This window comes from Stenotrophomonas sp. STEN009, from assembly GCF_056760395.1.
On the sequence record NZ_JBRRES010000012.1, the window covers coordinates 56,943 to 101,688 of the forward strand.

Sequence of the window (44,746 nt, forward strand, 5' to 3'; positions counted from 1 at the left end):
GCTGCGTGTGGCGGGCACGCCGTTTTCCACGTTGGCCAAGCCGAACGCTTCGGACAGCACGACCTGGCCGCCCTTGACCACTGCGATCTGCAGGCCTGCAATGCGCTCGTCCTGCAATGTCTGGCGGATCAGGCGGCGAGCCTGTTCGTTCGCCGGCTCCGGGCTGGCTGACGCCGGCGAGAGGGGCAGAGCAGCAAGCAGCAGGAGCAGAAGGCGGAGCGATGGGCGGAACATGGGTTATTCCCGGCGGGATGTGCGGATGGGATGCAGCAGGCAGCAGGAGGGTTTAGATGCTGCCGTTGCGACTTTCCGGGAGGGAGGACATTCCAGCGGAGCCGGCAGTCCACCCTGACTGCGTTGATGCCGATACTGACAGCGAACGGAGGATGCCTGCTGCCGGACTTGCTACAGTCTGTCCGCTGCACGCAACGCAGACCCATGCCCAGGAGGAAGGGCGGCGATGTCCGAACCGTACTCGGCTTTTCTCAGATTGAGCATGTCACGCGCAGATCTTGCGCGGTGGCTTGCGGCAGCACCGCCGGACGTGTCCCGCTGGTCGGACTGGCGCTCCATCGGCGGGCAGTGGAGTCTTCCCGGAGGCGGGGATCTTTCCGACCCGGATGCGCCGGGTCTGCAGACGCTCATTTCAGACTGCAACGCGATGTTGGCGCGCCATCGGGACAACCGCGCGGCACTGGAGTTCGTGCTGGGATCGGCAGAGGCGGAGAACATCAGGATTGCGGCCTATGACCATCAGGGAAGACACTTCGTTGCCGGGTCGTTGACCTATTCGGAGAGTCTCTACGACATCCTGTTCTTTCTGGCCCTGGGGCGCAGCGCAGCCGAGTTCCTGGCCACGGACGATGCCGGCCTGGTCGTTGTCCACGACTATCTGTGGGGCGAGGACGGCGAACGGAGAACGGTCGCCGCGCTTGGCCTCGCTGGAAACGGACACTCCGCATTCCTGGGGCCCGACGCCTCCGCTGCCGCCGCCCGCGAGTTCGACGAACGGGTCGAGGCGATGCTGGATGGACAGGACGATCCGGACTTCTTCCCGCGCGATCAGCTGCAGGATCTGCGGGACTGATCCCGCGCATCAGCTATTGTTGAAGGGCACATAGGGTGTAAACGGCCTGGAAGGATCGAAGTCCTTCTGGCCAGGGTACAGAAGGCAATAGAGCCTGCCTTCATGCACGACTGCCAACGGGTAACAGGCATCCTGCCTGCTCATTCCGCCTGCGCCGCATTCCTGGAGGCCTTCCAGCACCTCCATGGCGGCGCACTTTCCGGCCTTGCAGTCATGTTCCTGGATCGCGCTGAAGCCCTTTGAATAGAAGATCCTCGGTGCCCGATAGCCCTGCAGCGGTTGCAGGTGCTTGGCCAGGGCGGCGTAGGCCCTGTCCACTTCCTCCCGCTCACCCAGGTTGAACGTGGAAGGCGAGTCCGATGTGAACCTGAACTTCGCAGGATCCGTCTCGCACTCCCACGCATGTGAGGCGGGAATGTGCAGCACAAGCAATGCGAACGTACTGATCAAGGATCGGGGCATCATCACTCCTGGGCAGGTCTGCTGTTGCTCGATGGAGCCGCATGGGAACACGGGAAAGAGTGAACCAGCGCTTCCCGCGCCAGCGTCGATGCGTCTTCCTCGAGGCGGGCGCGCGGAAGCGCCTTCAGGTGGCTGTACACGCGATCCACAAGCTCATGGGGCAGGACCGTGGCTCGTCCACACCATTGCCCGGCGCTGCTGTCGGCGACTGCCGCGATGTAACCCTGGGCCCAGGACACCGCGCGAGCGCGGCACAGTGCGTCGCTGCACTCACTCCCCTCCTCGTTGCCTGTGATTCGCTCCAGCAGTGCGCGGCCACTGGAAAGTGCATTGCCTGCGTCTGCAGCGTGCGCGGGCAGGGCGGCGGACAGGCACGCCGCAAGGAAGGAGGCTGTTGAAGGCCGCCGCAGCCAGCGGCCAACCGGAGTACGCATGCATGCGATTCCTGAAGATGGAGAAGAGAAGGCTCGTCGCCAGGGCCAACTCTATCGGATCGGTAAGTGGAGGGAAGGGTTTCCGGGCGTACGATAAGTCATGCAGGTCACATGCGCCTGTCGTCCCGCTGGTTCGCAGCGGCATGCTTTAGCTGATTCTGGGGAGTGACAATGGATCTGGAAGTTCTGGAGAAGTGGTGTCAGGACGGGATTACAATGTTGTCGTCTCCGGGTGATGTTCCTCATGTTGTTGAGTTGCGGAGGAAGACGGTTGCGCATTTTTCGCGCAGTCCGAAGCTTTACGAGTTGGCAAAGGATATTGCTGAGGGCTTGAATGATCTTCCTGAGGATTCGAGGCGGGCTGCGAAGGACTACCTGATCTCCACTTATGGTTTCAGTTTTGAGTTTTTTGTGGATAGGAAGTTGGCCAAGGTTCGCGAAATTCTGAAGCGCGGAAAAATCAGAAGCGCGGCGGAGTTTCGTGCGTTGTCCGATTTTGCAGCGGACGTGGAGGTCGAGGAGGGGCTCGCTCGAGATGCAGAGTTACTTCTTGCGAGCTATTCCAAGGCCTGAAATATGCTGAGCCTGGGCCTTGATGCTCGGCACAAGTCATATTTGCAGGGTGGGATCGACCAATGACTCAGTGCTGGCCTCGCCGGTTCCCAGCCCAGCAGCTGCCGCGTCGGCTGCATCCGCTGCGCTTGCCCCCTACCGTTCGTCGGCCCATGACTTCCGGGGGGTTGACTACAGGTGTCGTCACGCCGACAGTGACGACACGTGTAGTCAAGGGAGCCTGTCATGCGCGGCAAAACCATCGGGGACCAGGAGCTGGCCCTGCTGCAGTACATCGATGAACATGCGCCGGCCAGTGTCGGCGAGGTCGCCAGCGGCTATGGCGAGGCGCGCGGGCTGGCCCGTTCCACCGTGCTGACGATGATGGAGCGGCTGCGCACCAAGGGTTACCTGCAGCGACGGCAGCACGAAGGCCTGTACCGCTACCAGGCCACCCGTGGCCCTGACAGCGTGCTGCAGGGTGCGGTGGCCCAGTTCGTCGACAACACCCTGCAGGGCTCGGTGTCGCCGTTCGTGGCCTATCTTTCGCAGCGCCAGCAGGTCAGCGACAACGAGCTGGCCGAGCTGGAAGCGCTGGTCGCCCAGCTCCAATCGCGTCGCCACGAGGGCTGAGCCATGGACACCACGATGCTGATCCCGATGCTGGAACGGCTGGGCTGGACCAGCCTGCAGACCGTACTGCTGGTGGCGCTGGTGTATGCCGTGTGCCGGCTGATGCCGTCGCTGTCGGCCGCCACGCGTTGCCGGTTGTGGTGGCTGGTTTCGTTGCAGGCCGTGCTCGGCCTGGTGTGGAGCCAGCCGGTGCAGCTGCCCTGGTTGCCCGCGTCGCCGTCGGTGGTGATGACCGCTACCGATATCGCCGCCGATGTGGTCTATCCGCTGTCTGCGGAAGGCTCCGCGCAGCTGCTGGCCACGATGCCGGCAGAGGTCGTGGCGACGCCCGCAACAGCGTGGTGGGCGCTTGCACTGGCCGCGCTGTGGGCCTCCGGTGTCCTGCTGATGGTTTGGCGCACCCTGGCGGAGTGGCGGCGTTGCCGCGCGCTGCTGGCCGCCGCGTATCCCTGCGAGGACGCGGCGCTGGTGCAGGCGCTGCACCTGGCCGCCGACGCGCATGGACTTCGCCGCCCGCCGCGCCTGTGGATGAGCGCACAGATCGATGCGCCGCAGCTGGTCGGGCCGCTGCGCCCGGTGCTGCTGCTGCCGGCCGGCGCCACTGCACTGCAGGGCGACGCGCTGGACCTGGCATTGACCCATGAACTGCAGCACCTGCAGCGCCGTGACCTGCAGTGGGGATTGTTGCCGGCACTGGCGCAGCACCTGTTCTTCTTCCACCCGCTGCTGCGGCTGTCTGTGCGTGAGTACGCCCAGGCCCGGGAAGAAGCGGTGGATGAGGCGGTGGTGGGCCAGCATGGGGCCAGTCGCCACGCGTACGGGCGTCTGCTGCTGCAGCTGGGCGTTGCACCGCAGCCGCACCTGGGCGTGGCCAGTGCCGCGCCGGACACGACCAGCCTCAAGCGCCGGCTGCTTTCGCTGCAGCCGCGCAAGGCCTGCCCGCGCGTGCTCGCGGTTGCCCTGACGGCCGTGGTGCTGGTGGTGGGTGTGGCACCCATGCGACTGGTCGCAGCGCCGGTGCCGCCGGCGCCTCCCGCACCGCCGGCGGCCCCGAAGCCCCTGTCGCCGCCGCCGGCTCCGAAGGCACCGCCGGCGCCGGCAGCGTCGGCGCACCTGCCGGCCGTGCCGGTTCCCCCCGCGCCGCCGGCTGACGTGACCGGGCCGGACGATGTGACCGGACCCGATGATGCCGATGTGGGGGCCTTCGACGATGCGACCGACGTGGACGAGGACCATGACGGCATGACCTCTACCGGCACCTCCATCACCACCTACGGGACGTTGGATCTGGGCGAGTCGCCGCGCCAGGCCTACGTGCTGGTGGATGGGGATTCGACCTTCGCCAATGGCGGCATCGATGACGTGGCGCAGGCCCGCAGGCAGCTCGGCAAGGGACCGGCACTGTGGTTCCGCCAGGGTGACAAGCGCTACGTGGTGCGTGATCCGATGCTGGTGCAGTCACTGCAACGTGCCTATGCCGGCGCGGCGGAACTGGGCCGTCAGCAGGGCGAACTGGGACGCCAGCAGAGCGTGCTGGGTCGCCAGCAGGGCGAGCTCGGCCGCCAGCAGGGCGAACTGGGCCGGTTGCAGAGCGAACATGCACGCCAGATCGCGCAGGATGCGCTGCGCACTGCGCGCAGTGCGATGGCTGCCCATGACATCAATCGTGAAGCGGCGGCCGAAGCGGCCAGGGCCGCGCGTGACTCGGTCGACGATGCAGCGCTTGCGCGGCAGGCCGCCGCTGAAGCGCGGCGCGCCCTGCAGGAGGCTCGTGATGACGAACGCCAGTCGGGGCGGAGCAGCGAGATGGGTCGGCTGGCCGGAGAGCAGGCCGCGCTGGCCAGCCGCCAGGCGGCGCTGGGCAGCCAGCAGGCCGCGCTCGGCGAACGCCAGGCACGCCTGCACGAGCGGGCCTCGCGACAGGCGCAGCAGGTGATCGCCCGTGCGCTGGCCAATGGCAAAGCCCAGCAGCTGTGAAACGGCGGTAGCGCCGGGCCATGCCCGGCGTGCCCAGCGCGGTGCATGCGGATGGAAACCGCCGGGCCATGCCCGGCGTTAGCGGCTCAACCGCAGTTGGCGCGCACGATCCGATTCTGCGCGTCGACCTCGATGGTGACCCGGTCCTCGCGGAAATCCATGGTCACCGCCATGCCGGGCTTCACCACCCGCGCCGTGCGTGCACCACTGGCTTGAACCACCTGCTTCACCGTGGCCTCGTCGGCGGTCCTGCCTGCCAGCCCCTCCAGCTTTTCCGGGTTGCATCGCTGCGGGCTTCCTGCGACATGCGGAGGCCGGGGTGCAGGATCGCTGCTGCTGCCACTGCCTGCACTGCCGCCCGCATGGCTGCAGGCGGCCAGCGGCAGGGTACAACCGAGCATCAACCAGAGACTGGAACGCATCGCGGATCCTCCACGCATCAGGAGCCGACAGTCTCATCGATCGGGGCTTCAGGGGGCGTCAATACCCGTTCGGCGAGCTGTTCGATGCGGCCCAGCAGCTGCGCCAGCACGGCATCGTCGTAGGGCAGCCAGCGGCGTGGCCGCGCCGGCAGGTCCGGCAGGGCCAGCGTCTGCCCGGCAAGGCTGGCGCGGGCGGTGGCCAGGTGCAGCCTGTAGTGGCCGACCTGCACATGGCGGCGCTGGAAGTTCATCAGGTCACGCTGCGGATGAGCGGCCAGCAGATGCTCCAGGGTGCGCCCGCGCAAGCGGACCATGCGGGCCGGCGGCAGTGGCATGCCCTCGCCACCGCATGCGCAGGTGCTGGCCAGCAGGTCGAGTTCGCGCAGCAGTTCGGACGCCACCACTGCGGGCAGCTCGCGCGCCTGCACCGGTTGCCACGCGTCGCGATGCTGCCGCTGGAACTGCACGCGGCCGCTGCGGATCTCACCGGCAAGGCCATGCGACAGCGGTGCTGACAACTGCCAGCCGATCCGCCACGGGCCTTTGGCCAACATCAGCTGGCCGCCGTCATCGCCGTGCCAGCCTTGCCGACGGGCCAGCCCGGCCAAGGTCGCCACCGACAGCGTCAGCCCATTGAATGCAGCGGTATCGGCGGGTTCGCCGCGGGCGTCCAGATAGTGTTCGCGGAACACCTGGCGAAGCGGTTGCCGGCAGCGCTGCTCGATCAGCCGCGCGCGCCAGGCGGCGCGCAGATGGGGTTGGCTGCGGGCGGGATGCCACAGGCGCAGACGGTTGCGGCCCTGCAACGCGACCACGATGCCATGCGCATCGGCGAACGCCTCTGCGCCGTCCACCGGCATCGCATCGATCCAGTGCCCGCGCGCATCGGCGAGCTGCCAGACCAGGCCCTGCAGCAGGGTGGCCAATGCCGGTTGCCGGCACGCGTCGCGCCAGTCCTGCAGTGCCCACTCGCCGCCCAGCACGAACGTGGCCTCCAAGGCACGGGCCAGGCTGGCCAGTGAGCGCCTGCCGGCGGCAATGACCGGCAGGCGCAGCAGCAGTTGCGGGCGCTGTGCGAGGCGGCGTTCGGCGGCGGCCAGATGGCGGTCCAGCTTCCGCGCGATACCGGCATGGCGCACCTGCGACCGCGCCAGCGCCAGCGCGGCGATGGCCTCGGGGGTGGGCATCGCATTGACCGCCTTGGCCAGCGCCACAGCCACCGATTGCGAGGGCAGGGTCCGGGCGGCGGTCGGGGCAACGCACACCGGTGGCAGCACCTGCGCCAGCAAGGGCCGCAGCCAGGGCGCATCGCATTCCAGTGCCGCGCGCGTGGCACGCCAGAGCACACCGGCTTCGGCGATGCTGAAGGCACGGTCAGCGATGTAGGGCGCCTGGCCACTGTGGATCGCCTGCAGGCGCTGCGCTGCCTGCTGCAATGCGTGCTCGGCGAACTGCAGGTAGGTGTCGTGTTCGCTCAGTGGCTGCAGATCGGCGGGTGCCGGATCGATGTCGGCCTCGGTGGGGTACAGCTCGGCGATGCGGGCATGGCGCAACAGGTCCTGCAACGGCCAGTGCGCCACCAGGCGCAGCTCATCACGCAGCAGCGGGTGCGCGCTGCAGCCGTCCAGCAGCGAGGCCAGCGTTCCGCTGCCGTCGGCACCGGCACAGCGCGCCAACGCCAGCAGCGACAGTGCATCGCTGCCGGCTTCGACGCTTGCCCCGGCGTGCAGGCCGCAGTGCTGCAGCAATGCCAGCGCGGGCGCCTGCAGCCGCTCGTGGCCGGGCTCGGTGCAGCGCGCAAGCAGGGCCACGCCGTCGACCGGACGAAGCGCGCCCGACCGTGTAGCGGTGCTGCGCCGGGACAAGCGCAGCAGTGCAGCGGCGCAGATCGCAACGGTAAGACGGGGCTGCCGCTGCGCGTCGGCGTCGAGAATGCGGTGCGCCCACTGGCGCGCGCTATCCGTGAGCGGCAGCCCGTCGCACCCCAGGGCCATCGGCAGCAGGCTGGCCAGTTGCCCGTCATCCAGCCGGGCCAGCAGCGCCGCCTGGTCCTCGCCATGGAATCCGGCCAGCGTGCTGGACGCCTCCGTGCCGGCCAGCAGGGCAGCAAGGGAGCGCAGCTGGGGGCCCGGGACCTGGGTGCTCATGGAACCTCCGTGTCGTGAGCCGCGCCAGTCTCCGGCGGGGCCGCCTGGGGGTCCAGCGGCAGGGCATCATTCTGCCAACCCCATCGCATTCAGTCATAAAGTGACACCGTCCGCGAACGCGCAGGACCCGGCTCAGGCCATGCCGGGCGGCGCCTGCAGGGCGAGCAGTTCGCGCTCCTGTGCTTCCTCGCGGACCAGCCGCTGCAGCAGCAGGGCCAGGGTCACCACGTCCTGGTGATTGTGATCGGCCACCCGGCGCAGGTTCACCGCGTCGCCGCCGCGCAGGAACCGCAGCCACGCGCCCGGTGCCTCCGATCCCGGCAGATCGTCTTCGCGGATCACGCGCAGCAGCTGGCGCTCGATGGTGGACAGCCTGCAGTTCTCCCAGGTGCCGCGATAGCGGCGGCGGGTCGGATACAGCAGGTCGACATGATCCAGGGCACTGATCGGGTCGCGTTGGCGCGCCAGCCGGTAGCGCGCCTTCAGCAGGGGCGCATCGTAGCTGCGGCCGTTGTAGCTGCAGAACACCGTGGAGGGCTGCAGCCAGCCGGCGAAGGTGGCCAGCATCGCCTCTTCGGCGGCCATCGTCGATATCAGCAACTGGCGGATGCGCAGGCCTTCGCCGCGCTGCGGGCAGGTGTACCAGTCGGCAGCACCGATCATGAAGGCGCGGGTACCGGTGCCGCCGGCCAGCCCGGTGGTCTCGGTATCGAAGAACAGCAGGTCGTGCGCGGCCACGTGCTCGTTCTCGCGCCGGGCGAACGCCAGCGACAGGGGAACCTTCGGAACCGGCTGCGGCTGCAGGGATTCGATCAGGAACAGGCCTGGCGCGATCTCCTCGCCGGGCAGCCGCCGGTCCTGTGCGGTCGCGTGCACGGGCGCTGCGCTGCCGCGTGTGCGCAATCCCAGCAGGCGATGCAGGCTGCCGACGTGGGGCTGCCGCAACGGTGGCGTGGTGGGGGCGGGTGTCATGACGGCCGGGCCGGTCGGCTTGTGGCGGATCTCCTGTTCAACCCAGGCGAATACCGAGCGTTCGGCCGGTGGCTGCCGCGCATCATTAGCCGCTGCCGGGACGACCGCTGCGGGCGCCGCCGCCGTGACAGCCGGCGGCCCGGCCTTCGGGTCGCCCGCCTGCTTCCGCAGCAGACGCAGCTTGTCCAGGCTCAGGCTCACGGTGCCAGCAGCTCCACGGCGCCACGGGTGGCGGGCACCGCATCGGGCACGTGCTGGCAGGCGTCGGCATCGAACAGGTCCAGCACGCGCAATGCCAGTGCGCGCGGCGAGGTCTCGTCCTCCTCCTGCGCCGCCAGTACCGGGCCGACGCAGGCCGGACAGCCCGCCGTGCAGTCGCAGCGCTGCACGAGTTCGCGCGCGCGCTGCACCAGCTCCGCCTGGCGCTGCCACAGGGGTTCGCTCAGGCCGACGCCGCCCGGGAAGTTGTCGTACAGGTACACGGTCGGCACGAACACCTGCAGCAGCTCGACCGCGCCCGGATCGCCATCGCTGCCGCGCAGCTGGCCGCGGCCGCTCTGGTCGGCGACCGCGAACCATGCACCGTCGCCATTGCCGACCGACTTCTGCAGATCGCGTGCGTCGGCCATCACCGCCACCGTAGCGACGATGTGCAGCGCGTAGGCGGCACCCAGGAAGCCATCCAGCGCGTCCTGCCGGCTGGCGAACGCACGCAGCAGCAGCGCCTGCGGCAGCTGCCACCACACTGCGGTGGTGTGCAGTTCCTGGTCGGGCAGGTTGACCGGGCCGTAGCCGATGTTCTCGTGGGTGTAGTACCGGATCTTCTTGTAGCCGGCCACGCGGCGCACCACGTGCACTTCGCCGTGGTGCGAATCGCCGCGACCGGCCACGCCGCCGTCGAAACGATCCAGCACCTTGAGCTTGGTGAAGTCGATGCTGTCGGTGTAGTAGTCCACGTGGGTGCGGGTGACGTAGGCCTTGCGCCCCTCCCAGTCCAGCGTCTCCACCTGGTACGGCGTGGACTGCACCATGTGGATGGCGCCCTCGTACAGGGTCAGCGCGGCGGCGGAGTAATCGACCTCGGCGATGATCTGCTGGCGGCCGTCGCTGCGGTCGACCACCACGAAGTTGCCGTCGGCCACCGCGCGCAGGCTCACCGCGTTGGCCGGATAGCTGTCGGCGATCCACTCCCAGCGCTCGCCTTCGCGATGGACCACGTCGGTCTCGGCCAGGGCTTCCAGGAATACCTCCGGATCGATCGGGCCGAAGCCATCGCCGACCCGGAACGGCAGCTCGAATGCCGCGCAGCGGATGTGGTCGAACAGGATCAGTGGCTGGTCCGGGGCGATGCGCGCATGTTCGGGCGAGGCTTCGGCGAAGAAGTCCGGATGGCGTACCACGTACTGGTCCAGTGGCTGCGAACTGGCCACCATCACGCCCAGCGCGGGCTGCTGGCGGCGTCCAGCGCGGCCGAAACGCTGCCAGGTGGCGGCCACGCTGCCCGGATAGCCGTTGAGGATCACCACGTCCAGACTGCCGATATCCACGCCCAGTTCCAGCGCCGAGGTGCTGACGATGCCATCGATGCTGCCCGCGCGCATGGCGCGTTCGGTCTCGCGACGCTCGGTGGGCAGGTAACCGCCGCGATAGGCGCGGATGCGCGGTGGCTTGCGCGGATCGTGGTCGAAGATGTCCTTCAGGTACTTGGTCAGCACTTCGACCATCAGCCGCGTCTGCGCGAACACCAGGGTCTTGAGGCCGGACTTGATCGCGATGCGGGCGATGCGGTTGCTCTGCGAACGCGCCGATGCACGCAGGCCCAGGTCCGGGTTGATGACCGGCGGGTTCCACAACAGCACCTGCTTCGGTCCGCTGGGCGCACCGGACTCGGTGATGGCGGTGACCGGTGCTTCGATCAGGGCCTCGGCATGTGCCTGCGGATTGCCGATGGTGGCCGAGCACAGGATGAACTGGGGTTGCACGCCATAGAACGCACAGATGCGCTTGAGCCGGCGCAGTACGTTGGTGACATGGCTGCCGAACACGCCGCGGTAGGTATGCACTTCGTCGATGACGATGTAGCGCAGGTTCTCGAAGAACTGCGCCCACTTGGTGTGATGCGGCAGGATCGCCTGGTGCAGCATGTCGGGATTGGATACCACGATGTCGCCATGCAGGCGGATCGCCTGCCGTGCGTCCCCGGGCGTGTCGCCATCGAAGGTGAACGCCTTCACCCCGAGATCGCCGGCGCGGTTGAGCTCCAGCAGTTCGGCCACCTGGTCCTGCGCCAGCGCCTTGGTGGGGAACAGGTACAGCGCCTTGGCGTTGTCCTGCATGGCCGCGCTGACCACCGGCAGGGTGTAGCACAGCGACTTGCCGCTGGCGGTCGGGGTGACGATGGCCACATGCTCGCCGCGCTGGCTGGCCTCCCAGGCCTCGGCCTGGTGGCTGTACAGCTGTTCGATGCCACGTGCCTTCAATGCGGCGGCAAGGGCCGGCGGTACCGATTCCGGAATGGGCGCATATCGGCCCTCGCGGCCGGGGATGGCAAAGCTGCCGGTGATGCGGTCGTGGTAGCGGCGCTGCAGGCGCGCGCTGAGCAGGGCACCGTCGCGGGCGGGCAGACCGTCGCGGGTCGCGAGTTGCTGCTCCGCGTCGGCGGTGCGCTTGGCGAGTTCGTAGGCCATGGGTGCACGGATTCCAGGGGGGCACATGGCACCACAGATGGGTCTCAGGATGTGAGACCCCGCAGCGGGACGGAGTGAACCGTTCAGTGCGCGGGCGGCAGCCGGACGTCGAATCCAGTGAAACGCCTGCCGCGTGCGCCGGAACAACGGGCTGGCCCGCCTCGAACAATTGACAGGTGCACCTCGCGGGCGCGGACGTGCAGTCCACTTCAGCGCGGGCTGAACAGCGCGCGCCGTTCCAACGAAATCTGAAGCCGCCATCCGTATCCTCAGGCGAAGGATGCAACCAACAGGGGCGGTAGGGGTGGCACGACGAGCAACGCAGGGAGCACTTCTGGCCGGCCTGGTGCTGGCCGGTACCGCGCAGGCGCAGCAGGCGCCATCACCCGTATCGGTGGTGCCCGAACCCGGGCAGACCGTCGCCGCACCGCCGGAGCCTGTCGTGACCCCCGAAGGCACGCCCGTGCAGGGCAACGTCACCACCCTCGGCGAAGTGCGCGCGCTGAAGCCTGAAGACGATCAGCCACTGGATCTGTACCGCTTCAGGAACCCGGTGAAGATCGAGAACAACCGCTTCAGCCGCAACTGGAGTGAACCGCCGACGCCCGAGCAGGTGAGCATGGCCGGCGGCTACGTGATGATGGGCGTGGTCAAGGGCCTGCTGGCGGCGGGCAAGGGCTTGAACAAGATCACCGGGGGGCCGGATCAGATCCAGTCCGCCATCGCCCGGCCACCGCCGGAACTGAGCGCGGAACAGCAGCGGCGCGCGCTGCAGTTCTGTGCGCAGCAGGAGGGTTGCGGTGGTGCACCGCCGCTGAAGTGAACGAAGGATGGGGGAAGCTATGCCGTACGGGCAACGCCGGGCGGCCGCCGTTCCAGCCACCACAGCAGCGACGCACACAGCACGAAGGCCAGCCACCATGGCCAGCGTGATCCCGGCACGGGCTGTGTCGCCTGTGCCTTGACCGGTGCGGAGGTGGCCAGGGCCTGTGCCGTCGCATCGATCATTCCCTGCCGGTGCAGCGCCGCTGCATCCGTCCTGTCGAACACATAGCGCCAGTAGGAGTGTTCGCCCTGCTGCAGCCGGTGCCAACCGGCCTCGCGTGGCCACCAGCCGGCACAGCGTGCGCTGCCGGTGCCGCCGTCCACGATCAGCGCCACCGACGCGCCCCGTGCATCGAACACCTGCAACGGCGCCTGCACATCGCACAGGGCCTGTCGTTCCCCGGCCCACGCAATCGGCTGCGGCGACCACGGCGCGGTGCTGCCGCCCTGCGCGCGCGCCAGGGTGCCGACCACGTCGCTCCACAGCTCGCCATGGCGATCGTTGCGGCCGGCCAGCACCCAGCGCCACGTGTCGGTCAGCGGCAGCAGGCCGATGCGACCCTTGCCGGCATCGCGCCAGCCTCCGATGGCAGCGCCGCTGCGGTCGTGCAGCAGTCCGGTGGTGGCAGGCACCTGCAGCGCAAGCTGTTCCAAGGTGGGCAGCGCGGCGGCATGCGAATCACGATCAGCCTCTTCGCCATCGCGGGTAGGCAGCGAGCCGGACGCCAGCGGACCGCGTCGGGCTGCCAGCATCGCGCTGTCACCATCGCCGGGCAGCGTGACGCTGCGGCTGGCGCCATCGCCCTGCACGGGCAGGCCGAGCTCGCGCAGGCGTTGCCGCGCTCCGGCCGATGGCACGCCGGCACTGCGGACCAGCACACCCAGGCCCTCGTGCATGGCCTGGCGCACCGCTGCGAGCTGGCCACTCCCCAGCGTGGCCAGGCTGCGCTCGTCCAGCAGCAGCAGGTCGGTGCGCGCCAACGATGCCGCGTCCAGACCGACCTGACCTTCGCTGATGCTGAGGCCGGCGCCGGTGTCGGCCTGCATCTGCACGTCGATGCCGGCATCGGTGGCCCAGCGTCGCAGGTATTTCAGTTCGGGTCCCGGCGTGCCGGCGCGGATCTGCAGGCGGACCCGCGTGGCCGGCAGGGTCTGCTGGGGTACCGGAACGGTATCGACGACATGGCCTTCGCCATCCAGCAGGCGCAGGCGGAACACGCTGCGGCCTTCGGCACGGGCCACGCCACTCAGTCGTACCCGTCCGTCCTCGGTCAGCGGGGCGCGGTCGATGACCGTGTCAGCCGGGTCCAGCAGCTCAGCCTGTGCGCGGGGGACGCCGCGGGCCTGCGCCTGCACGTCGAAGCGCGCGCCAGGGGCGACATCCGCGGGCAGCTGCAGCGCGGTCCAGCCGCGAGGGGCGGGCGGTGCCTGCCAATGGACCTGCGCGGGCAGCGTGGCGTCGCGGTCGCGTGCCTCCAGGCCGGCGCCGACCAGGGTCAGCCGCGTCGAGGGATGCTGGCGCAGCGCCGTCGCCAGGTCCGGCACACGCGTCGCGCCCGGCACCTGGGCGGCTTCGGGCAACAGGAGGAGCGATCCCTCGCTTGCCGGCTGCGCGCTGGCCCTTCCGGCATCGGCACCCAGCACCACCAGGCCCGCAGCGGGCTGCTGCCGTGCGGGCGGCAGCAGGCATGCGTACAGCAGTGCAGCGGCGATGACCTGCAGGCCGAGCACGGCCAACAGCGGGCCACGCGGTCGCACCGGTGCGCGCAGCTGGCGCGCGCTGGCGACGAGTACGATCAGCAGCAGGACAAGCGCGATCCACAGAGCCGGTGCCGACAGGTTCATGGCTGCGCCTCCAGTGCATCCAGGTATCGCTGCCCCATCGCATCGGCCGCGCTGCGACGTGTGGCCTGCGGCACGGGGCGCTGCAGCGCCCTCCACAGCTGTGCCCGCAGGCGCTGCCGGCAGTCGGCACAGCCCGGTTCGATGCGCAGCTGTTCGATGGCGGCCGCCAGGTCGAGCGCATCGGGCAGGTAGGCCGCATTGCGCTGCTGCCAGCCCGCCAGCGCGTCCAGATCCGGCGTGCCGTTGCCGTCGCCCAGTCGCTGCCACGCCTCGACGATGGCCGGGTCCGGTGCCGTGCGTGCCGTCAGTGGCAGCTGTCGGCTGGCCAGCCCGGCGCGGTCACCGCCCAGGCGCCGGCCCTCATCGATGGGCGGAAGTTCCGGGCCAACGCGGGCCAGGTAGATGCGTTCGGCCTGCTGGACCTGCTTGATGAATCCCAGTGCCTTGTAGGCGTAGGGCAGTGCCTGCTCCGGGCGCCCCTGGCGCAGCTCGCCTTCGGAGGCCCACATCTGGTCGAGTGCCGCCTTCAACGTCGCGCGGGTCTGCGGATCGAGCAGGGTCGCCGCCTCGGCGTGGTCGTGCGTGTGGCCATACTCGGTCAGCACGTCCGTGGCGCTGCCGAACACCGGTGGCGTATCGGCGTTGCCTGCGTTGCCGCCGTGGTCGTGGCCATGCGCGTCGTGGTCGCCGGTCTGCGGCTGCGCCGCGTGGTCGTGATCATGGTCGTGATCGTCGCCGTGGTCGTCTGCGGTGGGGGCGTCACTGGTCGGCAGGTCGCTGGTTGGCGGCGGCTTCGGTGCGCCTTCGCTCTCTTCGCCAAGGAACTGGCCGTAGCGCAGGCGCAGGATGCGCTGGTCGACGCCGATGGCGTCGCTGCGCTTGACGAAGTCATCGGCGGCCAGGCTGCGCCGCTGGCGGATCAGCGCCTCCGCATCGAGGATGATCTGCCGTTGGCTGCGGAAGTAGGCCGGCAGGGTCTTCTTGATGCGGCCTTCCAGCTCGGCGCCCAGCACCGCCTCGCTGCTGGGCAGGCGCAGGATCACGCTGCTGCTGCGGCCGGTCTGGGGTATCGGGGCATGGTTGTCGCGCACCTCCAGCTGGGCGATCACATCGTTGCCGGGCTGCGCTCCCAGTGCGCCCAGATCCAGCGTGTGAGCGAACCGTCGCGCCGTTGCTTCGCCACTGCCGGTGAGCGTCACGCTGCGCTGGACGAAGGTGATGTTCTCGCCGCTGCCCTGGGTGAGGGTGATCGAAAGGCGGGCCTGCGTGGCCACACCGTGATCGTCGCTGGCCTCGAAGCGCAGTGCCCACTGGCGCTGCCCGGGCGTGCCCAGTACCAGGCTGGCAGCGGGCTCCAGCACGCGTACGGTCGGGGCACGGTCCGCCACCACGTCCAGGCGGTACAGGCGTGTCGTGGCCAGTGCCGGTTCGCTGACCACGCGGTACAGCACCGGTGCACGGGCCACATCCTGCGCCTGCCAGTGGCCGTCGCGCTCGCTCAGCGGCACGCGCCGGCCATCGTGGAACTGCAGCCATGCGCTGCGGGGCGCACGATCAAAGCGCAGCGACCAGGACAGGCGGCTGTCGGCGGCGACCTTGGCATCGAGTGCGTTCTGGTTACGGGGAGGTTGACCCGTATAGGCCGGAGCCTCGATACGCAGGCGGGTGGACTGCAGCTGCAACGGGCCCACAACTGCCGGGGCAGCGGGGCGCGACGAGGACACGCCCGGCATGGACGGACCGGACCGTGGCCAGCCCAACGCAAGCAGTGCGACGGCGATCCCTCCGACCCAGCACAGCAGCAACGCGCCGCGCGGCCAGCGCGGACGCAGTTCCGGCATGGCGCGTTCGAGCGCGGCCTGCACATGGTCGCGCTGGCGCTGCTGCAGCGGATTGAGTGCGGCAGGATCGGCGAACAGCAGGTCGGCGCTGTCTTCGCTGGCCCCGCTGCCGTCAAGCCGGCGCTGCACCCAGTGGCGGTCCAGGCGGCGGGCACGGACCGTGGCCAGCACTGTGCAGGCGAGCAGAGTGGCGGTAGCAACGATGCAGGCGATATCGAAACCGCCCAGGCGCAGTGCAAGTGTGGTCGTGGCCAGCGCCCACGGCAGTCCCAGCAGCAGAGTGATGGCGCCGCTGCGGCGCCGTGCGCGCTGCCAGGCGCGTTGCAGCATCGTCATGCGGGCAGCCTCCGCCGCGCGTTGCTGGCCATCCAGCGCTCCAGTGCGAACAACAGCACGATGGCCAGCAGCAGCCAGGCGGTGGGCTCACGCACGGCAGGCGTGGCAGCCGGCAGGGCGACCTGGCGCGGTGCGTGATCCTGCGCATCGCCTGAGCGCGGCGGTGGCGCGGGTTGCAACGCCTGCAGCAGGGTGTGCGGCAGGCGGGCATCGCGCAGCGCGGCATTGCCTGCGGCGTTCCATTCGCCGGGCAGGAACAGCAGGCGGCCGTGGCCAACGCGCTGCTGCCACAGCAGCGTCGCGCCTTCGGCGTCGCGCAGCAGCGGGCGTGCATCCGCTGCCGGCCGGGCGGCGGTCAGCACGCTGCCACCGTCCTGCAGCCATGCCTGCCAGTGAGCGGGCAGCGCATCGGCGCGGCTCCAGACACCGACTTCATCCGAAGCGGGCAACGCATCCGCAGGCAAGGCGGGCGCGGGTGATCGGGTGCCCCATGCGCGCTGCAGCGCAGCCAGCCAGCGCTGTGCTGCGGCCGGGGCATCAGCGTGCATGCGCAGTTGCGGCAGCGGGGCGGCCGCGGCCGTTGCGGCGGTCGCACGGGGATGTGTCTGCCATTGCACCGCCCGCGAGAGCTGCAGGCGCATGCCGTCGAGGCCGGGCAGCGGATCGGGCACGTGCACGGTCAGCGCGGTGCCGGCCGGCAGCTGCGCATCCAGTTCGCGCAGCAGGCTGGGCAGGGCCACATCCGTGGCCGGTGGTGGCTGGTCGATGGTGGGGAATCCGGGCGCAAGCCAGCGCCAGTTGTCGTCGTCGGCAGGAGCGCCGGCATGCAGCGCGGTCGCATCCAGACCGGGTGCGACGACCGTCCATGCGCCGGTAGCCGGCGCCGGTCCGGTCAATGCCGGCCGCGCCAGCAGCACGGCCAGCGCGGCAAGCAGCAGCAACCGCACCAGCAGCAGCGGCCAGTCATCGAAGCGGACGCGCTGGCGCGGGCGGATCCGTGCACGCAGCCAGCGCAGCGCGGCGAAGTCCAGCGGCGTGTAGGGATGGCGACGCGCGAGATGGATCAGCAGCGGCAGCAGCCACGCCGCCAGTGCGGCCAGCCCGAGCGGAAACAGCAGGCTCACGCGCCGCCCCCGCGGCCGAACAGCGCCTGCAGCGGCTGGTCCACCGGTTGATCGAGCCAGCCGGTGGCACTGGCGATTCCACTGGCCTGCAGCCGCAGGTGCAGTGCCGTGTGTGCAGCGGTGAAACGCTGCAGGTAGTCGGCGCGGATCGCCGCGCCATCGCCGAGCAGTTCCTCGCCGGTTTCAGGGTCGCGGAACCGATGGCCGGCATCGAATGGGAAGTCGCGCTCGTCGGCGGTCAGCACCTGCAGCAGCAGTACCTCGCGGCGTGCACTGGCCAGCTGCTCCAGCAGCACGATGCCGGCGTCATCAAAACCATCGCCGATGGCCAGCAGCAGGTCGCCCGGGCGAACGCGCTCCCACAGCGGGCGCAGCGTGTCACGGGCGGGCCAGCCGCCTCGTGGCTGCAGGGCATGCAGTTGCAGGTGCACGCGGTCGCGCTGGCGTGCGCCCTGCGCTGCGGGTACCAGCTGCAGGCCGTCGCCGGTGACGGTCAGCAGGCCGAAATGATCGCCCTGCTGCAGTGCCAGCTCGCAGACACAGGCGGCCAGCATGCGCATGTGATCCAGGCGGCTGCGTGCCGGCGCGCCACGGTCGGACTGGCCGGCCGATGCGGTGGCATCGAGCAGCAGCCATACCGTGATCGGACTTTCGCGCTCCGACTCGCGCACGAAGAAGCGGTCCGAGCGCGCGTACAGTTTCCAGTCGATCTGGCGCAGTTCATCGCCGGGTTCGTAGGCGCGGTACTGGGCGAATTCCAGGCCGGCGCCACGACTGCGGCTCGCGTGCTGGCCGATGCCGCTCGCGCCGCTGGCCAGACGTGGCCGCAACCGCAGCGCGCGCAGGCGCGCTCGCAGTTCGGGAGGCAGGACCAGCGTGCCAGCACTCACGCGTGGATCACCCGGGGAACGGCACGGCGTGCAGCAGAGCGGCGACCACGTCGTCGGCGCGCTTCTGTTCGGCTTCGGCGGCGAACGACAGCAGCAGGCGGTGGCGCATCACCGGTGCAGCCAGGGCCTGCACGTCCTCGCGGGTGGCGGCGAAGCGGCCCTGCAGCAACGCGCGCGCCTTGGCCGCGAGCACCAGCGATTGCCCGGCGCGTGGTCCCGCACCCCACTTCACCCACTGGTTGATCGCCGCGGGCGCTTCCGGCCCGGGTCGGCTGGCACGCACCAGCCGCGTGATCCAGGCCAGCACATCGGGGCTGACGTGCACCTGGCGCACTGCCGCCTGCAGGGCGATGACCGCAGCGGCGTCCATCACCTTCGGTACCGCCTCGCCGGCACCGCCGGTGGTCTGTTCCAGGATCTGGCGCTCCTCGGCCTCGCTGGGGTAATCGACCAGGACGTGCAGCAGGAAGCGGTCCAGCTGGGCCTCCGGCAGCGGATAGGTACCGGCCTGTTCGATCGGATTCTGCGTGGCCAGCACGAAGAACGGCGCGGGCAGCGCATAGGTGGTGCCGGCATAGCTGACGGTGCGTTCCTGCATGGCTTCCAGCAGCGCGGCCTGGGTCTTGGGCGGCGTGCGGTTGAGCTCATCCGCCAGCAGCAGATTGGTGAAGACCGGCCCCTGCTGGAAGCGGAAATGACGATGGCCGGTGCCGTGGTCTTCCTCCAGCAGCTCGGTACCCAGAATGTCGCTGGGCATCAGGTCCGGCGTGAACTGCACGCGTCGGAACTGCAGCTCCAGCGCCTGCCCCAGCGAACGCACCAGCAGGGTCTTGCCCAGGCCGGGCGCGCCTTCCAGCAGGCAGTGGCCGCCGGCCAGCAGTCCGATCAGCAGCTGCTCGACCACCGTGTGCTGGCCGACCACGGCACGGGCCAGGGCGGCGCGCAGATCGTGCAGGCGCGGCAGCAGGGAATCGAGATCAGGGCGGGTCATGGGGGGCTCTCACTCAATTGTTCAATGCGTACATCACGATGTTGACGCCGAAGCGCGTGTTGTCCTCGGCCAGGAAGCGCTTGTTGCGCCAGTCGTAATCCCACTCGCAGCCATAATCCTTGTTGCTGTACAGCACGCCCAGGCGGCCATCGACCTCGATGCCCTTCAGATAGTCGTGCACCAGATCGTCGCCCCAGCCGTTCAACTCGAAGCTGGTGGCCGGTGGTCCATCGGGGAAGCGGAAGAAGCTGCGGTACAGCGCGTGGCTGTTGGGCAGCTTCTGCAGCGCCCTGGGCCCGAACAGGCGGCCCATCTGCGCCTCGAAGGAGGTTGCGAACAGGCCATCGATGTCATGGTTGCAGTCATCGACGAAGACGAAGCCTCCGTTGCGCACGTAGCGCACGAAGTTCTGCCGCTCGGCCGCGTTGAATTCCACCAGCGTGTGCCCGGCCAGGTAGCAGAAGGGGGCTTGCAGCATGCGTGGGTCGGCCAGTGCCACCACGTGTTCCTGCGGGTCCACGCGCAGCGAGGTGTAGTCGATCAGCGAAGTGATCAGGTTGGACGGCATGCGCGCGTCCACGTCCCAGTCGCCCGAGTCGTACTGCAGGCGGGTGAACCAGAAGTCGTAGCGCGAACTGCGCGGGCCTGCCTGTGCCCAGGCCGGAAGCGCGGCCGCCGAAGCGGCAGCAGCCAACCAGCGCAGGCAGGCCCGGCGATCCATCAGACGGCGTCGGACAACGAGGTGAAGGTGAAATCGCGCAGCTTCATCGGCGGGATCATCATCACGAAGCTCGACTCGTCGCCTGCCACGCGCACCGGCTTGCCCAGCTCTTCGATGTTGTTGAGCATGATCACCGGCGATTCGTTGAAGCGGAAGTTCTTCACCGGGTGCTTGATCTGGCCGTTCTCGATGTAGAAGGTGCCGTCACGGGTCAGGCCGGTCAGCAGCACGGTCTGCGGATCGACCATGCGGATGTACCAGGTGCGGGTGACCAGGATGCCCTTCTGGGTGCCACGCACCAGCTCGGCGGTGCTCTTCTCGCCACCGCTCATCAGCAGGTTGCCCGGCGTGGCCTTGGCGGTCTTGCCCTGCTTCTGCGCCCAGAAGCGCGAGTAGTCCAGGTTGGCCACCTTGCCGTTCTCGATGATGGCCAGGCGCTCGCGCGGCATGCCCTCGTTGTCCCACGGCAGCACCGGCGCTTCCGGGTGCCACGGATCGGCATACATGTTCACGCGTGGGTCGTAGACCTGCTCACCGAGCTTGTTGCCGCCGCCCTTCTTCGACAGAAAGCTGCGGCCTTCGTCGGCCGAGCGCGCACTGAAGAAATTCATCATGAAGCTGATCAGGCCTGCGGCCGCGGCCGGCTCCAGGATGACCGTGTACTTGCCCGGCTCCAGCGCCTTGGCTTCGGCCGACTCGGTGGCCTTGCGCATGGCGATGCGGACATCCTGGTCGGCCTTGAAGTCCGCCGCGTCCTTCAGGTTGCGGCCGACCCAGCCCGATCCGCGGCCGTCCTCGGTACGCACGGTGCAGGTGTAGTCGAAGTTGGTGGTGCGCTGGTAACCGAAGTTGCCGTTGCTGTTGGCAGTGGCGTAGAAGCCCTGGCCATCTTCAAGGAAGCCGGCGGCAATCAGTCCGTTGCCACGGCAGGGCGCGATCGAATCGGCGGCCACCTTGGCGCGGAATGCCGGATCGATGGCGGCGGTGGACTCGCTGAAGGTCGGGCTCGGCCGGTAGGTCTGCTTGCCGATGGCGGGCATGAACTCCGGGTTCTCCGGTGCCAGGCGGGCCAGATCCTCGGCGCGGCGCACCACGCGTTCCAGTGCGGCGTCGTCGAACTCGTTGATCGAGGCGGTGCCCACGCGCTTGCCGAAGGCCACGGTAACGGCCAGTTCGGTGTTGTCCACGATGCCGCTGGTGGAAACGTTGTTCAGGGCGAAACGGATGTTGCCGGCGATCGATCCCGCCAGCACGGCGGTGCATTCATCGGCCTTGGACAGGGCGATGACCTTGTCGAGGATGGCCTTGGCCTGGGCTTCGGTGAAGATACTCATGGTGTAAGGGCTCCTGACCGGTCAGCCGAGGCTGCGTGCGGTGTTGATGACATTGATGCCGTTGAAGCGTGCGGTCGACGAGCCGTGCGAAACCGCCGAGACCTGGCCCGGCTGGCCCTTGCCGTCGAAGAACGAGCCGCCCAGGCGGTAATCGCGTTCGTCGGCCACGGCGGTGCAGGCGTTCCAGAACTCCGGCGTGCGGATCTGGTAGGCCACGTCCTCCAGCATGCGGGTGATCTGGCCGTTCTTGATCTCGTAGAACAGCTGGCCGCCGAACTGGGCGTTGTAGCGCTGCTGGTCGATCGAGAACGAGCCGTCGCCGATGATGTAGATGCCGTTCTCCACGTCCTTGATCAGGTCCGGCACGCTCAGCGGCGTCTTTCCCGGTGCCATCGACACATTGGCCATGCGCTGGAACTGCACGCTGGACCACGAGTCGGCATAGCAGCAGCCATCTGACTCGGTCTTGCCGAGGATGTGGGCCTGGTCGCGGATGGTCTGGTAGTCGACCAGCTTGCCGTTGCTGATCAGGTCCCAGCGCTTGCACTTCACGCCTTCATCGTCGTACGCGACCGCGCCGAGGCTGCCCGGCTGGGTCTTGTCGGCGAACACGTTCACCAGCTCGCTGCCGTACTGGAAGCGCTGCTCGCGCTTGTCCAGGGTGGCGAAGCTGGTGCCGGCGTAGTTGGCCTCGTAGCCGAGCACGCGGTCCAGCTCCAGCGGATGGCCGATCGACTCGTGGATGGTCAGCCAGGTGTGCGACGGGTCCAGTACCAGGTCGTACTTGCCCGGCTTCACCGACGGCGCCTTCAGTTTCTCCTGCGCCTGCTTGGCGGCCGCGATGGCGTCCTCCTTCATGTCGTAGGAGGAGCTGTAGTTGACCACGCCGTTGGGGCTGACGACCTTGCCGGCGGCGGCGCCGTCCAGATACTCGTAGCCCAGGCCCATCGGCGCAGACAGGCCTTCGCGGGTGCGGAACTTGCCACTGGTCTTGTCGATGGCGGTGACGGTCATCGGTGCCCAGATGCGGTGCACGTCCTGGTCGATGTAGGAGCCATCGGTGGACGCGAAGTACTTCTGTTCATTGACCAGGAACAGCATCGAATTGACGAAGCTGGCACCGGCGCCGATCGCTGCGGCATTGACGTCCAGCAGCAGGTCGACCTTCTCCTTGATCGGCACCTCCATCGCATTCTTGCGGATCGGCGTGCGCCAGCTGACCTCGCCCACGCCGGGCGTGCTGGCCAGCTGCACCGGCGCGCTCTGCACGCCTGCGTTGGCCTTGGCGATGGCCGCAGCCTGCTGGGCGGCCCTGGCCACGTCGGCAGTACCCAATGCGTTGGTGGCGGCGAAGCCCCAGGCACCGTTGACGATCACGCGGATGCCCACACCGGTGGACTCGGTGTTCACCACGTTCTGCACCTTGTCTTCGCGGGTGATCACGAACTGCCGCAGATAGCGGCCGATGCGCACGTCGCAGTAGGTGGCGCCGGCACTGCGGGCGGCCTGCAGGGCAGCGTCGGCCAGGCGCTTCTTCAGCGCGGGGTCAAGGCTGGACTGCAGCTGCTCGGCGGCGATCACTTTGCCGAAGAAGGACGGCACGATCAGGCCGCCCGCGGTAAGCCCGGTCAGGGCCAGGAAGTCACGTCTGTGCAAGGCTGCTCTCCATGAACGATGGGGTGGCTCAAGCGCCGAGACTGCGCGCGGTGTTGATGATGTTGATGCCGTTGAAGCGGGTGGTGGACGAACCGTGCGACACCGCCGAGACCTGGCCCGGCTGGCCCTTGCCGTCGAAGAACGAGCCACCAAGGCGGAAGTCGCGTTCGTCGCAGATGGCTGTACAGGCGTTCCAGAACTCCGGCGTGCGGATCTGGTAGGCCGCGTCCTCGACCATGCCGGCGATCTTCCCGTCCTTGATCTGGTAGTACAGCTGGCCGCCGAACTGCGCGTTGTAGCGCTGCTGGTCGATGGAATAGGAACCACGGCCGTGGATGTAGATGCCGTTCTCCACGTCCTTGATCATGTCCTCCACGCTCAGTGGCTGCTTGCCCGGCGCCAGTGAGACATTGGCCATGCGCTGGAACTGCACGCTGGACCAGGAATCGGCGTAGCTGCAGCCATGCGACGCATCGCGGCCGAGGATGTGTGCCTCATCGCGCGTGGCCTGGTAATCGACCAGGATGCCGTCGCGGACCAGGTCCCAGCGCAGCGTCTTGACGCCCTCGTCGTCATAGCCGACGGCACCGAGGCTGCCCGGTTGGGTCTTGTCGGCAAAGAAGTTGACGATGTCGCTGCCCCAGCGGAAGCCCGCATCGCGCTTGTCCAGCGTGGCGAAGCTGGTGCCGGCGTAGTTGGCCTCGTAGCCCAGCACGCGGTCCAGCTCCAACGGATGGCCGACGTTCTCGTGGATGGTCAGGAACAGGTTGGAGGGATCCAGTACCAGATCGTACTTGCCGGGCTTCACCGACGGCGCCTTCAGCTTCTCGCGCGCATGCCGCGCCGCTGCGATCGCATCTTCAACCGGATCGTAGGAGTCGCGGTAGGCGGTGATGCCGCCGGGCAGCTGCACCTTGCCGCGCGCGTCGCCATCGAGGAACTCGTAGCCCATGCCCATAGGAGAGGACAGACCGGCGCGGGTGCGGAACTTGCCGGTGGCCTTGTCGATGGCGGTGGCCGTGAAGGGCAGCCAGATGCGATGGATGTCCTGGTCGATGAACGAGCCGTCGCTGGAGACGAAGTACTTCTGTTCGTTGACCAGGAACAGGGTGGAATTGATGTAGTCGGCACCGGCGTTCATCGCCGCCGCATTCAGGCTCAGCAGCAGGTCGACCTTGTCCTGGATCGGCACCGCCATCGCGTTCTTGCGGATCGGGGTCTTCCAGCTCACATCGCCGACGCCGGTGACCGGTGCCAGCTGCACCGGCCGGCTCTGCAGGGGGGCATTGGCGCGCGCGATGGCAGCGGCCTGCCCGACGGCGGCCAGGACCGCGGCGGGGGTCTGCTCGCGGGTGGCGGCGAAGCCCCATGCGCCGTTGACGATGACCCGGATGCCGATGCCGGACGACTCGCTGTTGGTGACGTTCTGCACCCGCGCTTCGCGGGTGATCACGGCCTGGTTGAGGTAGCGGCCGATGCGCACATCGCAGTAGGTCGCCCCGGCCCGCTTGGCAGCGGCCAGCGCGGCCTCGGCCAGCACCTTCCTGCGGGCCACGTCGCCCGGTTCGAGCAGCTGCTCGGCGGCGATCAGCCGCGCGTGCGGCAGCAGCAGGCCGGCCATGCCCAGACCGGATAAAGCCAGGAACTCACGTCGTTGCACAGCGCTCTCTCTCACTCGCGTGCGGCCGGCAACGGGCCAAGCCGATCACGTCAACTGCTCGACTTTCGCCAGCGGAGGGCAATCAGCACAAGTGACTGCAGTCATGGGTGGGGCGCGGCAGGGCTTGCCGCCCTGCACTTGCTGGAATCAACGTCAACGTCAACGTCAAAAGCGGGCATTCCGTGGGATGGCGGGGTGGGTCCGGTTGCGGGGGACGCCGTGAATCCGTCCCTGTAGCCTCGGTCGCGCCATCCATGGCGCTCACGCCCCCGCAACCGGACCCACCCCGCCTTCGACAGTTGGCCGGTGGCCAGCAGATCCACGTCATGCGTGGATGAAAGCTGTTGGATATCGAATCAAATTCCGGGGTCAGATCCGTTCTCCTGCGGAAAACGGATCTGATCCCAAGAGTATTTCCGACAGATCGCAGCCAACTGTCGAAGGCGGGGCGCTGTGGGTTTGCGGGGTGTGAGCCGCATGGATGCGGCGACCAAGCCCCCATGGACGGGTTCACGGCGCCCCCGCAAACCCACAGTGCCCCGCCATCCCACGGAATGCCCGCTTTTGACGTTGATGTTGCTTCGGTGGGTGCAGGGCGCAGCCCTGCCGGACACCCTCCCTCGTGCACAATGGCCCGACCCCGTCCGGATGCCATCCCGATGTCGAGCAAGCCGTATTCAGAAGCCTGCGAACGAAACCGCGAACCGATCGCTGCCGCGCTCGATCCGTGGATGGGCGACCGCCACCGGGTACTGGAGATCGGCAGCGGCACCGGCCAGCACGCCGTGTTCTTCGCCGAACGCTGGCCCTGGCTGCGCTGGCAGCCCAGCGACCACCCCGACCATCTGCCGGGTATCGAGGCGTGGCGCGCCGAGGCGGCACTGCTGAACCTGCTGCCGCCGGTGGCGCTGCAGGTGGAACTGCCACCGGCAGCAGGGCTGCCGGTGCCCGAGGGCAGTCTGTTCGACGCCGCATTCAGTGCCAATACGCTGCACATCATGAGCTGGGAGCACGTGCAGGCGCTGTTTGCCGCGTTGCCGTCGGTGCTGCGACATGGCGCACTGCTGGCGGTGTATGGCCCCTTCAACTACGGCGGCCGCTACACCAGTGACAGCAATGCGCGGTTCGATGAGTGGCTGAAGGCGCGGGATCCGCGCAGCGGCGTCCGCGATGCGGAGGCCGTGCAGGCGCTGGCCGCGGAAAGCGGCTTCACCCGCCTGCGCGATGTGGGGATGCCGGCCAACAACCGCCTGTTGGTGTGGCGGTTGGGCTAGGCAACCGCCGCGGCTGACGGTGGCCGGCGCTGCTCCGGCTTACGCCACCTGCACGATATGCAGCGCCTTCGGGTTGCGCCACTGCGCCAGCAGCGCAGCTTCCCGCGCCTTGGCGCTCTCCACATGCGCTTCCTTGACGTGGCCGAAGCCGCGGATGTGCTCGGGGATGCTGGCGATCTCCACGGCCAACGCCAGGCGACCGTCGTCCAGCCCGTCCAGCAGCAGCTGCACGGTGGCTTCGTAGTCGCCGATCAGCTTGCGCTCCATGCGGCGCTCGGCAGTGCGGCCGAACACATCGAAGGCACCGCCCCGCAGGAACTTCAGCTTCGCCAGCAGGCCGAACGCCTTGAACATCCACGGACCGTACTCCTTCTTCTGCAGCCGGCCCTGTTCATCCTTCTTCGCGAACAGCGGCGGCGCCAGATGGAAGCGCAGCTGGTAGTCACCCTCGAACTGCTGCTGCAGCCGGCGCTGGAAATCACCGCTGGTGTACAGGCGGGCGACTTCGTATTCGTCCTTGTAGGCCATCAGCTTGAACAGATAGCGGGCCACGGTCTCGGTCAGCGCGGTCGAGCCGCCGATGCGCTCGCGTTCGGCGGCGCGCACGCGTTCGACCACGCTGCGGTAGCGATCGGCGTAGGCGGCGTCCTGGTAGTCGACCAGGAACGCGGCGCGGCGTTCGATCATTTCATCCAGCGAGCGCGACAGGCGCGCGTCGTCCAGCGGCAGGAAGGCAACCTCGCCGCCATGCGAGGGCAGGCCACGCAGTTCGCGTTCGTCGCCAGTGTTGCGTGGCGCAGCGGTGGCACCCCACTCGTTGCCTTCCCACTCGCCCGGTGGCAGGGGATGCAGCGGGCCCGGCGTGGATTCGGTATCGGTATGGCGGTTGCGCACCAGGCCGGCGGCCTCCTGCACGGCCTGCGGATCGATCGCCGCCAGCCGGCCCCAGGCGAAGGCCTGCTGGTTCATTGCCACCGCCGCGCCGTTGAGCTCGATGGCACGCATCAGCGATTCGAACGACAGCGGCACCAGGCCCTGCTGCCAGGCGTAGCCGAGGATGAACAGGTTCGCGGCGATCGCATCGCCCAGCAGCGCCGTGGCCAGCTGGGTGGCATCGAGCAGCAGCGGCTCATCGCCGCCCAGCGCCACGCGCACGCCGGCGATGATGTCGGCCGCCGGGAACTGCATGTCGGGACGGGTGGTGAACGTGCCCGGCATCGCTTCGTAGGTGTTGAGCACGACCTGCGAGCGGCCTGCGCGCACCTTCGACAGTGCCCAGTAATCGTTGACCACCACCATGTCGCAGCCCAGTACGAGGTCGGCCTCACCGGCGGCGATGCGCACGGCGTGGATGTCCTCCGGCCGGCGTGCGATGCGGATGTGGGTGGTCACCGCGCCGCCCTTCTGCGCCAGGCCGGTCTGGTCGAGCACCGTGGCGCCCTTGCCCTCCAGGTGGCCGGCCATGCCCAGCAACGCGCCGATGGTGACCACGCCGGTACCGCCCACGCCGGTGATGAGGATGTTCCAGGGCTGCTCCAGGCTGCCGCGCACCGTCGGCGCCGGCAGGTTGTCCAGCAGGGACGATGCATCGCGCCGGCTGCCCTTTCGCGGCTTCCCGCCATGCACCGTGACGAAACTCGGGCAGAAGCCATTCACGCACGAGTAGTCCTTGTTGCAGTTGGACTGGTCGATCTCGCGCTTGCGCCCGAACTCGGTTTCCTTCGGCAGCACCGATACGCAGAAGCTCTTCTTGCCACAGTCGCCGCAGCCCTCGCAGACCAGCGAGTTGATCATCACGCGCTTGGCCGGATCTTCCAGCTTGCCGCGCTTGCGGCGCCGCCGCTTCTCGGTGGCGCAGGTCTGTTCGTAGATCAGGATCGAGACCCCCTTCACCTCGCGCAGGCGCTTCTGCACCTCGTCCAGCGCGCTGCGGTCGTGGAACTCGACGTCACTGGGGAAATGCTCGCGCTGGCGGGTCCACTTGGCGATGTCGTCGGACAGCACCACGATGGTGTGGATGCCTTCGGCGCGCATCTGCCGGGCGATATCCGGCACGCTGAGCGGGCCATCCACCGGCTGGCCACCGGTCATCGCCACCGCATCGTTGTAGAGGATCTTGTAGGTGATGTTGACGCCGGCCGCGATCGCCTGGCGGATCGCCAGCGAGCCGCTGTGGAAATAGGTGCCGTCGCCCAGATTCTGGAACACGTGCGGGGTATCGGTGAACGGCGCCTGCCCTGCCCAGGTCACGCCTTCGCCACCCATGTGGGTGAACGTGTCGGTGCTGCGGTCCATCCAGGTCACCATGTAATGGCAACCGATGCCGGCCAACGCACGTGAACCGTCCGGCACCGTGGTGGAGGTGTTGTGCGGGCAGCCCGAGCAGTAGTGCGGTACGCGCGGGAAGCTGGCGCGCGGCAACGCGAGCTCGGCCTCCTTCTGCTGCATCCACTGCAGGCGCTGTTCGATCGACTCGTTGTTGAAGAACCGCTGGATGCGCCGGCCGATCACGCCGGCGATGGTGGCCGGGGTCAGCTCGCCGGTGGACGGCAGGATCCATTCACCGGCTTCGTCGTACTTGCCGACGATGGACGGGCGCGGGCCCCAGCTGGCCGGCCAGTTGAAGAACTGCTCCTTCATCTGCCGCTCGATGAAGGCGCGCTTCTCCTCCACCACGATGATGTCGTCCAGGCCCTGCGCGAAGCGGGCGATGCCTTCCGGCTCCAGCGGCCAGGTCATGCCGACCTTGTAGACGCGGATGCCGATGTCGGCGCAGGCGGCCTCGTCCAGGCCCAGGTACTCCAGTGCCTGCAGCACATCCAGGTAGCTCTTGCCGGTGGTGACGATGCCCAGCCGTGCACGCGGCGCGTCCATCACCACCCGGTCGATGCCGTTGGCGCGGGCGAAGGCCTGCGCCGCCTTCACGGCATAGCGGTGCAGGCGCATCTCCTGGTCCAGCGGCGGGTCCGGCCAACGGATGTTGAGGCCGCCGGCCGGCATCGGGAAGTCGTCCGGCAGCACGATGCGACGCGCCAGCGGATCCACGTCGACCGATGCCGACGATTCCACCGTCTCGGCGATGGTCTTGAAGCCGACCCAGCGCCCGGTATACCGGCTCATCGCCCAGCCGAGCAGGCCCATGTCGAGAATGTCCTGCACGCCCGCCGGATTCAGCACCGGCATCATCGCGCTGACGAATTCATCCTCGCTGCCGTGCGGCAGGGTGGAGCTGCGGCAGGCATGGTCATCGGCCGCCAGCGCCAGCACGCCGCCATGACGGGACGTGCCTGCCGCATTGGCGTGCTTGAAGACGTCGCCGCAGCGGTCCACGCCCGGGCCCTTGCCGTACCACATGCCGAACACGCCCTGTACGTTGGCGCCGGGGAACAGGTTGGTCTGCTGGGTGCCCCAGACCATGGTGGCGCCCAGGTCCTCGTTCAGGCCCGGGGTGAACTTCACCCGCGCGGCCTCCAGGTGCGTGCGGGCGCGCCACAGCTCCAGATCGAAGCCGCCCAGGGGGCTGCCGCGGTAGCCGCTGATGAACCCCGCGCTGTCGATGCCTTCGGCGGCATCCCGCAGCCGCTGCATCAGCGGCAGCCGCACCAGCGCCTGCACCCCGCTCAGGTAGATCCGTCCCTCGTTGCGGGTGTACTTGTGATCGAGCGTGTAATCACGGTCGATCAGGTCGGCGGAAGAGGGCGAGGTGAGTTGCGCGGTACTGGTCATGGCTGGCCCGGTCAGGATCGGCTGGCACCGGCCGCGTGCAGGCACGCGACGGGGAAGGCGCGAATTGTAGCAGTGAGGCCGCGCAGGCCCCGGCACTCGCGCCGGCGGCCATGCTGCGGTTAGGATCAGGAGGAGAGAGAGGGGCTGCGGTCGCAGCCCGGGGGAAGAAGGAATGTCAGTGGCAGTAAAGATCCTGACCGGCATCCTGCTGGTCTCGGGGGCGGCCTCCGCGTGGGCGGCGCCGGTATTGCCGGCGCCACAGGAGTTCTATTTCGACAACGATGCCGCGGCTGCGCCGATGGTGGTCGTGCAGCAGTCGCAGGGCGATGCCCTGGTGGCGCAGCTGCTCAAGCAGCGCGAGCGTGGCCGGCGCGTGGTGGAAGCGACCGTGCAGCTGGCCTCGGTGGCGATCGCGCAGGGCCGTACCGAACTTGGCGAGCAGCTGTACCGCGAAGCATTGAAGGATGCCCCGGTGCAGAGCAGCGTCGGTCGCGGCGTACGCTGGAACTATGGTTGGGACCTGCTGCGGCAGGGGCAGCCGGAGGCCGCGCTGGAGCAGTGGCAGGCCGCCGCCGGCAGTACGCTCAGCAAGCCGAGCTGGTTGCCGCCAAGCTACGCGTTGGCACTGTGGCGCCTGGGGCAGAAGGAGCAGGCAGTGCAGTGGTACGCCGCTGCCGTGCGCACCGAACCGTCGCAGTGGAGCGACAGCAGCCGCTACGCGCAGCTGCTGCCGCAGTGGCGCGAGGACGAGCGCGCGTCGCTGGCCGAAGTACAGCAGGCCTGGGCTGCCGCGCCGCCGGCCTGGCCCTGAGGGCAGGCGTGGTGCCGGGGTGCACCCGGCACCTGCAGAGGGCAACAGCCTGCGGCGCGGGTGGCAGACCGCTCAGTCGTCCGCAGACACCGTGCGACCGGACGCCCACTCGCGCAACGCCGCCACCTGCTCGGCCATCAGCACCGACAAGGGCCGTGTCGCCCGGATCTCGCCCATCAGCGTTTCGGTATCCAGCGGCCGGTTCTCGGCATGGGCCGCATACAGCCCGGCCACGATGGCCTGCTCGATCTCCGCACCGGAGAACCCGTTGGACGCTGCGGCAAGCGCCGGCAGCGCGAAGTCGTCCGCAGTGAGCTGGCGTCGCCCCAGGTGCAGGCGCAGCAGTTCCACCCGCACCTCGGGCGAGGGCAGGTCGACGAAGAAGATCTCGTCGAAGCGTCCCTTGCGCAGCAGCTCCGCGGGCAGCTCATGCACCTGGTTGGCGGTAGCGACGATGAACACCGGCGCCTTGCGTTCGGCCATCCAGGTCAGCAGGTAGCCAAGCACGCGGCGCGATACCCCACCGTCGTCGCCACCACTGGCCAGGCCCTTCTCGATCTCGTCCATCCACAGCACGCAGGGCGCCAGCTGCTCGGCCGAGGCCAGGGCTTGGCGCAGGTTGGACTCGGTCTCGCCGTGGTACTTGTTGTACAGCGCGCCCACGTCCAGGCGCAGCAGCGGTACGCCGAACCCGGCGGCGGTGGCCTTGGCCAGCATCGACTTGCCGCAGCCCTGCACGCCCAGCAACAGCATGCCGCGCGGTGGATCCAGCCCTGCCGGTGCCGAGCCGGCGATGAACGCGACACGGCGCTGGTTGATCCAGCGCTTGAGCCGGTTGGCGCCGGCCACGTCGCCGAAGCGCGCGCTGTCATGCTCGAAGAACAGGTGGCCGCTGCGGTTGAGCAGCTCGAACTTCAGCCGCGCCAGCTGCGGCAGGTCGTCGTCGCGCAGCGCACCGTCGGCGTAGATGAGCTGCCGGGCGATGCGCCGGGCGTCGACCAGGCTCAGGCCCTGCAGGTTCTTCAGGATCTTCTTCACCGCCTCGCTGTCGACCTCCACGCGGCGGCCGCCGTGCTCGCGTGCATAGGCATCGGCCTCTTCGCGCAGCATCTTCAGCAGCGCATTGGCGTCGGGCAGGCGCGGGTTGAAGCGCACCGCCAGGGCTTCCAGTTCGGCCGGCAGCTCGACCTTAGCGCCGATCAGCACCAGCACATGGGGTTCGCTGTGGCGGCGCTGGATCAGGTCGCGCAGCGCGCGCTGGTGGCTGGCATAGCCCAGATAGGGATGGAAATCGAGCAGCAGGTACACCCCCCGCTGGTCGGCCTGGCGGATCATCTGCAGCGCCGCGCTGGCATCGGGCGGTCCGACCGGCGCATCCTCGCTGTCCAGATCGATGCGGCGCAGGCCCTCGGTGATCGACCAGCGGTGCAGGGCCCGCCATACATGCATCAGTGTCTGCCGGAACAACTCGACGATGCGGCCCTCGTCCTGGGTCTCCACTACGATCAGGGGGGTATTGGCGCGGATCAGCGCGCTCAGGTCCTGCAGTTCGCTCATGCGGGTTCGATCCTTCGGGGGCGTCACCATAGCAAAGCCGATGCCGACAGGTTCAGCGCGGCTCTACCTCCCGTCACCATCGCCGGTGTACGCTCGGGGCACGTACCCGGAAGCGAGGCTGGCATGAAGACGATCCTGGTGGCCGGTTCCAAGGGCGGGGTGGGCAAGACCACCGTCGCCACCCACCTGGCCGCGTACGCGGCATTGCAGGGCAAGGCCACGGTGATCGCCGATGCCGACCCGCAGGGCTCCAGCACCCGCTGGGCACAGCGCCGCGCCGGCCTGGAAAGCGCGGTGCTGCCGATCGACGTGTACCGGAAGAAGCAATGGGCCCAGAAGCTGCCCGATGGCACCGAGACCGTCATCATCGATGCGCCTGCCGGCGCGTTGGCCGACGATATCCCCCATTTCCTTGATGCCGCCGATGCGGTGGTGGTGCCGGTGCTGCCCTCGGCGCTGGACATCGAAGCCATCGTCGGCTTCCTCAACAGCCTGGCCCAGGTGCCGCGCGTGCACAGCCGCAAGCTGCCGGTGGGGCTGGTGCTCAACCGCACCAAGCCCTGGACCCAGACCTCGCAGCAGGCGCTGCAGATGCTGGCCGAATGGCCGTACCCGGTGGTCGCACAGCTGCGCGACAGCCAGAGCTACGTGGTCATGACCGGCCTGGGCCGCAGCCTGTTCGACTATCGCTCCGCCCAGGTGCGCGAGCACCAGGCCGACTGGGAACCTCTGCTGTCCTGGCTGAAGCTGTGACCGTTCACGCCTGGGCCCTTGCTCCACTCCCCGATTCCATGGATATCCGCGATGCGTGAACTGATCCTGCTGCGCCATGCCCACGCCGAACCGGCCACCCCGGGCCAGGCCGACCTCGACCGGCCCCTGTCGCCGGTCGGGCTTGCCGAAGCCGAAGCCGCCGGCCGCTGGCTGAAGGAGAACAAGCTGCTGCCGGATTGCGTGCTGTGCTCGCCTTCGCGGCGGACCCGCGAAACCCTGGAAGCGGTGATGGCGGCCATCGGCTATGTCGAAAAGCGCCTGGAAGACCGCATCTACGAAGCCACCCCGGGCACCCTGGCGGCACTGGTGGATGAACGCCGCGATCTCGACCGCGTGCTGGTCGTGGGCCACAACCCCGGCCTGGAACGGCTGGTGGCCCTGATGACCGAAGGCAGCAGCAGCGATTACCGCGGCATGCCGCCGGCCGGCATCGCGGTGCTCGGCTTCCCGCGCGAAGCGGCGATCGAGCCGGGCGTGGCCAGCCTGAACGCCTTCTGGTGGCCGTGAGCCGATGAGCCTGCGGTGGCCCGGCCGCTGCCTGTTGCCCCTGCTGCTGGCACTCGCCCCGGCCTGGGCGGGCGTGCCCCAGCCAACCACGTTGCCTCCGGTGCGCGCCGATGGCCCCCGCGTGCTGCTGCTCGACACCCAGCATTCGCGCATCGGCTTCGAAGTACGCACCCGCTTCGGGCAGCGCATCGAGGGGGTGTTCCCGCAGTTCGAGGGGCGCATCGAGGTGCTCTCCGACGGCCGCCACCAAGTGCACCTGAAGATGTTCACCCGTTCGGTGGAGATTCCCGGCAAGGCCCGCTACACCGGCTGGATGCGGGGCGAGGAGTTCTTCGACGCCGGGCGGCACCCCATGGTGGAGTTCGATTCGCTGCCCTACTGGCCCGACACGGTGGCCGAAGGCGGCGACATCGAAGGCCGTCTGACCCTGCGCGGGGTCAGCCATCCTGAATCGCTGCGGGTCGAGAAGGCGCAGTGCGCCCGACCCGGCTATGATTGCGACGTCGTCAGCCGCGGTACCGTGCAACGAGGCCGGTATGGCATGGACAGCTGGCAGCTTGCCTTGAGTGACCGAGTGACCTTCGTATTGCGAGCGCGCCTGAGCGAGGCGCCGAAACCGTGAATCTGCTGCTGCGGGTGCTGGCGCTGGCAACGGTGTTGCTTGGCAGTGGCTGTGCGTCGCTGTCGCACGCCGAGCGCGACCGTGCCGAAGCGATTGCCGTGCAGGCGCGCTCCACCGAGGTCGAGTGCCAGCGTGCCGACCGCTGCGCGCAGGAGTCGCCGCTGCGCGCGCTCGCTGGCCGCGCATTCAGCGAGTCCACCGAAACCCGTCCCCGTCATTACGCCACCCTGCTGGACGAGGGAGAGGGCGCACTGGTCGCGCGCCTGAACCTGTTGCGCAGTGCCACCCGCAGCATCGATCTGCAGACCTATATCTTCGACAAGGACGACAGTGCCCGGCTGGTCATCGATGAACTGCTCGCCGCCTCGAAGCGGGGAGTGAAGGTGCGGCTGCTGATCGACCAGCTCTCGGCCATCTCCGACCTGCAGATTCTCGGCGCCCTGTCCGGCGCCCACGAGAACTTCCAGCTGCGGGTGTACAACCCGACCTTCGGCAAGGCGCGGCTGAACTACTTCGACTATGCCGGCAGCGTGCTGTGCTGTTTCCGCCGCTTCAACCAGCGCATGCACAACAAGCTGCTGGTGATTGATGACGCAATCGGCGTGGTTGGCGGCCGCAACTACCAGGACGACTATTACGACTGGGACCGCGAGTACAACTTCCGCGATCGCGACGTATTGATCGCCGGCCCGGAAGTGCGCGAGATGGCGGCCAACTTCGATGCGTTCTGGCGCGCCCGCCGCAGCGTGCCGGCCGAACGCCTGAACGACGTCGGACGCACGCTGCTGCGCGAGGGCGTGCCGGCCCTGCCGCCCGCCACCTTCCGCCGTCCCGAGCGGGTGCAGCGGGTCAGCGCGGAGGCCAACGACATGGACTTCGTCACCCGCTCCTTCGTCGACACCGCGTTGCCGGTGGCGTCGGTGCGCTACGTCGCCGACCTGCCGCGAAAGCATCGGCGCGAAAAGGTCGATGCGCCGCTGGCCAGCCAGCACGTCACCGAGCCACAGCTCGACGCACTGATCGCCAGCGCGCAGCACGAAGTGATCCTGCAGACGCCGTACCTGGTGCTGTCCAAACCCGCGCAGACATTGTTCCGCGATCTGCGCAAGCGTCCGCAGCCGCCGCGCGTGCTGGTGTCCACCAACAGCCTGGCGGCCACCGACAACCCGATCGTCTACGCGCTGTCGTACAAGTACAAGCGGCGCAACATGCGTGAGCTGGGCTTCAACATCTTCGAATACAAGCCGTTCCCGCTCGATGCGCCGGTCGACTACCGCAACCTGCTGCCGGACCCGATCGAGGCGCCGCCGGGCCAGGACAGTGGCGGACGCAATCCGCTGATCGGCGGCAGCGCTGCCGGCAGCAATGCCCGCAGCGGCGGTACGTCCACCGCCACCGACGCCGCCGCCACCACGACTGGCGCCGACGAAGCGCCGGCGGTTTTCCGCCCCCGCACCGGCAGCGCCTACGAGAATGCGCGGGCGCGCCGCCGCGCCGCCGGCAGTGAAGTGGAAACGCGTCTGCTGCGCACCGAGACGCGGCCCTCGTTCCTGGGCAGCAAGGCGGTCAACAAGCCGCTGCCTGTGACCCGCAAGGGTGCGCGCATGGGGTTGCACGCGAAGTCGCTGGTGGTCGACCGCCGCATCGGCGTGGTCGGCACCCACAACTTCGATCCGCGCAGCGAGAACTACAACACCGAAGGTGCGGTGATCATCGACGATCCGGTGTTCGCCGAGCAGCTGGCGCAGAGCATCCTGCGCGACATCCACCCGCAGAACTCCTGGACGGTCGCGCCACGCGCCAAGCCGCCGGTGCTGTCCGGGCTCAACTACAGCGTCGGCAAGGCCTCCGAGGCGCTGCCGATCCTCGATTTCTGGCCGTGGCGCTACGCCACCGACTACGAGTTCAAGCCGGGTCCGGACTGCCCGCAGCCGCTGCCCCGGCAGAGCCCGGACTTCCACCAGTGCTACGTTGCCGTGGGCGACTTCCCCGAAGTCAACGTCGGACCGAAGTGGCTGCTGGTGCGCATGCTGACCGCGTTCGGCGCCGGCCTCGTCCCCATCCTCTGAAGGTGCCCGCATGACCCAGGTGTTCCGCGAAGCCGTATCCCTCGAGCAGCTCAATGCGCTCAGCCGCAACACGGCCATCGCGTCGCTGGGCATCGTCTTCAGCGCTGCCGGTGAAGACTGGCTGCAGGCCACCATGCCGGTGGACGAGCGCACCCGCCAGCCCTACGGAATTCTGCATGGCGGCGCATCGGTGGTGCTGGCCGAGACCCTGGGCAGCAGCGCGGGGAATCTGTGCGTGGAGGCCGGCAAGCAGATCTGCGTGGGCCTGGAGATCAACGCCAACCATGTGCGCGCGGTGCGTTCGGGCACCGTCACCGGTACCGCACGCGCGCTGCACGTGGGTCGCAGCACGCAGCTGTGGGAGATCCGCATCGAGGACGAGCAGGGCCGGCTGGTGTGCATCTCGCGGCTGACCCTGGCCGTGGTGGCTGCCGGCCACGGCTGAGCCCCTGGCCAGGCCCGCGACAGCGGCGGAACCCAGCGTTCCCCGCCGATTGCCCCGATCAAGCGGATTTATGGCCTGAACCAGCTGGCAGCGATGGCAGCCCTCCGGTATCGTGCGCGGATGACTTCCCCCACTCCGGCCCCCCGCGGCGGCGTGGCGCGTGTGTGCCGTTACCTGTACCGCGTACCGCTGCTGTTGGTCCACATCCTCGTGTTCCTGCCGCTCACCCTGCTGGGCATGCTCGCGCCGTGGGCGAACCTGCGCGTGGGCCAGGACCGTCTCGGTGCCAAAGTGGTGAACGCGTGGCAGGGCGGCCTGATGTGGATCTTCGGTTTCCGCCTGGTGCGCTTCGGCCAGCCGCTGCCCGGCGCGGTGCTGTTCGTCGCCAACCACGTCAGCTGGGTCGACATCAGCATCCTGCACAGCCAGCGCATGATGGGCTTCGTCGCCAAGCGCGAGATCGCCGGCTGGCCGGTGGTCGGCTGGCTGGCCGCGCGCGGCCAGACCATCTTCCACCAGCGTGGCAACACCGAGTCGCTCGGTGGGGTGATGCAGGTGATGGCCGATCGCCTGCGTGAAGGCAAGGCCGTGGGCGTGTTCCCGGAGGGGCGCACCCGCGGGGGCCACGAAGTGGGCCCGTTCCACGCCCGGATCTTCCAGGCGGCAGTCGAGACCGGTGTGCCGGTGCAGCCGGTGGCGCTGGTGTACGGAACGAAGGGCGACGCGCAGACGATCGTGGCCTTCGGCCCGGGCGAGAGTTTCTTCGCCAATTTCCTGCGCCTGCTCGGTGAGCCGGCGCGACGTGCGGAAGTGCACTTCCTGGCACCGATCGGTGCCCAGGACCTGGAAGGCCGTCGGCGCATCGCGGAGACCTCGCGCGCGCGCATCGTGGCGGCCATGAGCGGGGAGTGAGGCCGTGGTGGCCTTGGTCCCGCCACCGCCTGTCGACGCATCCGCGTCGATGCTGACTGCGGCCGATTACCAACCGCCGCGCTGGCTGCGCAATCCCCACCTGCAGTCGATGCTCAGTTCCAGCCGCATGCGCCTGCAGCGCGGCCTGCTGCTGCTGGCCGCCACCGGCGCGGTCAGCGAGGAAATGATCCTCGATGGTGGCGAGGGCGTGCGCCTGCAGGGCTGGCACAGCCACGTCGAGGGGCGCGAACCGCGTGGCATCGCACTGCTGCTGCATGGCTGGGAAGGCAGCGCCGAGTCCAGCTACATGCGCATGGCCGCCGCGCGCATGCTCGAGCAGGGCTTCGACGTGGTGCGGCTGAACTTCCGTGACCATGGCAACACCCATCACCTCAACCCCGGCATCTTCCATTCCAACCTGATCGACGAAGTGGTGCATGCCGCGGGCGACGTCGCCCAGCGCTGGCCGCACCTGCCGCTGGTCGCCGCTGGCTACTCGCTGGGTGGCAACTTCGTGCTGCGCCTGGCCCTGCGTGCGCCGGCAGCCGGCGTGCCGCTGCTGCGGGTGGCCTCGGTGTGCCCGGTGCTGGACCCGGCGTTGACCATGGAGAGCATCGAGAACGGCCCGGCGATGTACGACTGGTATTTCCGCCGCAAGTGGACCGTCTCGCTGCGCCGCAAGCGCGACCTGTTCCCCGAGTTGAGTGATTGCGACGATCGCGTGCTGAAGCTGGACATCCGCGCGCTGACCGCATGGCTGGTCGAGCGCCATACCACCTTCGGTTCGCTGCAGGCGTACTTCGACGGCTACTCGATTGCTGGTGATCGCCTGTCCGGGCTGCAGGTGCCGGCCGACATCCTGATGGCACAGGATGATCCGGTGATCCCGTATTCCACATTCCGCGACTGGCAGCTGCCACGCCAGGCGCATCTGGAAACGGCGTGCTGGGGCGGTCACTGCGGTTTCCTGGAAAACTGGCGTGGTGACGGCTTCTCCGAGCGCTGGGTGGCGCAGCGCCTGCGGCGGGTTCTGCAGGCCTGAACCGGGACCGGCGCGCAGGCCGCTACAATGCGGGTTTGCCCTTGAACCGGACCGCCATGCAAGACCAGATCATCCAAGCGTTGCGCCAGAACGAGGCCGGCCAGGCCGTGCAGCTGGCCCAGGCGTGGACCCGTGACGAACCCGGCCTGGCCGCGGCCCACCGCTGGCTGGCGCTTGCGCTGCAGCAGCAGGGCAAGCCCGGCGACGCAATGGACGCCCTGCAGCAGGCGCTGCGGCTGGCCCCCGACGATGCCCAGCTGCATCTGCAGCATGCCGGCCTGCTGTTGGCGCTGCGCGAATACCAGGGCGCCGACGAGGCGCTGCTGCGTACCACCGATCTCAATCCGAACGCCTTTTCCGCCTACCTGATGCAGGCGCACCTGGCGATCGGCCGTAATGACTTCGACGAAGCCCAGCGCCTGTCGACCCTGGCCGCGCGCGTCGAACCGGATCACCCCGATCTGCTGCACATCGACGGCATGATCGCCCTGCGCCGTGACGATCCTGATCGCGCGCTGGTGCTGCTGTCGCAGGCCAACCAGGCCCAGCCGAATGATCCGCGCGTGCTGTATGCACTGGGCTTTGCCTATCTGGGCAAGGACATGCTGGCATTCGCCGAGCAGGCCTTCCGCCGCGTGCTGGAGCTCAACCCGTCGCTGTCGTCCCTGCACGGGCTGGTCGTGCAGCTGGCGTTGCGGCAGGGCAATCTCGAGGCCGCCGCCGAGGCCATGCAGGTGGCGCTGCAGCAGCCAGGCATGGACCACGCATCGCTGCGGCGATTGGCCGGTGAGCTGGCGCTGCGCAGCGGGCAGCCCTTGCAGGCGCTGGAGCACCTGCTGCCGCTGCTGGAATCGCAGCCGGCAGACCGGCAGATGCTGCAGCTGCTGCTGATGTCGTGGCAGCGGCTGGGCCGCGAGGAAGAAGCGCGCGCACGCCTGGATGCGGCGCTGGAAAACAACCCGCAGCTGCATGACCTGTGGCTGGCACGCCTGTCGGTGGAAGAGGTGGGCAGCGATGCGGCGGTTGCCGTGGTCGAGCGCTGGATCGAAGCGATGCCTGGCCATGTGCCCGCCCTGGAGGCGCGTCTGCGGCTGCACGACATGGCGGGTGAGCACGCACAGGCTGAAGGCATCGCAGAACGCATCGTCAGCCTCGAGCCGGGCCGTGTCAGCGCCGAGTCCCGCCTTGTCGAGGGCCTGCTGCAGCGCGACCCCGCTGCTGCCGTCGCCCGCGTGCAGGCGCTGATCGAACAGGCCGCGGAGGGCCATCGCGCTGACCTGCGCACCTGGCTGGGCGAGATCCAGGATCGCGCCGGGCAACCGGATGCCGCCCTGGCAACCTGGCTGGCGCTGCAGGCCGACCAGGCGCCGCAGCGCCTGCCGCTGCCGCCGCAGGCGAAGGCACCGCCGAGCTGGCCGGACAAGGGCAGTGTCGACGAATCCAACACGTCGGCGCCGATTTTCCTGTGGGGCGCACCGGGTTCGGGTGTGGAGCGCGTGGCGACCGGCCTGGCCGCTGCCAGCCCGGTGCTGCGCAGTGATCGCTACACCAGCAACCCGCCGGATGACGCGTTCCAGAACTACCACACGCTGCAGGACCTGGCGTCCGGCGTGCTGACGCCGGAGCGGCTGGTGCAGCGCTGGCGCGAGCAGCTGCCGGCGCGCGGCGTGCAGGGCGACACGATCATCGACTGGCTGCTGTGGTGGGACAACGCGCTGCTGTGGGCCCTGCGCCCCCAGCTGCCGCAGGGCCGCCTGCTGATCGTGCTGCGTGATCCGCGCGACATGCTGCTGGACTGGGTGGCCTATGGCGCTGCCGCGCCGCTGGCGATGACCTCGCTGGCCGAGGCCGGCGAATGGCTGGCGCGTGCGCTGGCCCAGGTCGCGACCCTGAACGAGGAAGATCTGTACCCGCATGTGCTGCTGCGGATCGATCACATCGGCAATGATGCGCAGGCGATGGCCGAGCTGCTGGGACGCCTGTTCGAGCGCCCCATGCCCGTGGCAGCCCAGCTTGGCGTGCCGCGCTTCCCGCCGGGCCACTGGCGCCACTACCGCGACGTGATGAGCGCCGCTTTCGCCCAGCTGACACCGATCGCGGTGCGCCTGGGCTACCCGGAAGAGTGAGGACCGTCCGATGAAACTGAGCAGCCACAGCCTGACCAACGGCGCACCGATCGACCGCGAATTCGCCGCCGGCGACACCGCCGGTTTCGCGCCGGACCGCAATCCCCACCTGGCCTGGAGCGATGTGCCCGAGGGCACCCGCTCGTTCGTGCTGATCTGCGTGGACCCGGATGTGCCGACCGTGCCGGACACCGTCGGCCGCAGCGATATGACGGTGCCACGCGACCAGCCGCGCTGCGACTTCGTGCACTGGGTGATGGCCGACATCCCTGCCAGCGTGCACGAGATCGCGGCGGGCAGCTGCAGCGATGGCTTCGTGGTCAAGGGCAAGGCCGCACCGGCCGGTCCGGCCGGCAGCCGGCAGGGCCTGAACGACTTCACCGGCTGGTTCGCCGGCAATCCGGACATGGCCGGTGATTACCTGGGCTACGACGGCCCGTACCCGCCGTTCAACGACGAGCGGCTGCACCGCTACTTCTTCCGTGTGTTCGCGCTGGACGTGGCCGCGCTGGCGTTGCCGGAGCGCTTCACCGCCGCGGATGTCCATCGCGCCATGCATGGCCATGTGCTGGCCGAGGCGGCGCTGCACGGCACCTACACGTTGAATCCGGCGCTGGCCTGACCGCGCAGCGTGTTTCTGCAGCGCCGGGCAGTACGCCCAGCGGCAACGAAGAAGGGCGGCCCTGCGGCCGCCCTTCTGCATGCTTACTTCTTCTCGACGGCCGACTCGACCACCATGTCCAGCACATACGCCTGCGACGGCGCATCGGCCGGCGGGTTCTTCACCTCGTAGCGCTTCACCCGCACGACGTTGCGCACGCCGTCTTCGTGGGTGTAGCCCTCGATGTTGCCGTAGAAGTTCTCGAACTTGCCCGGCTCGCCCTGCTTGAGGCCCTTGTCGTCATACTTCACCTCGCGGACCTGCAGGCACTGGTAGTCCGGGATCAGCGGGTGCGAGCACTTCTCGGTCCGGGCGGCCACTTCCAGGAACACGGTTTCGCCGGCGCCGCCATAGCGGGTTTCAGCGGTGGGTTCCGGAGCGAAGACCAGCGTGTCGCCCTGTGCGCTGGTCAGGGTCAGCATGCCGGCGGCATCCTGCTCCGCCTTCAGTTCGCCCTGCAGGCGGCTGGATACGGCCTCGTCCAGCGCCATCAGCGACTTGTCCGCGCAGGCCATCATCGTCGAGGCCATCGCGCTGACACTCAGCTTTCCGTCGGCCAGGGTGTAACCGCCACTCATGCGGTTGCAGGTATTGCTGACCGACAGGCGGCCATCGACGAAGTCCAGGGTGACCGGCTTGTCTTCACGGGCGAACAGCGCGTCGATGCGCTTGCCGTCGGCGGCCGTGGCCTTCTGCAGCCGCCAGTGCTGGCTCTGCAGGCGCTGCGCGTCCAGGTGCGCCAGCGTCTGCTGGTCTGCCGCCTTGGTCGCCGCCGGGGCCACGTCGTCGCCGCCGGTTCCGGCCGGGGCCGGGGTCTGGCTGCAGGCGGCCAGCAGGGCCAGCGGGAGGAGCAGGGTGAGCTTGCGGTTCATGGTGATTCTCCTTGGGGAACCGAGGGGGAAACGGGGCGGGGCCGGCAACGGGGTTGCCGTTCCCCGCCGCTGTTCAGGTGCCGGACGGCAACCACAGCAGCAGTGCGGCACCCAGCGCGATGCGGTACAGGGCGAACGCGGTGAAGCGGTGCGATTTGATGTAGCCCAGCAGCCACTTCACTACGATGAAGCCGGTGATGACGGCGGCAACGAACGCCACGCCGACATCGGCCCAGTTCTCGCTGGCCAGTTGTCCCTTCTTGGCCAGCTCGAGGAACGCATAGGCGCTGGCGGCGAACATGGTGGGAATGCCGACCAGGAACACGAACTCGGCGGCGGCGGCGCGACGGCTCAGGCCCAGCAGCATGGCCAGGAAGATGGCCGACGCCGAGCGCGAGGTGCCGGGGAACACGCCGGCCACCACCTGTGCCAGACCGACACCGATCGCCACCGTCCAGGTGACCTGGTCGCGGTCGGGCAAGCGTGCGGTATACAGCTCCACCAGCAGCATCCAGATGCCGCCGATGATCAGCGCCCAGGCGATCGGGCTGACCGTTTCCGGAAGTTCCCAGCCGAGCAGGCGCACCGGCAGCCCGACCACGGCGGTGACCAGGAATGCCGCGCCCAGCTTGAACACGTAGTCGCGGTTCTCGCGCTGTCCCAGGCCGGTGGCCAGACTCCACAGGCGCTGGCGGAACACCAGCACCACGGCCAGGATCGCGCCGGCCTGGATGATGATGTTGAAGAAATCCGAACGTGCGCCCAGCCAATGCTGGGCGATCAGCAGGTGGCCGGTACTGGAGATCGGCAGGAATTCGGTCAAGCCTTCGAGGATGCCCAGCAGCAGGGCGGAGAGCAGGTCGGACATGGACAGTGCGGGCGCGTGCGGCGGAAGAAGGTCGAGAGGATAGACCATCCATGCCGCACCAAAGGGGTGCATCCGCGTGCCTGCGCACCCCTTTGGTGCAGGCTGTGCCGCACTGACGCAGTGCACGCTGTGTGAAATCAAGGACTTGCAGGGCGCAAAAAGTTGGCACGGTCATTGCTGTACCTCAGCAGGCATTCATTCCCATCCGAGGTCGTACCGATGTCCGTGGAAAACGTTGAGAAGCTGATCAAGGACAACCAGATCGAGTTCGTCGATCTGCGCTTTGTCGACATGCGCGGTGTCGAACAGCATGTCACCTTCCCGGTCAGCATCGTCGAAGCGTCGCTGTTCGAAGAAGGCAAGATGTTCGATGGCAGCTCGATCGCCGGCTGGAAGGGCATCAACGAATCGGACATGGTCCTGCTGCCGGATCCGTCCAGCGCCTATGTCGATCCGTTCTACGCCGATCCCACTCTGGTGATCAGCTGCGACATCCTCGATCCGGCCACCATGCAGGCCTACGGCCGCTGCCCGCGCGGCATCGCCAAGCGCGCCGAGGCCTACCTGAAGTCCTCGGGCATCGCCGAATCGGCGTTCTTCGGCCCGGAGCCGGAATTCTTCATCTTCGACTCGGTCCGTTTCGCCAATGAAATGGGCAACACCTTCTTCAAGGTCGACTCGGAAGAAGCCGCCTGGAACAGCGGCGCGAAGTACGACGGCGCCAACAGCGGCTACCGCCCGGGCGTGAAGGGCGGCTACTTCCCGGTGCCGCCGACCGACACCCTGCACGACCTGCGTGCGGAAATGTGCAAGACGCTGGAACAGGTCGGCATCGAAGTGGAAGTGCAGCACCACGAGGTGGCCACCGCCGGCCAGTGCGAGATCGGCACCAAGTTCAGCACCCTGGTGCAGAAGGCCGATGAGCTGCTGCGCATGAAGTACGTCATCAAGAACGTCGCGCACCGCAACGGCAAGACCGTCACCTTCATGCCCAAGCCGATCGTCGGCGACAACGGCAGCGGCATGCACGTGCACCAGTCGCTGTCCAAGGGCGGCGCCAACCTGTTCTCCGGCGACGGTTACGGCGGCCTGAGCCAGCTGGCGCTGTGGTACATCGGCGGCATCTTCAAGCACGCCCGCGCCATCAATGCCTTCGCCAACTCGGGCACCAACAGCTACAAGCGCCTGGTGCCGGGCTTCGAAGCACCGGTGATGCTGGCCTATTCGGCGCGCAACCGTTCGGCGTCGTGCCGCATTCCGTGGGTCTCCAACCCGAAGGCACGCCGCATCGAAATGCGCTTCCCCGATCCGATCCAGTCCGGCTACCTGACCTTCACCGCGCTTATGATGGCCGGCCTGGACGGCATCAAGAACCAGATCGACCCGGGCGCACCGAGCGACAAGGACCTGTACGACCTGCCGCCGGAAGAAGAGAAGCTGATTCCGCAGGTCTGCTCCTCGCTGGACCAGGCGCTGGAAGCGCTGGACAAGGACCGTGAGTTCCTGAAGGCCGGCGGCGTGATGAGCGATGACTTCATCGACGGCTACATCGCGCTGAAGATGCAGGAAGTGACCAAGTTCCGCGCGGCGACCCACCCGCTGGAATACCAGCTGTACTACGCCAGTTGACCGGGCGGGGGGGGGGGGGGGGGGGGGGGGGGGCCCCCGCCCCCCCCCCCCCCCCCCCCCCCCGCCACAGGAAAAACGAACACACGCACAGGCAGCCTCAACCCGAGCGATCCCATGCCAGCGCGGATACCACACCCGGACGTGCCCCACCTGCCCACCAGGCACGGTGCCGTCGTCCGCACACCGCTGCGTGCCAATAACCCCTGCACGCCGGGCGGATGCCCTTGCGTGCGAAGTAAAGGAGGGGGTGACGGC

At 68.5% G+C, this 44,746-nt stretch carries 37 protein-coding genes (1 of these 37 running past the window's edge); 17 read left to right on the forward strand and 20 right to left on the reverse strand.

The window, feature by feature from the left end; genetic code table 11:
- On the reverse strand, positions 1 to 204 hold the beginning of the coding sequence (locus ACVOMM_RS07850) for a serine hydrolase domain-containing protein (protein ID WP_481526106.1). Its footprint begins 894 nt before the window's first position; the window shows 204 of its 1,098 coding nt (coding positions 1–204); it begins with the start codon at positions 202 to 204; its stop codon lies off the left edge, out of view.
- 256 nt (positions 205 to 460) lie between these two features.
- Here ACVOMM_RS07850 and ACVOMM_RS07855 point away from each other — a divergent pair, with 256 nt between their 5' ends.
- Positions 461 to 1,087, forward strand: coding sequence for a hypothetical protein (locus tag ACVOMM_RS07855; RefSeq protein WP_053515975.1), 627 nt, complete (start codon positions 461 to 463; stop codon positions 1,085 to 1,087).
- Between the two features lie 9 nt (positions 1,088 to 1,096).
- Here ACVOMM_RS07855 and ACVOMM_RS07860 read toward each other — a convergent pair whose 3' ends face one another.
- Both ACVOMM_RS07860 and ACVOMM_RS07865 read right to left on the reverse strand, forming a co-directional pair.
- Positions 1,097 to 1,537, reverse strand: coding sequence for a hypothetical protein (locus ACVOMM_RS07860; protein ID WP_481526095.1), 441 nt, complete (start codon positions 1,535 to 1,537; stop codon positions 1,097 to 1,099).
- Positions 1,538 to 1,551: 14 nt separating this feature from the next.
- Positions 1,552 to 1,983 carry a Rap1a/Tai family immunity protein gene (locus tag ACVOMM_RS07865; RefSeq protein ID WP_481526096.1) on the reverse strand — a complete coding sequence of 144 codons (432 nt, stop codon included), beginning with the start codon at positions 1,981 to 1,983 and terminating at the stop codon, positions 1,552 to 1,554.
- 171 nt (positions 1,984 to 2,154) lie between these two features.
- On the opposite strand from ACVOMM_RS07865, the gene ACVOMM_RS07870 reads away from it, so the two are divergent.
- The 3 genes from ACVOMM_RS07870 (at position 2,155) to ACVOMM_RS07880 (ending at position 5,145) form a co-directional block, all read left to right on the forward strand.
- Positions 2,155 to 2,556, forward strand: coding sequence for a hypothetical protein (locus ACVOMM_RS07870; protein ID WP_481526097.1), 402 nt, complete (start codon positions 2,155 to 2,157; stop codon positions 2,554 to 2,556).
- Between the two features lie 225 nt (positions 2,557 to 2,781).
- Positions 2,782 to 3,168 carry a BlaI/MecI/CopY family transcriptional regulator gene (locus ACVOMM_RS07875; protein ID WP_053515971.1) on the forward strand — a complete coding sequence of 129 codons (387 nt, stop codon included), beginning with the start codon at positions 2,782 to 2,784 and terminating at the stop codon, positions 3,166 to 3,168.
- A gap of 3 nt (positions 3,169 to 3,171) precedes the next feature.
- Positions 3,172 to 5,145, forward strand: a complete 1,974-nt coding sequence (locus ACVOMM_RS07880) for a M56 family metallopeptidase (protein WP_481526098.1) — start codon at positions 3,172 to 3,174, stop codon at positions 5,143 to 5,145.
- Positions 5,146 to 5,231: 86 nt separating this feature from the next.
- Here ACVOMM_RS07880 and ACVOMM_RS07885 read toward each other — a convergent pair whose 3' ends face one another.
- The 4 genes from ACVOMM_RS07885 to ACVOMM_RS07900 all read right to left on the reverse strand — a co-directional run bounded on the left by ACVOMM_RS07885 (position 5,232) and on the right by ACVOMM_RS07900 (position 11,373).
- On the reverse strand, positions 5,232 to 5,567 hold the full coding sequence (locus tag ACVOMM_RS07885; RefSeq protein ID WP_065182092.1) for an I78 family peptidase inhibitor: 336 nt from the start codon (positions 5,565 to 5,567) through the stop codon (positions 5,232 to 5,234).
- Between the two features lie 17 nt (positions 5,568 to 5,584).
- Positions 5,585 to 7,714, reverse strand: a complete 2,130-nt coding sequence (locus ACVOMM_RS07890) for a DUF4132 domain-containing protein (RefSeq protein WP_481526099.1) — start codon at positions 7,712 to 7,714, stop codon at positions 5,585 to 5,587.
- Between the two features lie 132 nt (positions 7,715 to 7,846).
- Positions 7,847 to 8,887, reverse strand: coding sequence for a ribonuclease H-like domain-containing protein (locus tag ACVOMM_RS07895; RefSeq protein ID WP_065182090.1), 1,041 nt, complete (start codon positions 8,885 to 8,887; stop codon positions 7,847 to 7,849).
- Positions 8,884 to 11,373 (reverse strand): DEAD/DEAH box helicase, encoded by a 2,490-nt coding sequence (locus ACVOMM_RS07900; protein WP_065182089.1) that lies wholly within the window; start codon positions 11,371 to 11,373, stop codon positions 8,884 to 8,886. The genes ACVOMM_RS07895 and ACVOMM_RS07900 overlap by 4 nt, the downstream gene beginning before the upstream one ends.
- 343 nt (positions 11,374 to 11,716) lie before the next feature.
- Here ACVOMM_RS07900 and ACVOMM_RS07905 point away from each other — a divergent pair, with 343 nt between their 5' ends.
- Positions 11,717 to 12,196, forward strand: a complete 480-nt coding sequence (locus ACVOMM_RS07905; RefSeq protein ID WP_476343037.1) for a hypothetical protein — start codon at positions 11,717 to 11,719, stop codon at positions 12,194 to 12,196.
- A gap of 17 nt (positions 12,197 to 12,213) precedes the next feature.
- Here the strand turns inward: ACVOMM_RS07905 and ACVOMM_RS07910 are convergent, their stop codons facing one another.
- Genes ACVOMM_RS07910 through ACVOMM_RS07950 form a run of 9 tightly spaced genes read right to left on the reverse strand, consistent with a single transcriptional unit; the run spans position 12,214 to position 24,596 of the window.
- Entirely contained in the window at positions 12,214 to 14,043 is a 1,830-nt protein-coding gene (locus ACVOMM_RS07910; RefSeq protein ID WP_481526100.1) for a hypothetical protein, read from the reverse strand.
- A complete protein-coding gene (locus ACVOMM_RS07915) occupies positions 14,040 to 16,220 on the reverse strand; it encodes a hypothetical protein (RefSeq protein WP_481526101.1) in 2,181 nt (726 codons plus the stop codon). The genes ACVOMM_RS07910 and ACVOMM_RS07915 overlap by 4 nt, the downstream gene beginning before the upstream one ends.
- Entirely contained in the window at positions 16,217 to 17,344 is a 1,128-nt protein-coding gene (locus ACVOMM_RS07920) for a BatA domain-containing protein (RefSeq protein WP_481526102.1), read from the reverse strand. The genes ACVOMM_RS07915 and ACVOMM_RS07920 overlap by 4 nt, the downstream gene beginning before the upstream one ends.
- Positions 17,341 to 18,234, reverse strand: coding sequence for a DUF58 domain-containing protein (locus ACVOMM_RS07925; RefSeq protein ID WP_065174124.1), 894 nt, complete (start codon positions 18,232 to 18,234; stop codon positions 17,341 to 17,343). The genes ACVOMM_RS07920 and ACVOMM_RS07925 overlap by 4 nt, the downstream gene beginning before the upstream one ends.
- Positions 18,235 to 18,241: 7 nt before the next feature.
- The gene (locus ACVOMM_RS07930) at positions 18,242 to 19,225 is read right to left on the reverse strand and encodes an AAA family ATPase (protein ID WP_053515950.1); all 984 of its coding nucleotides are present in this window, start codon (positions 19,223 to 19,225) and stop codon (positions 18,242 to 18,244) included.
- 13 nt (positions 19,226 to 19,238) lie between these two features.
- Entirely contained in the window at positions 19,239 to 19,946 is a 708-nt protein-coding gene (locus ACVOMM_RS07935; RefSeq protein ID WP_481526103.1) for a DUF4159 domain-containing protein, read from the reverse strand.
- Positions 19,946 to 21,280 (reverse strand): TldD/PmbA family protein, encoded by a 1,335-nt coding sequence (locus ACVOMM_RS07940; protein WP_053515946.1) that lies wholly within the window; start codon positions 21,278 to 21,280, stop codon positions 19,946 to 19,948. Before ACVOMM_RS07940 ends, ACVOMM_RS07935 begins: the two co-directional genes overlap by 1 nt.
- A 21-nt stretch (positions 21,281 to 21,301) precedes the next feature.
- Positions 21,302 to 22,936, reverse strand: a complete 1,635-nt coding sequence (locus tag ACVOMM_RS07945; RefSeq protein WP_074902370.1) for a TldD/PmbA family protein — start codon at positions 22,934 to 22,936, stop codon at positions 21,302 to 21,304.
- 28 nt (positions 22,937 to 22,964) lie between these two features.
- Entirely contained in the window at positions 22,965 to 24,596 is a 1,632-nt protein-coding gene (locus ACVOMM_RS07950; protein ID WP_481526104.1) for a TldD/PmbA family protein, read from the reverse strand.
- A gap of 659 nt (positions 24,597 to 25,255) precedes the next feature.
- Here ACVOMM_RS07950 and ACVOMM_RS07955 point away from each other — a divergent pair.
- Complete coding sequence (locus tag ACVOMM_RS07955) at positions 25,256 to 25,870, forward strand: DUF938 domain-containing protein (RefSeq protein WP_164152952.1); 615 nt, start codon at positions 25,256 to 25,258, stop codon at positions 25,868 to 25,870.
- A gap of 39 nt (positions 25,871 to 25,909) precedes the next feature.
- On the opposite strand, the gene ACVOMM_RS07960 is transcribed toward ACVOMM_RS07955, so the two are convergent.
- Positions 25,910 to 29,596 (reverse strand): indolepyruvate ferredoxin oxidoreductase family protein, encoded by a 3,687-nt coding sequence (locus ACVOMM_RS07960; RefSeq protein WP_053519983.1) that lies wholly within the window; start codon positions 29,594 to 29,596, stop codon positions 25,910 to 25,912.
- Positions 29,597 to 29,768: 172 nt separating this feature from the next.
- Between ACVOMM_RS07960 and ACVOMM_RS07965 the strand changes: the two genes are divergently transcribed.
- On the forward strand, positions 29,769 to 30,407 hold the full coding sequence (locus ACVOMM_RS07965; RefSeq protein ID WP_065182080.1) for a tetratricopeptide repeat protein: 639 nt from the start codon (positions 29,769 to 29,771) through the stop codon (positions 30,405 to 30,407).
- A gap of 72 nt (positions 30,408 to 30,479) precedes the next feature.
- Here ACVOMM_RS07965 and ACVOMM_RS07970 read toward each other — a convergent pair whose 3' ends face one another.
- The gene (locus ACVOMM_RS07970; protein WP_065182079.1) at positions 30,480 to 31,964 is read right to left on the reverse strand and encodes an AAA family ATPase; all 1,485 of its coding nucleotides are present in this window, start codon (positions 31,962 to 31,964) and stop codon (positions 30,480 to 30,482) included.
- 123 nt (positions 31,965 to 32,087) lie between these two features.
- On the opposite strand from ACVOMM_RS07970, the gene ACVOMM_RS07975 reads away from it, so the two are divergent.
- The 9 genes from ACVOMM_RS07975 (at position 32,088) to ACVOMM_RS08015 (ending at position 41,083) form a co-directional block, all read left to right on the forward strand.
- A complete protein-coding gene (locus tag ACVOMM_RS07975) occupies positions 32,088 to 32,717 on the forward strand; it encodes a ParA family protein (protein ID WP_053519980.1) in 630 nt (209 codons plus the stop codon).
- 51 nt (positions 32,718 to 32,768) lie between these two features.
- A complete protein-coding gene (locus ACVOMM_RS07980) occupies positions 32,769 to 33,245 on the forward strand; it encodes a SixA phosphatase family protein (protein ID WP_053519979.1) in 477 nt (158 codons plus the stop codon).
- A gap of 4 nt (positions 33,246 to 33,249) precedes the next feature.
- Complete coding sequence (locus tag ACVOMM_RS07985; protein WP_065174131.1) at positions 33,250 to 33,867, forward strand: YceI family protein; 618 nt, start codon at positions 33,250 to 33,252, stop codon at positions 33,865 to 33,867.
- Entirely contained in the window at positions 33,864 to 35,936 is a 2,073-nt protein-coding gene (locus ACVOMM_RS07990; RefSeq protein ID WP_459062556.1) for a phospholipase D family protein, read from the forward strand. The genes ACVOMM_RS07985 and ACVOMM_RS07990 overlap by 4 nt, the downstream gene beginning before the upstream one ends.
- Before the next feature lie 10 nt (positions 35,937 to 35,946).
- On the forward strand, positions 35,947 to 36,381 hold the full coding sequence (locus ACVOMM_RS07995; protein WP_053519976.1) for a hotdog fold thioesterase: 435 nt from the start codon (positions 35,947 to 35,949) through the stop codon (positions 36,379 to 36,381).
- A 120-nt stretch (positions 36,382 to 36,501) separates the two neighbouring features.
- Positions 36,502 to 37,293, forward strand: a complete 792-nt coding sequence (locus tag ACVOMM_RS08000; protein WP_053519975.1) for a lysophospholipid acyltransferase family protein — start codon at positions 36,502 to 36,504, stop codon at positions 37,291 to 37,293.
- A 7-nt stretch (positions 37,294 to 37,300) separates the two neighbouring features.
- Positions 37,301 to 38,335 carry a YheT family hydrolase gene (locus ACVOMM_RS08005; RefSeq protein WP_080375346.1) on the forward strand — a complete coding sequence of 345 codons (1,035 nt, stop codon included), beginning with the start codon at positions 37,301 to 37,303 and terminating at the stop codon, positions 38,333 to 38,335.
- 56 nt (positions 38,336 to 38,391) lie between these two features.
- Positions 38,392 to 40,461, forward strand: a complete 2,070-nt coding sequence (locus ACVOMM_RS08010) for a tetratricopeptide repeat protein (RefSeq protein ID WP_065182076.1) — start codon at positions 38,392 to 38,394, stop codon at positions 40,459 to 40,461.
- A 10-nt stretch (positions 40,462 to 40,471) separates the two neighbouring features.
- Positions 40,472 to 41,083 carry a YbhB/YbcL family Raf kinase inhibitor-like protein gene (locus ACVOMM_RS08015; RefSeq protein WP_065182075.1) on the forward strand — a complete coding sequence of 204 codons (612 nt, stop codon included), beginning with the start codon at positions 40,472 to 40,474 and terminating at the stop codon, positions 41,081 to 41,083.
- Between the two features lie 83 nt (positions 41,084 to 41,166).
- Here ACVOMM_RS08015 and ACVOMM_RS08020 read toward each other — a convergent pair whose 3' ends face one another.
- A complete protein-coding gene (locus tag ACVOMM_RS08020; protein ID WP_065182074.1) occupies positions 41,167 to 41,994 on the reverse strand; it encodes an META and DUF4377 domain-containing protein in 828 nt (275 codons plus the stop codon).
- A gap of 73 nt (positions 41,995 to 42,067) precedes the next feature.
- Entirely contained in the window at positions 42,068 to 42,862 is a 795-nt protein-coding gene (locus ACVOMM_RS08025; RefSeq protein WP_053520271.1) for an undecaprenyl-diphosphate phosphatase, read from the reverse strand.
- 219 nt (positions 42,863 to 43,081) lie between these two features.
- Between ACVOMM_RS08025 and glnA the strand changes: the two genes are divergently transcribed.
- Entirely contained in the window at positions 43,082 to 44,491 is a 1,410-nt protein-coding gene (glnA, locus tag ACVOMM_RS08030) for a type I glutamate--ammonia ligase (protein ID WP_053520266.1), read from the forward strand.
- Positions 44,492 to 44,746: the final 255 nt, after the last annotated feature.

Excerpts from the sequence above, each read along its gene's own strand:
- ACVOMM_RS07875 (WP_053515971.1), top strand. The coding sequence starts at position 2,782 with ATGCGCGGCAAAACCATCGGGGACCAGGAGCTGGCCCTGCTGCAGTAC.
- ACVOMM_RS08010 (WP_065182076.1), top strand. The coding sequence starts at position 38,392 with ATGCAAGACCAGATCATCCAAGCGTTGCGCCAGAACGAGGCCGGCCAG.
- ACVOMM_RS07940 (WP_053515946.1), bottom strand. The coding sequence starts at position 21,280 with ATGAGTATCTTCACCGAAGCCCAGGCCAAGGCCATCCTCGACAAGGTC.
- ACVOMM_RS07995 (WP_053519976.1), top strand. The coding sequence starts at position 35,947 with ATGACCCAGGTGTTCCGCGAAGCCGTATCCCTCGAGCAGCTCAATGCG.
- ACVOMM_RS07960 (WP_053519983.1), bottom strand. The coding sequence starts at position 29,596 with ATGACCAGTACCGCGCAACTCACCTCGCCCTCTTCCGCCGACCTGATC.
- ACVOMM_RS07915 (WP_481526101.1), bottom strand. The coding sequence starts at position 16,220 with ATGACGATGCTGCAACGCGCCTGGCAGCGCGCACGGCGCCGCAGCGGC.
- glnA (WP_053520266.1), top strand. The coding sequence starts at position 43,082 with ATGTCCGTGGAAAACGTTGAGAAGCTGATCAAGGACAACCAGATCGAG.
- ACVOMM_RS07865 (WP_481526096.1), bottom strand. The coding sequence starts at position 1,983 with ATGCGTACTCCGGTTGGCCGCTGGCTGCGGCGGCCTTCAACAGCCTCC.
- ACVOMM_RS07880 (WP_481526098.1), top strand. The coding sequence starts at position 3,172 with ATGGACACCACGATGCTGATCCCGATGCTGGAACGGCTGGGCTGGACC.
- ACVOMM_RS08025 (WP_053520271.1), bottom strand. The coding sequence starts at position 42,862 with ATGTCCGACCTGCTCTCCGCCCTGCTGCTGGGCATCCTCGAAGGCTTG.
- ACVOMM_RS07855 (WP_053515975.1), top strand. The coding sequence starts at position 461 with ATGTCCGAACCGTACTCGGCTTTTCTCAGATTGAGCATGTCACGCGCA.
- ACVOMM_RS07975 (WP_053519980.1), top strand. The coding sequence starts at position 32,088 with ATGAAGACGATCCTGGTGGCCGGTTCCAAGGGCGGGGTGGGCAAGACC.
- ACVOMM_RS08020 (WP_065182074.1), bottom strand. The coding sequence starts at position 41,994 with ATGAACCGCAAGCTCACCCTGCTCCTCCCGCTGGCCCTGCTGGCCGCC.
- ACVOMM_RS07970 (WP_065182079.1), bottom strand. The coding sequence starts at position 31,964 with ATGAGCGAACTGCAGGACCTGAGCGCGCTGATCCGCGCCAATACCCCC.
- ACVOMM_RS07910 (WP_481526100.1), bottom strand. The coding sequence starts at position 14,043 with ATGAACCTGTCGGCACCGGCTCTGTGGATCGCGCTTGTCCTGCTGCTG.
- ACVOMM_RS07965 (WP_065182080.1), top strand. The coding sequence starts at position 29,769 with ATGTCAGTGGCAGTAAAGATCCTGACCGGCATCCTGCTGGTCTCGGGG.
- ACVOMM_RS07890 (WP_481526099.1), bottom strand. The coding sequence starts at position 7,714 with ATGAGCACCCAGGTCCCGGGCCCCCAGCTGCGCTCCCTTGCTGCCCTG.
- ACVOMM_RS07930 (WP_053515950.1), bottom strand. The coding sequence starts at position 19,225 with ATGACCCGCCCTGATCTCGATTCCCTGCTGCCGCGCCTGCACGATCTG.
- ACVOMM_RS08000 (WP_053519975.1), top strand. The coding sequence starts at position 36,502 with ATGACTTCCCCCACTCCGGCCCCCCGCGGCGGCGTGGCGCGTGTGTGC.
- ACVOMM_RS07935 (WP_481526103.1), bottom strand. The coding sequence starts at position 19,946 with ATGGATCGCCGGGCCTGCCTGCGCTGGTTGGCTGCTGCCGCTTCGGCG.
- ACVOMM_RS07885 (WP_065182092.1), bottom strand. The coding sequence starts at position 5,567 with ATGCGTTCCAGTCTCTGGTTGATGCTCGGTTGTACCCTGCCGCTGGCC.
- ACVOMM_RS07900 (WP_065182089.1), bottom strand. The coding sequence starts at position 11,373 with ATGGCCTACGAACTCGCCAAGCGCACCGCCGACGCGGAGCAGCAACTC.
- ACVOMM_RS08015 (WP_065182075.1), top strand. The coding sequence starts at position 40,472 with ATGAAACTGAGCAGCCACAGCCTGACCAACGGCGCACCGATCGACCGC.
- ACVOMM_RS07985 (WP_065174131.1), top strand. The coding sequence starts at position 33,250 with ATGAGCCTGCGGTGGCCCGGCCGCTGCCTGTTGCCCCTGCTGCTGGCA.
- ACVOMM_RS07870 (WP_481526097.1), top strand. The coding sequence starts at position 2,155 with ATGGATCTGGAAGTTCTGGAGAAGTGGTGTCAGGACGGGATTACAATG.
- ACVOMM_RS07955 (WP_164152952.1), top strand. The coding sequence starts at position 25,256 with ATGTCGAGCAAGCCGTATTCAGAAGCCTGCGAACGAAACCGCGAACCG.
- ACVOMM_RS07980 (WP_053519979.1), top strand. The coding sequence starts at position 32,769 with ATGCGTGAACTGATCCTGCTGCGCCATGCCCACGCCGAACCGGCCACC.